Below are 51,631 nucleotides of genomic sequence, written 5' to 3'. Positions count from 1 at the left end.
GGCCCGGCGGCAGCTCGGGCAGCGCCTGCCCCCTGTGCGATGCCGACGGCGGCCAGCTCATCTGGCGCGGCGAGAAGCTGCGGGTGATCCGTGCCGACGAGGCGGGCTTTCCGGCGTTTTACCGCGTAGTCTGGAATGCCCATGTGGCCGAGTTTTCTGACCTCAGCCCCGCCGACCGCGCCCACTGCATGGACGTGGTGGTGCAGGTGGAGCAGGCCCTGCGCCAGCACCTGCAGCCCACCAAAATCAACCTGGCCACGCTGGGCAACATGGTGGCGCACCTGCACTGGCACGTGATTGCGCGCTTTGACTGGGACAGCCACTTTCCGGCGCCCGTCTGGGCCACCGCCCAGCGCCCGCGCGACGCTGCACCAGAAGACGCCCTGCGTGCGCGCCTGCCCGCGCTGGAGGCGCAGTTGCGGGCGTCTTTGGGTTGAGTGAGGGAGGCTGGGGCGCGTTCAGCGCCCTTTGCTCCCGAGCACCAGCAGCAGGCCCCCGGCCACGATGGCCGCAATGCCTGCCCAGACGGGAATATTGACCGTTTCGGTCTCTTTCACGGACAGCTCGATCGGCCCCAATTTCATGGCTGTGGTGTCTTTGGTGTAGCTGAAGCTGCCGTATGCCAGGCCCAGCACACCGCCAATGATGAGCGCGATGGCAGCGAGTTTGATGGCGTTCAAGGTGTGGCCTCCTGTGGGTGCGCCCGGCGGCCATTGCCAGCGGCGTTGAAGCGGCCAGACGCGGTGCATTGGAACACGAGAACTGCGCCACGGCGGGCGCGGGCGCGGGCGCCCAGGCCGGTTTCAGCCGCCACCGGGAGCGGTTGGCTGTGCAAAGTCAGTCCACCTGCGCATGGTGGGACTGCGCCAGTGCAATAGCGGACTGAATGGCCGCACGTGCTTGCGGGCTATTTTTCCAGCAGGTGGAGCCCACCATCGCAGAAGCCCTTGAAACAATATCCAGGGTATTGGCCTTGCTCAAATGTGCCAACGACTCATACCCCATCTGCTCCAGGCGGGCCACTACGGTAGGGCCAACGCCTTTGACGGCCAGAAGGGATTTTCTTTCAGAGGGTGGAAATGGCATGGGTTCTCTTCAACAGGAGGAAATTAAATCCAGACCCAAAAACTGGGTGCCGGGCACAGGGTTGAATGTGACGGGCGCTGTGGGCCGAAAACCCAGTGAGGCATACATGTGTTGCGCCCGCGTGAATTCGGGCAAGACATCCAGGCAAATGCGCGAATAGCCCGCCTCCCGTGCGGCGGCAATGGTGCTTTCAACCAGCCGACGGCCCAGGCCATCGCCCCGTGCTGCGGGCTGGACATAGACCCGCTTCATTTCGCAGACGCTGGCATCCACTTTGCGCAGTGCGGCGCACCCCACCACCGCCCCATTTTTCCACGCCAGCAGCAGGCGTCCTTCCGGTGCGGCGTATTTGCCCGGCAGGGCCGCGAATTCTGACTCGTAATCCTGAAAATCGAGATTCACACTGGGGCTGGCCACATATTCCCGAAAAATGGTGATGACGCGCTCCAAGTCTTCAGGGAATATGGCAGGTTTGATGGCGTTCATGGTGTCAGGGCACTGAATGAAGAAAGTGGGTGCCAATCGGGGGACACAAAAACGCCATGTTATGCCGGATGTGTGCTGCGCCCAATGCTGGCCAGAACTGCGGGGGCAATGAGCCGGTGCATGGGTTTGACAGGAAGCATATACAGGCTGCCCAGCCTGTTTTTTACGTGAACAACGGTTGTGATGGTGATGGCAACCAGTTTTTTTTCTGGCACTTCATGGCGATGGATGCTGAGAACCACGTCCAAATGCTTGTCTTTATCGCCGATGAGGGCTTCATCAAAGTGGTTTTCAAAAACCGTGAAAATACCTACGCGATCACCAGTCTTATAGGACGCTGCCATTTTGTCAGCAGCCAGTTCAGATAATGCGCCCAGGTTTTTGAGCCCTGCGAGCTGGACAATGCGGTTGCGTACTGCCATGCACATGCCAATCCAGCGGGGCGTTTGCTTGGCTGCAAGAAGAAAATGGTCGAGTGCAGACAGGCTGGTGTCGGTTGAATGGATACTCCAGGAGTCATGAAAGCTGGCATCTTTCAAAAATCCGGTAATGCGACTATGGGGTGGCGCAGTAGATTCAAAGGGAGTATTTTTTTGCGGCACGGAAGACGCTTTTTGCAAGCAGATTTTGGTTGGGTTGAAATGTCGGGTCAGGTGCTTGCGCCACGGAGGCGGCGCAGTGCTTCCAAAATGATAGCTGTTAGCGCTTATCGTACAAGCGCTACAGGCCAAAAAGGCTTGAAACTGACGCTGCACCCCAAGGTGAAGCCCAGCACACCGCCATGGGGCTGGTGGAGCGATTGTTTAGGCCGCGCTCAGCCTGCGGATCTGGTCGATGCTTGAACCCTGATAAGAGCCAGTATGTCAGGCATGGACGTCGAGGTTAGTGCCAAGAGGGCCCTCTTTGCGTGCGCTAAGAGAGGAGGATGGGGGCGAGTTTGATTCACGCGCCGCCTCCGTTCGGCGCTGGGCCTTGTCTTGGGCCTTTTGGGCGTCTGCCTGCTGAATCGCTGTGATCTGCTGTTGGATGAGTTGGATCTGCGCCTGCAGTTGCTCTGCCCGTTTCTGCTTCGCCTTGGCATCCATTGTGGTATCACCAGCAATGTTCTTTAGCTCGTTGGTCAAGTTCTTTATCTGCTTTTGGAGCTTGGCAATCTCTGCGGCTGAATTGGAACCACTGCCAGCGCCGACACTTGCGGACGCAATGGCTGATGAATTAGTTGAAGATAGTTGCATGGTGGACTACGGTTGAGGCTGAGGCATACAGCAATGTCGGACTCTTAGCGAGTTTCTTCAGCATATCGCCAAGCATATTAGCCTGCCAGACGCGTTCAATCTCTGGCATCAGCACTTCGTCACGCTTGGCTCGGTCGCAGCGCTGGTGTGGCTCGTGCAGCAGCGCTGCATGTCATCGATACGCCGACGGGGCTACCTACAGCACTTTGCAGACTGGCTCGTTCGACTTCTTCATTGCTCAATCCGTTCAGAGAAAAGAGCCTCCTCAAAAGCTGGGGCGATTCGCTTACCAACGCCAGATATAGAAGGCAGCGGCCAGGAAAATGAGCGCTGACAAAAAGGAGATGCTTGCCCAACCCGGACGCAAGAGAAGGCTCTTCTTTGGATGCTTGGGGTTGTAGTAAATAAGTACCTTCCCTGTTTCACTCGCTCTGACCTGACTAGGCAGGATTTTCGCTGTGTTCTTGAGCATGCCTGAGGCAGACATTTTCCATATCGATATTTCTCGGCCCGCATAGGACTGACCATTAACCTCATACCTATAAAGCGCCGAAGGTACATAGTCTTGGTCTCTGGTGCCAGGGTTGGGACTTCCCAGCGGGCGAATTCCAAGGCTGAGAAGTTGACCTTCCACCTGAGGCCACCTGCGAACTCGCAGCGCATGCCACAGCGAACCTACCAAAACGATGAGCACATACAGGGTGGCCCAGAAGTGGATGCCCTGCAACTCTTTGCGGAGTGCTAAATCAAGCATGCGTTGAAGATAATCGAGCATGGCTTGCGAAGCCTAACGAACAAGGTAAGCGGATGGCCGTAGGCCAGTCCGCTTGAGTGAAAGGTTAGAAAACTATTTTTTTGAGAAAATGTGTGCTAAATAAAGGCTTCGACTCTTTGCATTCATTGAGTGGCCAGCACTTTTGCACCAATTTAAATAGTCTTCCGGATTGGTTTCGACTTTTTGAAGAAGAACACCTTGAGTTGCAAGTTCGGCAATTTTTCGGTTAACCGCTGCAACCCATTCATTGTATGAGGGGCCAAAGTGGTTTTTGTCTTCGCAGATGTCTTTGTATTTTTTCCATGTGGCTTCATCTTTGAACCATGTCACTTGATTAGACATTTATTCTCCTCAAAAACTTCTAACGGACAAGATAAGCCGCCCGCAGTATGCGGGTCGGCTTGAGCGCCGGGTTAGGCCGCTACTCATACCGAATCTTTTTCGACTTAATCACTTCAACAGCATTGTCGTGTAGCGATCCGGGAATAACATCCTTTAAGTGCAAGACACCGTTACCTGAATACTGTACGTGAATTCTCCATCCGGAGATTTTGTCGACGTCAGCCCGATAAACAGCCTGCTTAATGCCCGTCACTTTATGCAGCCTGGTGACCGGGAACTGTCGGCTCTTATGGCATTCGTTGTTCTGAAGTTCAGCCAGGGCCTCCAAGAATTGAATTCGATGCCTGTCATCCGGGAGCGATTTCTGCGCATCATAGATGACCCCATATTCGTCTAATAGGGCTTTAATCTCAGCCATTACCCTGCCCCCCAGACCGCAATTGTTGGTAGAGGGACTCAACAATTGAATTGAACGCACGATCAAGCAGATCATGCTTCACGACGCGTATCAGAGTGACGAGCTTTCTATCAAACAGTGGATCGTTCTCGATCGTTAGGATGACTCTAATTTGTTGAGTTGCCCTAAGTACATACAGGCTCGAATCAAACCCTTCTGGCAATGGAGGCATATGCGGTTGATAAATGTGATGGGTTGAATCACCTCGATCCACATCAAATCCTGCTGCATATTTATCGATGCTAACTGCTATGCGACGCTGGTCGTCTTTTGATAGACGATCCATGTCTTTCTCAAAGCGGCGAGTAATGTCGAACTGAAGTTCCATGCGTGTGTATAAAGAGACCTAACGAATGAAAGTCAGCCGCCCGCCGAAGGCGGGTCGGCTTGACTGCACAGTTAGACCCAGACGCCAAAACGGGAAACCCCAACTTGACGACGGGCGCGAACCGCGAAAAAGCACTGCGCCACCGAAGCGGCGCAATGCTTGAAAAATGATAGCTGGTGGCGCTTGCTGTGCAATGGCTAGAGGCCAAAAATACTTGAAACTGACGCTGCGCCCAAAGGCGAAGTCCGGCACACGGCAAAAAACCCAGCGGATAAACGCTTGAGAAGGTAAATGCTGCTGGATATTGCATGGCCTAAATAATGCGGGTTTTGAGCGGACTAACGTAAAAGTGTGGGGCTGCGCGCTTTTGCGCAGTCACTCTCGACTGCCGAGTTAGGCCTTTGCTGTATCAATTATTTCTTTCACCGCACGGTCAGGACTTAAGAACAGAAGGCTCTTATCTTTTGGCTCAGGTGACCAAACTCCAGTTACCTTATTGCGAAAGCATTCTTCACTAACTTGCGAGCCAAAATAGCGCTGAATTTTTTGTAAATGCTTCATACTAGGTCGCACTCGGCGCCAATGATCAAAGAACGGATTATCTCCATCTTGGTCATATTTTTTGTCTTTGGTCTTGCAATTGCGGAGAAGAGCCGTAATTTCGTTATCAGTGGGAGATTTGATGATCGCTCCCGAGGCTACATCATGGAGAACGGACTTCAACGTCAAGAAAAATTGTTTGTTCTTGTAGATGCCATCTTCAGTTACTAATGCCTCCTTTATAACGGCATATGCCTCACCAGGGATTCGTTCAGAAAGAACTCCATTCGTCACATCGCATTGCCACGCTACGTTCTTATCGGATATTCCTATCGTCAACGTTTTGGAACGACCAAAAAATACCCCACGAACCTGCAGTATTTTGAACTGAAAAGCAAACAATATCGATTCGTTACGCTGGCCGTGTGCCACCGTCAACAGTCCCGGCAATATGTCAGATATATTTTCCACTGCGTATCCTATGGCCTAACGGAAAAGATAAGCTACCCGCTTTAGCGGGTCGGCTTGATCTGATGGTTAGAACCATCTTCTTTGTTTAGCTCTGAATTAACGCCGCGAAATTTATAAATTCTTTTTGATACCCTTCGACCGGAGGCGGAAGCTCCCAAGGAAATGGACTGTTCTTTTGCTTTGACTCCTAAGCTGCCATCTGCATTTAGGTCATAAAACTCTTCAATTTCGACTTCCTCTGCAATTTCAATTCGCTTGGCAATTGCAAGTTCTTGTGCAACTTTTGCTTGAGCTTCGGCCATCTGCATTTGTAGCTCTTGTTTTTTTGCGACTAACTCGAGTTCTTCGAGTGTTTTTTTGCTTGGATCATCTTTAATTGATTCAAGAGCATATTCTGCAATTTTGCTAACAAGAAATCCCGTAGGGTTTAGTGCAATAGATGCAACAGTAAGTATGGATGACATGTTATTTTCTCTAACGAAAAAGCTAAGCCGACCGCCGAAGGCGGGTCGGCTTGAGCGACAGGTTAGGATTTACTGATCTCGTAAAGCTCTTCAAATACATGATTTGGCATCCAAGTTTCGTATTGCTCTGGTGTTCCGCACTTGCGCACGACGAGATAGCCAAGACATATATGCCTGTGGCTGCTAGGTGGTGGCTGCATTTTTTGGCTTGAACTGAATTTTTGGTAACGATAACCATAGTCGCGATTTGAAATTTCAACTGCTTTTACAGTTAAGCCGTATTTTTTTGCCATTTCCTTGTTTAGTGCCGAATAGCTCACCATCTTCTCTAGCGAGACAAATGGCCGTTCTTTCCAGTCAAGTAAATTCATAAAAGTGATCCGTTTTACACCCTAACGTTCAAATTCAGCGGCGCCGTCAGGCGTCCGCTGGAATGCAGGGTTAGCCATTACTTCCATCCGAAAATACCGCCATCTTTGACAGGTGGCCCAATTCAAAGATTGCCCTTATTCGACCAGAGAGTTGCGCCACAAATACTCCTCGCGCGACGTCTGTTGTCAGCGAGGCCTCAAGTGCTGCGACAACCGCAGCCTTGTTCTTATCTTGATGGTACTCAGCACCATTGAGCCAAATCTTGCTTGTCGCATCGTTGAACAAGGGCGTTTTGTTAATGCTGATCTGAAAGTACGGCTGATAGTCTCCACGTTCGTACCAATCACGCAAGCAGTTCAGATGCTTGGCGAGCGCCGTGCCGTCCGATTTTCCAAAGAACACTGCGAGGATCTTTTCGAAAGAAGCGTCTTCCTTGGCCAGGAAGAATGGGCGTGCCAAGTGGAGCAACTCGCAGACGTGCCCGTAGTCGAACGGGGAAATGGTGAACTTAGAACCTTCAGCGGCCGTCCATGTGAAGTTTTTCAGGACAGGAAAGCCGACCGTAAAAATTGCAGCGCCTTTCAGCCGATCACAGTTGGCAACATATTTTCCGATCAAGCTAAGTTCCTGCGCATCAAACGAGAGCGGAACCGAGTGAACCTCATTTTCGTCCTCGGATGTGAGGTGAAGGGTGATCGTCTTCATGGTATGGCTAACGCCGAAAGTAAGCCGCCCGCCGAAGGCGGGTCGGCTTGACTGCACAGTTAGACCCAGGCGTCAAAACGGGAAACCCCAACTTGACGACGAGCGCGAACTGCGAAAAAGCATTGCGCCACGGAGGCGGCGCAATGCTTGCAAAATGATAGCTAGTGGCGCTTGCTGCGCGCGGGCTGGAAGCCAAAAAGGCTCGAACCCAGCGCAGCGCCTCCAGGCGAAGCCCGGCACACGGCAAAAAACCCAACGGATAACCGCTTGAGAAAATAAATTCCGGTGAATAAAGCATGGGCTAAATAATGCGGGTTTTGAAGCGACTAACGAACAAGCTAAGCCGACCGCCGAAGGCGGGTCGGCTTGAGCGCTGGGTTAGGAACTAATTTACTTTTCAATGATGAAGCCGATGCCGTTGGACAACTTCATGACCCATTCATGATCTGACTGAACTTGGTCATTTCCCATTACCGGATATCTGCTGCACCAAGGTTCAGGCTTAATATCCATGCCTTGGCACAACTCATGTGCTTTTGCTCGAAGCATGTCGGGATCATCAGAAATCATTACGACTTCATTGGTGTAGATTTTCTCGCCATCTTCACCTCGTGTTGGGGCTGATTTAATTAATTGCATCAGATTTTCTAACGAACAAGGTAAGCCGCCCGCAGTATGCGGGTCGGCTTGAGCGCTGGGTTAGACATCATCTTGGTAAGCAAACCTCTCCGCTCGCGAGAAGACGGACACCATGTTCTTGTGCCCCAACTCCAAACAGCTGACCAAGTGAAGTAAGCAAGGTTGCATGATCATCGCCTCGTAGGGCATTAAGAGCTGCCGCCGGCACGAGGGTTACTTCAGGTTCAGCTGCTGCCGCACGCACAAGAAAAGCGAGTTGCTCCCCTTGAAGCCAAGTGCTTACATAAGGAACAACTGAGTTAAAGCCAGCCGCATAGACTTTTTTTGCATATACCGACCTACCTAGACATGCAACTCTAGCTCCTTTGTCATGCGAGAAGAGCGCGTTACGAAGTGTCTTAAAGCGCGTTTGCGATCCACCTTTATGCCGACGCCACTTCGGAGTATTGGATTTCAGATCCATCTGATGCATTCCAAACTCGACGACTCCATCTGAATCAAGTGATGAAAGCATGTGCTGCCAATCCATTTTGTGCTCCCTCCGTACTAAAGAGTGGACAAGTCTTTAGGAAGTATTTCTAACGAACAAGGCAAGCCGACCGCCGTAGGCGGGTCGGCTTGACCGATGGGTTAGATATTTAGAACGGAATTGGCAAATGGAGTTTTTCTTTTATTAGCTGATAAACCTGTGCATGAGTGAATCGGAAAATATCTCCCTTTGCACAAGAGTCTTTTAGAAATCTCAAAACAGCCTCTTTATTTCCACCGTAATGACTTGCCACTTGTGCATGTTCATACTCTTGATTGCAGTTGAACATCAGGTCATCTTTTGCTTTGTCTCTTGCCATTCTTCTGCTCCTAATGAAATCTAACGTTTGAGTTCAGCGGCCGCCGAAAGCGGTCCGCTGGAATGATGGGTTAGGCGTGAATTTCGTCACGCACCTTCAACATCAGCGATATGTTGTGAAGCTGGCGGAAATGCGTTGGACGGTTTTGTGCTCAACTCAAAGAGCCGATTGAATATTTTTTCTTCTGCTTTCAACGGCGCTTGCATATCCTGCTGCCCAAAGAACGCCGCAAGATAACCGCAACCAGCGTGAAGCACACCGATTAATATTTCTTCAAGCTGACATACTGTCGCAGCCCTAAATCCGTCAGTATTTTTCTCGCCCGTCTGATGAGCTGAAAAAAAGTAACTTACTCCGAAGGGCGAGCCATGAATAATTTCTGACGAAAGACTGTAGATAAGAAAATCGGCCGTGAGCAGGCGTGATGCTGCGCGACGGCCTGCAAGCTCTCCCACCATTCTGATACGGCTTGGAACATCAAGATTCGTCCAACTGCCTTTGCCTTTTCCGTTGAACTCAGGAAACTTTTCCGTAAGAGTCGCCTGCGGATCGGCATCTGAGCGAATCTCCAGAGAAAACTCTCCGCTTCCTCTCTTCCTGTTGAAATGTTTCCAAGCGGCATAGTCGATGTATCGAATAGCCCGCGATGCGACTTCATCGGATTCAGCTAGAAGGTAGCTGGCGTTTAGAAATGACTCGAATGCTGAACGGGCAACTGGATACGCATCTCGAACGGGTATGCCACGAAGCTTCGCTATGCGAAGCAATGTTTCGAGCGATTGGCCCGCTCCCATCGCTAGATACGTACTAATACGCCTCTGGCTGTCGCCAAGTCTGCATTCCAGCCTTTCCCCTTCAAAAGTAGCAGGACCCTCAGATGCGACGTAGAGCGCAAGACGAAGGAACTCCTGCTGGAACATTGCCAATCCTCGGAGTGCGTCAATAAGCGGTAGTTTCTCGATATCCATGGACTGCCTGGTGATGCTGCCTAACGCCGAAAGTAAGCCGCCCGCCGAAGGCGGGTCGGCTTGACTGCACAGTTAGACCCAAACGCCAGAACGGGAAACCCCAAATTGACGACGGGCACGAACTGCGAAAAAGCACTGCGCCACCGAGGCGGCGTAACGCTTGCAAAATGATAGCTGCTAGCGCAAGCTGCGCAAAGGCTGAAGGCCAAAAAGGCTTGAAACTGGCGCAGCACCCAAAGGCGAAGCCCGGCACACGGCAAAACACCTAGCGAATAACCGCTTGAGAAGGTGAATACCGGTGAATAAAGCATGGGCTAAATAAAGCGGGGTCTCAGCGGGACTAACGGACAAGTTCAGTGGGCGGCGTAGCCGATCCACTGCAACGCCGGGTTAGTAATATCAATCCCACCAGCAGTAAAGCGGATTTCCGCAGACACCATACGCGCCCAAGTTGTTGCGATCATTTCCCCAAAAGCAGTAATACTCTCCTTCTTCTGGTTCAAGTACCAGCCAATAGCCTTCGCTTTTTGCCAGAAGATAACCTGAAACTTTTGAACCAAGTTCTCGATGGCGGAACCCCGGCTCAACTACGGTTGCCGAAACCCATTCAGGAGAAGTCGCGTGTTCACGAACACTGGAGCGAAGCCGTTCAAAGTATGCGGTTTCTTCCTCGCCCTTCGGCACGATGATTCCTGACTCATCGCACAAGTCAACTTCTAGTTGCTTCCAATAGGGATTCACATTGTTCATGGCTAACGAACGAAAGTAAGCCGCCCGCCGAAGGCGGGTCGGCTTGACTGCACAGTTAGACCCAGAAGCCAAAACGGGAAACCCTTAATTGACGACGAGCGCACACCGTGAAAAAGCCTTGCGCCACCAAGGCGACGCAATGCTTGAAAAATGATAGCTGGTGGCGCTTGCTGTGCAAGGGCTAGCGGCCAAAAAAGCTTGAAACCAACGCAGCGCCCAAAGGCGAAGCCCGGCACACGGCAAAACACCCAGCGGATAACGCTTGAGAAGGTAAATTCCGGTGAATAAAGCATGGGCTTCAATATTGCGGTTTCTAAGCGGCTAACTAGAATTAGACGACAGCCATCGTAAGCGGACTGGTCTACCAAAACAAGATGTATCTATCAGTACATAGGGATAGCGCCGAGATGATGCCGTTTAGGCAAACCTAAAATTTTGCGGATGACCTTGTTTTTCGATCATGCGGCCCCCGTCGCATCTGCCGTACCAGGGGCTGCCCCAGCGCCCAAGCTGTTGGATCGTATGCGCGACCATTTGCGTACACGCCATTACAGCATTCGCACCGAGACGGCTTATGTCGATTGGGCACGGCGTTTTATCTTGTTTCACGGCAAGCGCCACCCATTAGAAATGGGTGCAGCGGAGGTGGAGGCATTTCTGACACATTTGGCGGTTCAACGGCAAGTTTCTGCATCGACCCAGAATCAGGCCAAGGCGGCGATTTTGTATTGGTAAAAAAAGGTATTGGGCGTGGATTTGCCTTGGCTGGACGATGTGGTACAGGCCAAAATGCCTAAGCGTTTACCTGTAGTGCTGACTGCTACCGAGGTGCGCGCTTTACTGCTGCATATGCAAGGCACGTCCGGGCTGATTGCGCAATTACTGTATGGCACGGGTATGCGTTTGCTGGAGGCGCTGCGTTTGCGCGTCAAGGATGTGGAGTTTGCCCGGCGTGAAATTTTGACGGGCGCTTTGCTGGAGCGGCGCCACCATGTGTACCCCGAGTCTGTACAGCGCGCGGTGCGCGAGGCGGCCAAGCTGGCGCAGATAGCCAAGCCAGTGAGTCCGCATGTGTTGCGCCATTCATTCGCTACGCATTTGCTGCAAGCGGGCTACGACATTCGCACGGTGCAGGAGCTGCTGGGCCATGCCGATGTGGGCACCACCATGATTTACACGCATGTGCTCAACAAGGGTGGGCGTGGCGTGCTCAGCCCGCTCGATGCGCTGTAGCCCTTGGCCCGGCAAGGCCGCAGCACACTGGCTGCGCCCTCTGCCATGCGGTGGGTGGGACAATCACTCCCTGTTTTGACCCTCTTTTTTTCTCACAGGTACATCCCCATGGCAGGTCTGAAAGCGGGGGCGCCTGCGCCCCAGTCCATCACGGTGCATGAAAAGTCGCGCGTGCTGGAGGTTGTGTTTTCCGATGGTGCGGCGTTTCGCATTCCGTTCGAGCTGATGCGCGTGTATTCGCCGTCCGCCGAGGTGCAGGGCCATGGCCCGGGCCAGGAGGTGCTGCAAACCGGCAAGCGCGATGTCACGCTGGTGGACTTGGCCCCGGTGGGTAACTACGCCGTGCAGCCCACGTTTTCCGATGGGCACGACAGCGGCATTTTTTCGTGGGATTACCTCTACGAGCTGGGCCAGCGCGGCGATGCGCTGTGGCAAGACTATGTGCAGCGCCTGCAAGCGGCGGGCGTGGACCGCGATGCGCCCATGGCGCCCAAGGGCGCGGGCCACGGTGGCCACGGCTGTGCCAGCCACTGAGGCGGCAGCGTTGCCAATTGCTACAAAATGCGTAGCTGCTAGCGCACGTCCTGCTTGCCTTGCAGGCCGATTTGGCCTAAAAACAAAACCCCGGCGCCGATTCCCCGCACCCTGCGGGGTTGTCGCCACACCAGATAGCATCGTTTTTTATGAGCACCACCCATTTCGGATTCCAGTCGGTTGACGAGCAAGACAAGGCGCGGCGCGTGCGCGGCGTGTTCGATTCCGTCGCCACCAAGTACGACGTCATGAACGATCTGATGTCGGCGGGCCTGCACCGCGCCTGGAAGGCATACACCGTGATGGTGGCCAACCTGCGCGAGGGCCACCAGGTGCTGGACATTGCCGGTGGCACGGGCGATTTGTCGCTGGCGTTTGCCAAGAAAGTGGGCGCCACCGGGCGCGTGGTGCACACCGATATCAACGAAGCCATGCTGCGCGTGGGCCGCAACCGCCTGCTGGATGCGGGTGTGGCCCTGCCCACGCTGGTGTGCGATGCCGAGCACCTGCCTTTTCCGGATGCGCACTTCGATGTAGTCAGTGTGGCCTTTGGCCTGCGCAACATGACGCACAAGGACGACGCCCTGGCTGAGATGTGCCGCGTGCTCAAGCCCGGCGGCAAGCTGCTGGTGCTGGAGTTTTCTCGGGTGGCCAAGCCGCTGGCCAAGGCCTACGACTGGTATTCGTTCAATGTGCTGCCGCGCCTGGGCAGCCTCATTGCGGGCGATGCCGACAGCTACCGCTATCTGGCCGAATCGATCCGCATGCACCCGGGCCAGGAAGAGCTGAAGGCGCTGATGCGCCAGGCCGGTTTTGGCCATGTTGATTACCACAACATGACGGGCGGCGTGGTCGCCCTGCATGTGGGCATCAAGTGCTGAACTGCCGATGCATCCTGTTTGTTATTGCAATCTGAAGGAGATGAAAGACATGAAGAAACTCTGGCCCGCCTTGCTGGTGGCGATCCTGATGGTGGTTCACCCCGAGGCCGACGCGCGGCGCATGGGTGGCGGCAAGTCCGTGGGCCAGCAGTCCAGCAACGTCACACAGCGCAATGCTGCCCCGCCCGCCAATACGCCGGGTGCCCCGGCCCAAACTGCCAACAGCAGCACGGCGGCCAAGCCCGCTGCCGCGCCCGCAGCGGCGCCTGCTGCTGCGCCCAAGAAGCCGTGGGGCGCCATGCTGGGCGGTCTGGCGGCGGGCCTGGGGCTGGCGTGGCTGGCCCATTCGCTGGGCTTTGGTGAAGCCTTTGGCAATTTCCTGATGATGGCGCTGCTGGCGGTGGCCGTGTTTGCCGTGGTCATGCTGGTGCTGCGCATGCGCAAGGGCAGCAACACGGCTGCGGCCAGCGCCTCGCCGTTTGCCTTCCAGGGCGCAGGTGCGGGTGGCGGCTCGGCATCGCCAGAGACGGCCACGGTGCCGCGCGACTACAGCCCCGACAAGGTGGGCAACGATGCGTCGGCGCGCCCCTGGGAGCGCTCCAGCATGGCCTTTGACACGGCGCGTCCGGCGCAAGAGGGTTCGCGCATTGGTTCTGCGCTGGCGGGTTCGGGCGGGCAAAACTGGGGCATCCCCGACGGCTTTGACGTGGCCGCTTTTGTCCAGGCTGCCAAGCGCAACTTCACCACCTTGCAGGCCGCCTGGGACCGCTCGGACGTGGCCACGCTGCGTTCCATGATGACCGACAGCATGCTCGATGAAATCCGCGCCCAGCTGGCCGAGCGCGAAACCCACCGTGGCGACCATCCCAACCAGACCGATGTGGTCATGCTTGAAGCCCAGCTGCTGGGCATCGAAGACCTGGGCGAGGCCTATATGGCCAGCGTCGAGTTCTCCGGCATGATCCGTGAAGAGCCTTCGGCAGGCCCCAGCCCGTTCCGCGAGGTCTGGAACATGACCAAGCCCAAGCACGGCAGCAGCGGCTGGCTGGTGGCGGGTGTGCAAGCCTTGCAGTAATCCAGCCCTGTGCGCTGGGCGCACGGTTCAGTGAATAATCGGGGACTATGGCAACACAGTCCCCTTTTTCTTTTCTTGGCGGCGTGTTCGCGCGCATCGTCCCCGGGCTTGTCCCGCCACCGTGGCTGGTACAAGAGGTGCAGCACCGAACCGTGCTCTTGCTCAACCACGTGTTGCAGCAAGAGAGCGCGGCCACCGAGCGCCTGGCGCGCCAGCGTGGGCGCATGGTGCATGTGCAGTGGCGGCACTTTTATATGTCTTTGCAGGTAACGCCCGCCGGGCTGTTTGACATTGCCCCCTACGGCGCCACACCCGACCTGCGCCTGGAAATCACCCAGGAGTCCCCCCTCGATCTGGCCCAGGTGGTGCTGCGCGGCGACCGCCCCGCCGTGCGCATCGACGGCGATGTGCAGTTTGCGGGCGACATCCAGTGGCTGGCCGACAACATCCGCTGGGATCTGGAAGACGATCTGGCGCGGGTGCTGGGCGATGTGCCCGCCCGGGTGCTGGCCGAGGGCGCACGCTGGTCGGCGCAGGCGCTGCGCCAGTTTGTGGGCAGCCGTGCCAACGCTGCGGCAGCGGCGTCCGCTGCGGCACCGTCGTGGTCTGAAGACCGGACGATTCCGTGAGGGGCTTTTTCCGTGGCGCCACCATCGTCTGGGTGGCGTTGCGCTACGGCCTCGATGGCCTGGTGCTGAGCAGCTTTCAAAAGCCCTGGATTCACCTGCTGGCGCGCGTGGTGTCTGTGGGCCGCAATCTGGACGCGCCGCGCGGCCAGCGCCTGCGCGAGGCGCTGGAGCGGCTGGGGCCGATCTTTGTCAAGTTTGGCCAGGTGCTGTCCACCCGGCGCGACCTGATGCCGCCCGACATTGCCAACGAGCTGGCGCTGCTGCAAGACCGCGTGCCACCGTTTGATGTGGAGGTGGCCATTGCCACCATCGAGCGCGCCTTTGGCCGCCCGGTGGGTGAGGTGTTCGAGTCCTTCGAGCGCGTGCCGGTGGCCAGCGCCTCCATCGCGCAGGTGCACTTTGCCACCTTGCGCGATCGCCAGGGCGCGCTCCATGAAGTGGCGGTGAAAGTGCTGCGCCCGGGCATGCTGCCGGTGATCGACAAAGACTTGAGCCTCATGCGCATGATGGCGGGCTGGGTGGAAGGGCTGTCTGCCGATGGCAAGCGCCTCAAACCGCGCGAGGTGGTGGCCGAGTTTGACAACTACCTGCACGACGAACTGGATTTGGTGCGCGAAGCCTCCAACGCCGCCCAGCTGCGGCGCAACATGGAAGGGCTGGACCTGGTGGAAATCCCGGCCATCTTCTGGGACTTTTGCCACCCTGAAGTGATGGTGATGCAGCGCATGAACGGCGTGCCCATCAGCCAGGTCGAGCGCCTGCGCGATGCGGGGGTGGACATCCCCAAACTGGCGCGCGACGGGGTGACGATTTTCTTCACCCAGGTGTTTCGCGATGGTTTTTTTCATGCCGACATGCACCCCGGCAACATCCAGGTCAGCCTGGCGCCCGAGACGCTGGGGCGCTACATCCTGCTGGACTTCGGCATCGTCGGCACCCTGACCGAGTTCGATAAAGAGTACCTGGCGCAGAACTTCACGGCCTTCTTCCGGCGCGATTACAAGCGCGTGGCCGAGCTGCACATCGAAAGCGGCTGGGTGCCGCCCGAGACGCGGGTGAACGATTTGGAAGCGGCCATCCGCACGGTGTGCGAGCCTTACTTTGACCGCCCGCTGAAAGAGATTTCGCTGGGCATGGTGCTGATGCGGTTGTTCCAGACCTCGCGGCGCTTTCAGGTTGAAATCCAGCCGCAGCTGGTGCTGTTGCAAAAGACGTTGCTCAACATCGAGGGGCTGGGCCGCCAGCTCGATCCCGATCTGGACTTGTGGAGCACGGCCAAGCCGTTTCTGGAGAAGTGGATGCTCGACCAGATGGGGCCGCAGCGCCTGTGGCACGAGCTGCGCGCCCAGGCGCCGCACTACGCCAAGCTGCTGCCCGCCCTGCCGCGCCTGTTGCACAGCCAGTTGCACCAGCGCCCCGGCGGCAACACGCAACAGCGCGAGCTGCTGGAGCTGTTGAGGGAGCAAAAACGCACCAACCGCTTGTTGCAGGCGCTGGTCTATGGCGGGCTGGGCTTTGTCCTGGGCCTGCTGGCCATGCAGCTGATCGTGCGCGTCCACGTGCTGTAAGCCGCTGTGCCGACCGCGCAGGGCGGGCGCGGCCATCTTGCGCAGATAATGCGCGGCGATTTGACTTCAACCCCCCTGAATTGCGGAGCGGCACATGCTGGTGACCTTCATCGTTTTGTACCTGCTGGTGTCGATTGGCATCGGCCTGTTTGCGGCCACCCGTGTCCACAACACGGCCGATTACGCGGTGGCCGGGCGCAGCCTGCCGCTGGCCGTGGTGATTGCCACCACGTTTGCGACCTGGTTTGGCTCGGAGACGGTGCTGGGCGTGTCGGCGCGCTTTGTCGATGGCGGCCTGGGCGCGGTGGTGGAGGACCCGTTTGGCGCCTCCATGTGCCTGGTGCTGGTGGGCCTGTTTTTTGCCTACAAGCTGTACCAGAAAAACCTCATCACCCTGGGTGACTACTACCGCCAGCGCTATGGCCGCTCGGTGGAGGTGCTGTGCTCGCTCATCATCATCTTCAGCTACCTGGGCTGGGTGGCAGCGCAGATCACGGCGCTGGGCTTGGTGTTCAACCTGCTGACGCAGGGCGCGCTGTCCATCACGGCGGGCATGGTGCTGGGCACGGCGGTGGTGCTGATCTACACCTTGTACGGCGGCATGTGGTCGGTGGCACTGACCGATTTTGTGCAGATGATCGTGATTGCCGTGGGGCTGATCGCCATTGCCTGGTTTGCCGCTGACCTGGCCGGTGGCGCGGGCAAGGTGGTGGAGTTTGCCGCGCGCGAGGGCAAGTTCAACTTCTTTCCACAGCAGGCGGGTTTCAAGGAGTGGACGTTCTTTTTTGCCGCCGCCATCACCATGATGCTGGGCTCGATTCCGCAGCAGGACGTGTTCCAGCGCGTCATGTCGTCCAACAGTGCCGAGACGGCGCGCATCGGGCCGGTGATTGGCGGGGTGCTCTACCTGCTGTTTGCTTTCATTCCCATGTTTGTGGTCACTTCGGCGGTGCTGATCATGCCCGAGACGGCGCAGGCGCTGCTCAAGGACGACCCGCAGAAAGTGTTGCCCACGCTGGTCATGGAGCGCATGCCGCTGGCACTGCAAATCGCTTTCTTTGGCGCTTTGCTGTCGGCCATCATGTCCACGGCGTCGGCCACGCTGCTGGCGCCATCCACCACGTTTGTCGAGAACATCTTGCGCAACCTGCGCCCGGGCATGAGCGATGCGCTCACCCTCAAAGCCATGCGTGTGGCCGTGCTGGTGTTCACGGGCTGTGTGCTGACCTATGCCATCACCATGCAGGGCACGTCGATTTATGAAATGGTGTCGGGCGCCTACCAGGTGCCGCTGGTGGGGGCCTTTGTGCCGCTGGTGTTCGGTTTGTACTGGAGCCGCGCTACCACCCAGGGTGCCTTGCTGGCCGTGGCGTTGGGGCTGGGCACCTGGTTGTTGTTTTTGAGCAGCCCGGCGTTGTCCGGGGCGTTTCCGCAGCAACTGGCCGGGTTGCTGGCCGCCTTGGTGGGGATGCTGGCTGGCTCGCTGGTGCCGCAGTTTGTGCCCGACCACAAGGGCCATGTCCACCATTACGAGGGCAGCGTGGCGGCATAAGGGAAAACACTGGCACCTATAATCGAAAGCTTTGCACTTTCACTCCAGGCCCCAAAAATATGCCTATTTACGCCTACAAATGCGGCTCCTGCGGCCATGCCAAGGATGTGCTGCAAAAAATGTCCGATGCCCCCCTGACCCAATGCCCAGCCTGCGGCGCCGAAGCCTTTACCAAACAGGTCACGGCTGCGGGTTTTCAGCTCAAGGGATCGGGTTGGTATGTCACGGATTTTCGGGGTGGCAGCAGCACCAGCGCAGCCCCCGCTACCAGCGACAAAGCCAGCGCCCCCACCACCGAGGCGGCGCCTGCGGCGGCCAGTGCCAGCAGCCCCGCCACAGATGCTCCTAAAACAGTAGCTGCTAGCGCAGCGCCAGCAAGCGCTAGCGCCAGTTCTGCTGTTAACTCCTGAGTTGTTGATGTCTGCCTTGCGCAAATGGCTGTTCACCGGGCTGCTGGTGATCGTTCCCGGAGCGATTACGGTCTCGGTGTTGCACTGGATCGTGGGTTTGCTCGACCAGACCCTGCTCATCCTGCCCGCAGCCTGGCACCCCGACAAACTGCTGGGTTTTCACATTCCCGGCTTTGGTGTGGTGCTCACCCTGCTGATCCTGCTGGCGGTGGGGGCCACGGCCAGCAACTTTGCCGGTCGCAAGCTGGTGCAGTGGGGCGACGCGCTGGTCAGCCGCATCCCGGTGGTGCGCTCCATTTACTCCAGCGTCAAGCAAGTCTCTGACACCCTGTTTTCTGAAAGCGGCAACGCCTTTCGCACCGCGGTGCTGGTGCAGTGGCCGCGCGAAGGCGTCTGGACGGTGGCTTTCGTCACTGGCGCGCCCAGCGGCGAGGTGGCTGCCTACCTGCGCGACGAGTTCGTCAGCGTGTACGTGCCCACCACGCCCAACCCCACCGGGGGTTATTTCGTGATGGTGCGCAAAAGCGATTGCGTCGAGCTTGAAATGAGCGTTGATGCCGCCTTGCGCTACATCGTTTCCATGGGCGTTGTGGCGCCCGCCGACCCCCTTCTCTCGACCCCCAAGTCAACCCCTTAACGCGCCCCTGACGGCGCCGGAAGTTCTGCCATGGCCATGCGTTCCCACTATTGCGGTCTTGTGACCGAAGCCCTGTTGGGCCAAACCGTCACCCTGGCGGGTTGGGTCAACCGCCGCCGCGACCACGGCGGTGTCATCTTTATCGACCTGCGCGACCGCGAAGGCTACGTGCAGGTGGTCTGCGACCCCGACCGCGCCGACATGTTCAAGACCGCCGAAGGCGTGCGCAATGAGTTCTGCGTGCAGGTCAAGGGCCTGGTGCGCGCGCGCCCCGAGGGCACAGCCAACGACGGCCTCAAGAGCGGCAAGATCGAGGTGCTGTGCCATGAGTTGAACGTGCTTAACCCCTCGGTCACGCCCCCGTTCCAGATCGACGAAGAAAACCTCTCCGAGACGACGCGCCTCACCCACCGCGTGCTCGACCTGCGCCGTCCGTACATGCAGAACAACCTGATGCTGCGCTACAAGGTGTCGATGGAAGTGCGCAAGTTCCTCGATGCCAACGGCTTCATCGACATCGAAACGCCCATGCTCACCAAGAGCACGCCCGAAGGCGCGCGCGACTACCTGGTGCCCAGCCGTGTACACGATGGCCACTTTTTTGCACTGCCCCAGTCGCCCCAGCTGTTCAAGCAGCTGTTGATGGTGGCCGGTTTTGACCGCTACTACCAGATCACCAAGTGCTTCCGCGACGAAGACCTGCGCGCTGACCGCCAGCCCGAATTCACGCAGATCGATATCGAAACCTCGTTCATGGAAGAGCAGGACATCCGCGACATGTTCCAGGGCATGATCAAGACGGTGTTCCAGAACACGCTGGGCGTGGACTTGGGCGAGTTCCCGGTCATGACCTACCAGGATGCGGCCTACCGCTTTGGCTCTGACAAGCCCGATCTGCGCGTCAAGCTCGAATTCACCGAGCTGACCGATGTGATGAAGGACGTGGACTTCAAGGTGTTCTCGGGCGCCGCCAACATGAAGAATGGCCGTGTGGTGGCCCTGCGCGTGCCCGGCGGCGCGCGCGAAGCTGGCGGCCTGTCGCGCGGTGAAATCGACGGCTACACCGAATTCGTCAAGATTTACGGTGCCAAGGGATTGGCCTACATCAAGGTCAACGAGCTGGCCAAGGGCCGCGACGGTCTGCAATCGCCCATCGTCAAGAACATCCACGACGCAGCCATTGCTGAAATCCTCCAGCGCACTGGCGCGCAAGATGGCGACCTGTTGTTCTTCGGTGCGGACAAGGAAAAGGTGGTCAACGACGCTATCGGCGCGCTGCGCATCAAGATCGGTCACAGCGAGTTCGGCAAGAAAAACGGCCTGTTTGAAGACCGCTGGGCACCGCTGTGGGTGGTGGACTTCCCGATGTTCGAGCACGACGAAGAAAACGACCGTTGGGTGGCCGTGCACCACCCCTTCACCGCGCCCAAGGACGGCCACGAAGACTACATGGTCACGGCCCCCGAAAAGTGCATCTCCAAGGGCTATGACATGGTTCTGAACGGCTGGGAGATGGGTGGCGGCTCGGTGCGTATCCACCGCGCTGATGTGCAGCAAAAAGTGTTCGATGCCCTCAAGATCACGCCCGAAGAGGCACAGCAAAAGTTCGGCTTCTTGCTCGATGCGCTGCAATACGGCGCGCCCCCGCACGGCGGTCTGGCCTTTGGCCTGGACCGCATCGTCACGCTGATGACGGGCGCCGAGTCCATCCGCGACGTGATCGCCTTCCCCAAGACCCAGCGCGCCCAGTGCCTGCTGACGCAAGCGCCATCGCCTGTCGATGAGAAGCAACTGCGCGAGCTGCACATCCGCCTGCGCAATGTGGACGCCGTGAAGGCGGGCTGATTTGCCGCGCTGCGGTCACAATGAAAGGGCGCCTTGGGGGCGCCCTTTTTCTTGGGGGAACCAGATGGCCCATGCACACGCCAATGCCCGTGACCAGCACACCCTGAACTGCCATGGGGGCCAGGGTGGGAGATGAGCCGGTCTTGCCGGATGGGCCGTCGTACAAAATTCCCGAATCCGTGCTGGTGGTGATCCACACTGCTGCACTGGACGTGTTGCTGATTCGCCGCGCCATCGATGCGCCCGATGGCCAGCCCTTCTGGCAATCGGTCACGGGCAGCAAAGACAGCCCGCAAGAAGACTGGCGTGACACGGCGGTGCGTGAGGTATGGGAAGAAACCGGCATCTGCGCCCATGCCTCCGGCTGCACACTGCGCGACTGGGGCCTGGAGAACGTGTACGACATCTACCCGCAGTGGCTGCACCGCTATGCACCCGGCGTGCGGCGCAACACCGAGCATTTGTTCAGCCTGCAAGTGCCCGCAATTCAGCCCGTGGTGCTCAGCCCGTGTGAGCACACTGCATGGGCCTGGTGGCCTTGGTGCGAGGCGGCAGACCGCTGTTTCTCGCCCTCCAACGCCGAGGCCATTTTGTTGCTGCCACAATTTGCCTCGCCATGAGCCCATCCCCTACCGCCCCCGACATCCTGCGCATTGCCACCTACAACATTCACAAGGGCGTGCAGGGCATAGGCCCGGCCCGGCGCCTGGAGATCCACAACCTGGGTCATGCGGTCGAGCAGCTCGATGCCGACATCGTTTGCTTGCAGGAAGTGCGCAAGCTGCACCGGCGTGAGGCGCAGTATTTTGAGCGCTGGCCTGATGTGCCGCAGGCCGAGTTTCTGGCGCCCGAGGGCTACGAGGCGGTGTACCGCACCAACGCCTTCACGCGGCACGGCGAGCATGGCAATGCGCTGCTGTCGCGCTGGCCGGTGGTGGGGCACCAGCACGAAGATATTTCTGACCACCGCTTTGAGCAGCGCGGGCTGTTGCACGTCGAGGTGGACATTGCCGGGCGCTGTGTGCATGTGATCGTGGTGCATCTGGGGCTGATTCCGGGCAGCCGGGTGCGCCAGGTGGCGCGCTTGCAGCAGTTCATTGAGCGCGAGGTGCCCACAGGCGCGCCTGTGGTGGTGGCGGGTGATTTCAACGACTGGGGTGCGCAAATCACGCGCATGCTGTGGGGCTTTGGCCTGTACGAGTTTGATGCGCCACGGGCTTTTACCTTTCCCGCCCGGCTGCCGCTGGTGCAGCTTGACCATGTGTACGTGCGCGGGCTCGAACCCATCGGGCTGCAGGTGCCGCGCGGGCGCATCTGGTGGCGCATGTCGGACCACCTGCCGCTGATTGCCGAGTTTCGGGTCTAGTGCGCGCCATGAAGCGCCGCCTGGAGCTGGCCGATGGCCAGCATGTTCAACTGCTGCAAGGTGCGCTGGAACTGTTTCCGGCGCTGATCCAGGCCATGGATGCGGCGCGCGCCGACATCCAGCTGGAAACCTACATTTTTGACTTCACTGGTGCCGGTGCCAGCGTGGCCGAGGCGCTGGAGCGAGCGGCCCGGCGCGGTGTGCGTGCCCGTCTGGTGGTCGATGGCGTGGGCACCGGGCGGTTGCCGCCGGTGTGGCACCAGCGCTTTCAGGCCGCGGGTGTGCAGTGCCAGGTGTATTCGCCGCTGGGGCCGCTGGGGCTGCTGATGCCCGAGCGCTGGCGCCGGTTGCACCGCAAGCTGTGCGCGGTGGATGGGCGCGTGCTGTTTTGTGGCGGCATCAACGTGCTGGACGATTTTTACGACCCCAACTACGGCACCCTGGACGCGCCGCGCTTTGATTTTGCCGTGCAGGCCACCGGCGACCTGGCCGTGCAGGCCAGCGACACCATGGAGACTTTGTGGCAGCGCATGCAGGCGGTGCGTGATGTGCGCCACCACCACCTGCCCGACGCTGTGCGGGCCTTGCGCGCAGCGCGGGCTGCGCAGGCGGCCGGGCACGCTGCCCAGCCCTTGCCCGAACCCGGCCAGCGCCTGCGTGCTGCGCTCTTGCTGCGCGACAACGTGCGCAACCGGGCCCGCATCGAAAAAGCCTACCTGCGCGCCATTGGCTTTGCGCGCAAGGAAATCATCATCGCCAACGCCTACTTTCTGCCCGGGCGCAAGCTGCGCCGGGCGCTGGTTCATGCGGCCCGGCGCGGTGTGCGTGTGCAGTTGCTGCTGCAAGGGCGCTACGAGTATTTTTTGCAGTACCACGCCGCGCGGCCTGTGTATGGCACGCTGCTGGCCGCTGGCGTCGAAATCCACGAATACGCGCCCAGCTTTTTGCACGCCAAGGTGGCCGTGATTGACGCGCTGGACGCGCGCCCGTGGGCCACGGTGGGATCGTCCAACCTCGATCCTTTGAGCCTGCTGCTGGCGCGCGAGGCCAACGTGGTGATCGAAGACGCCGCCTTTGCCCGGCAACTGCGCCGGCGCCTGGTGCATGCCATGGAGCACGCGGGCCAGCGGCTGGACCCGCAGCGCTACGCCCAGCGCCCCTGGCGTGCCCGTGTGCTCGACCGCATTGCCTTCGGTATGGTGCGCGCAGCTTTGTGGCTGACAGGAAAAAACTACTGACGGCAGCCTGTTTGCTATTAAATATGTAGCGTATAGCGCACGCTGGATAAGGCTTGGAGGCCAAAAACCCTTGTAATCTGTAGTGGCACGTTCGCTGGTAGGATGGCAGCATGTTCAGACCACTTGCAGCCGACATGACACCAGCCAACCCGGATGAAGGAACGCCCGTTTCCATCAAGATACGTGAGCGGCTCGTCGCGGCGCGCAAGCGCTTCAATGCCAACGACAACATTGCCGACTTTATCGAGCCCGGCGAGCTGGAGTTGCTGCTCGATGAGGTCGAGTCCAAGATGCAGGGCGTGCTCGACAGCCTGGTCATCCATACCGATGGTGACCACAACACCAAAAACACCGCGCGCCGCGTGGCCAAGATGTACCTCAATGAGGTGTTCAAGGGCCGCTACGTCGAGGCGCCTGCCATCACCGAATTCCCCAACGCCGAGCACCTCAACGAGCTGATGATCGTCGGCCCGCTCACGGTGCGCAGCGCTTGCAGCCACCACTTTTGCCCGGTGATCGGCAAAATCTGGATCGGCATCATGCCCAACGAGCACACCAACGTCATCGGCCTGTCCAAGTACGCGCGCCTGGTGGACTGGATCATGGGTCGCCCGCAAATCCAGGAAGAAGCCGTGGTGCAGCTGGCCGACCTGATCATGGAAAAAACCCAGCCCGACGGCCTGGCCATCGTCATGGAGGCCAGCCACTTTTGCATGTCCTGGCGCGGCGTGCGCGAGATGGACAGCAAGATGATCAACTCCGTGATGCGCGGCGTTTTCCTCAAAGACAGCGCGCTGCGCCGCGAATTTTTGTCACTCATCCCCGGGAGAAACTGATCTATGTTGGTACGCCTGCTTTACGCCAGCCGCGTGGTCGATACCTCGCCCGAGGCCATTGAATCCATCCTGGCCCAGTCGCGCCAGCACAACCCGGGCAGCGGCATCACCGGGGTGCTTTGCTATGGCGGCGGGGTTTTTCTGCAAGCCATCGAAGGTGGCCGCTCGGCGGTGAACGCGCTGTACGGCCATATCCAGCGCGACCCACGCCACCAGCAGGTGGAGCTGTTGCACTACGAAGAGATTGACGAGCGCTGCTTTGGCGGCTGGACCATGGGCCAGGTCAACCTCAGCAAGGTCAACCATTCCATCTTGCTCAAATACTCGGAAAAGCCTGAACTCGACCCTTATGCGGTGTCGGGCAAGGTGTCGTTTGCGCTGCTGCAAGAGCTGATGGCCACCGCTGCCATCATGGGCCGCGCCTGACCACATCCCCCAGCCCCGCCTTGTTGGGCGTTGATTTTTCCAGCAGCCCCAGTGCGCGCAAACCCATCGTGCTGGCGCTGGGCCAGCGCACGGGCACGCAGGTGCAGCTGGCGCAGTTGCATCGCTTCCACACCTTGGCAGATTTCACGGCGTGGCTGGCCGAGCCGCGTTGCTGGGTGGGCGGTTTTGATTTTCCATTTGGGTTGCCGCGCGCGCTGGTGCAGCAGCTGGGCTGGCCGTTGCAGTGGTCGGCCTGCATGGCGCATTACCAGGGCCTGACGCGCGCACAAATCCGCGACACCTTTGCCGCCTTTTGCGCCGCCCGCCCTGTGGGGGCCAAGTTTGCCCACCGTGCCACCGATGGCCCGGCGGGCTCCAGCCCCAGCATGAAATGGGTCAATCCGCCGGTGGCGTACATGCTGCACGCGGGCGTTCCGTGCCTGTTGCAAGCGGGCGTGTGCCTGCCCGGCCTGCACCCCGGCGATAGCGCGCGCGTGGCCCTCGAAGCCTATCCCGGCCTGCTGGCGCGGCAGATTTTGGGTCGGCGCAGCTACAAAAGCGATGACCGCGCCCGGCAAACCCCCGAGCGCTTGGTGGCCCGCCAAGACCTGCTCCACGCGCTGGAGACCGGCCAGAACCGCCTGGGCCTGCAGCTGCAGTTGGGCCACGCCCAGCGCGATGCCGTGGTGAACGACCCCCGTGGCGATGTGCTGGACGCCGTGCTGTGCCTGTTGCAGGCCGCCTGGGGCGAATCGCGCCGCGCCCACGGGGATGCAGGGTACGGCCTGCCGCCCGGGTTCGATGCGCTGGAGGGTTGGATCGTCACGGCCCAGCCTGCCACCGCGTCCGCCACCACCACCGGGGATACGCCATGACCGCGCCCCTGCGCAGTGCCCGCGCTGCCCTGGCCGCTGCACTGCTGCTGTGCGGCGCCGCGCTGGCCGCACCGGCGCCCTGGTACTACTGGCGCAGCAAAATCGACGGCACCCGCATTTGTGCGCAAACCTCGCCCGGCCCGGGTTGGGAGCAAGACAGCGCCCCGTTTGAAGGCCCCGGCTGCCAGACGCGCCCGCGCCCGCCCACCCGGCGCTGATGGCCCGGCGTGCCCATGCTGGTTTCCCGGCACCAGGTGGGCGGGGCGGCACAATCGGCGTTTTTTGGGCGCTTCGCTGCCACCACCGATTGCCATGCCTTCTCTGGAAACCCTGATCACCTTTTTTGGCGTCTCGCTGCTGCTGGGGCTGACGCCCGGGCCGGACAACCTTTTTGTGCTGGTGCAGTCCGCCCAGCGTGGCTGGCGTGCGGGCATGGCGGTGGTGCTGGGCTTGTGCGTGGGGCTGGTGGTTCACACGGCGGCGGTGGCGCTGGGGCTGGCGGCGGTGTTTGCCGCCTCGGCCATGGCGTTCACGGCGCTGAAGTGGTGTGGCGCCGCCTATCTGGCTTATCTGGCCTGGCAGGCTTTGCGGGCGCCAGCGGCGCTGGCCTGCGAAGCGGGGCCCACCGCCGCTGTGGCCAGTGGGCCCAGCGGGCGGCGCATGGTGGCACGCGGTGCGGTGATGAGCCTGACCAACCCCAAGGTGCTGGTGTTCTTTCTGGCCTTTTTGCCGCAGTTTGCCGATCCCGCGCGCGGCCCGGTGGCGTTGCAGCTGATGGTGCTGGGCGCCGTGTTCATCCTGGCTACGCTGCTGGTGTTTGGCGCCATCGCCTGCTTTACCGGGGCGTTTGGCGCGCTGTTGCAGCGCTCGGCACGGGCGCAAACGGTGCTCAACCGGGTAGCGGGTCTGGTGTTTCTGGGATTGGCCGTGCGCCTGGCCACCGCAGAGCGGTAAATCCGGCTTGTTCGTGGCGCATGCCAACGCTATGGTGGGGGTGTTCGCAACGTATTTGTGGACGTTTTTTCCACCAAGAAAGGTGTTTCATGCAGAGCAAGAGTTCCCCATCCATCCCTGATTTCAGCATTCAGGGCAGCCTCGGTCGCCGGGGTTTTCTGCGCTACAGCCTGGGCTCTTTTGCCATGGTGTCCACAGGGTCGATATTGGGAGGGTGCGGTGGCAGTGACCCGCTTCAGTCCTATCGAATCGACACCACCGTGGTGCCCACCACCGAACGCATGGTCTCGTTTCCCTATGACCTGCACGGTCTGGCGGCCAACGAGATCGACAAAGTGGCCAAGTACGACGACTTCGGCTATGGCGCCTGGACTTTTGCGGCGGGCTTGCCCATCGTGCCCCGGTTGGACTTGATGCCGGGCGGCTACAGCAACCCCACGCCCACGCGGCGCCAGAAACTGGCCCGTTTCTTCACCTTCTCGGACATCCACATCACCGACAAGGAGGCGCCCAACCAGCTCCTGCTGCTGCAGGAGTTTGAGCGCTACGCCGTCAACAACACCTCGATTTACTCGCCGGTGATGATGTACACCACCCAGGTGCTGGATGCGGCCATGCAGACCATGAACGCACTGCACCGGAAAAACCCGTTTGATTTCGCCCTCTCGCTGGGCGATACCTGCAACAGCACGTCGTACAACGAACTGCGCTGGTACATCGACGTGATCGACGGCAAGGTCATCCGGCCCAGCTCGGGCGCGCACCTGGGCGCTGACAGCATCGATTACCAAAAGCCCTACCAGGCGGTGGGCCTGGACAAATCCATTCCCTGGTACCAGACCATGGGCAACCATGACCACTTCATGATCGGCTCGTTTCCGGTGGATGCCGATCCCAGCCTGGGGTTTCGGGAGTCCTATGTGGCCGACACCGTCTGGGCGGTGGCCGACATGCTCAAACCCAATGCGGGCACCTTTCCTGTGTTGTTCAATATGCAGGACTTCAAGGCCGTACCCCGCTACCACATGGGCGTGATGGATGGCAGCAGCCCGTGGGGCAGCGTCATCCACACCGGCCTGAGTACCAGCCCCAAGTTTGCCGGTGGTGCGCCCAAGGTGGCCGCAGACCCCGACCGGCGATCCCTGCTGCGCACCGAGTGGATACAGGAATTTTTCAAGACCAGCACCGGCCCGGTTGGGCACGGGTTTCATCTGGTGGACAAATCCGCCCCGACGGGCTTTGCCTGCTACAGCTTCATGCCCAAGGCCGATGTGCCACTCAAGGTCATCGTGCTGGACGATACGCAGAGTGAAAACGACGGCTCTAAGGACATCCACGGCCACGGCTACCTGGATGCGGTGCGCTGGGCCTGGCTGAAGGCCGAGCTGGCCGCCGGGCAGGCGGCCAACCAGCTCATGGTGATTGCCGCCCATATCCCGATTGGTGTGGCTGCCGTCGGCACCGAGATGGAGTGGTGGCTGAACGACGTGCACATGGCCTCGGCGACGGCGGCGCAACCGCAGTGGTGGCAAAGTGAGCCCCCCGTGGCCCCCGAGCACCGCAACGCAACCACCTTGACCGAGCTGGTCGAGACGCTGCAAAACACCCCCAACCTGATTGCGTGGCTGGCCGGACACCGCCACTTCAATACCGTTAAGGCCTTTCCATCGCCCGATGCGGCGCAGCCAGAGAAAGGGTTCTGGCAGGTCGAAACCTCGTCGCTGCGGGACTTTCCGCAGCAACTGCGCACGTTTGAGATCTACCTCAACAGCGACTATTCGATCTCGGTCGTTACCGTCAACGTCGATACCGCCGTGGCGCCCGGCACGCCAGCTGCCACCTCGCGCAAATACGCCGTGGCGGTGCAGCAGATCGTGCAAAACGACCTGCGGGTCAATGCGCCCAATGCGGCCACCATGACCAACAGCGGCGTCACGTTGCCGCTGCCCACCATCGATCCCACGCGGCCCCAGGCCGGCGATGCGGGCACCCAGGCTGGGCTGGTGCCCGACCCCAGCATCCAGTTCACCGACCTGAAAAACCAGGGTGTGCCCTACAACGCGTCGTACAACGCCGAGCTGTTCAAACCGCTGAGCCCGGCCATGGTGGCCGCCCTGAAGGCCCGCTTTCCTGCCTGAGGCGGGGTGCCTGTCCCCCACCCGGCCTGCCGATTGCGCAGGCCCGGGGGATGTCTGTAATTTGCTATTAAAAAAATAGCTGCTTGCGCTTACTGCGTAAGGGCTGAACGCCAATTTGCTTGTGAATTTGGTGTCTGCCGCCCGATAATCAGGCCATGACCGACATCATCCTCATCCGCCACGGCGAGACCGACTGGAACCGCGAGCTGCGCTTTCAGGGACAGGTCGATGTGCCACTCAACGCCACCGGCCATGAGCAGGCGCGCCGCCTGGCCCAGCGCCTGGCGCAGGAGGCGGTGGTGGCCCACCATTTGGTCAGCAGCGATCTGGTGCGCACCCGCCAGACGGCGCAGCCCGTGCTGGGCGCGCTGTTGCCGCAACTGCACATCGACAACCTGACCGACCCCGACCTGCGCGAGCAAAACTTTGGCCTGGTCGATGGCATGCGTGTGCAGGACATCCAACACCAGCACCCCGACGCCTGGGCGCGGTGGCTGTGCTTTGCGCCCGACAGCGGCATGCCCGGCGGTGAGACGACGCAACAGTTCCACGCCCGCGTTATTGGGGCCCTGCAACGCCTGGCGCAGCAGCACGCGGGCCAGACGTTGGTGGTGGTCACGCACGGCGGCGTGCTCGACATGGTCTGGCGCACCGCGCAGGGCCTGGGCTTGTCGGGGCCGCGCCAAAGCGATATTCCGAACGCTGCGCTGAACCGGGTGCGTCTGCGTCCCGGTGCCATCGATATCCTGCATTGGGCCGATACGCGCCATCTCCAGGGCCTGCCCGCGCAACCCGTGTACGACCAGACCCGGTTGCAAGGCGCGGGGGGCGCCCCGCCCGCTGACCGCTGACCGTGGTTGCCCCGTGCCATCGGGGCCGTGGCAGGGTGGCGTCCGGGCTGGGGCGATGTAGCCGGGCAACGGTGCGGCGGTGCTGCCAGGCGCCACCGCCACCGGATGCCGCTGGCTGCATGGGTGTGATCGTTCCGGCCAATCGGTTTGACCGCCTGTGCCATTGGCGGGCCCGGGGGTGGTGCCTAGACTGGCCCGTGCCATGTCCCAAAATCCTTCCTCCCTTTCTTCTTCTGCGCCTGCGGGCGCTCCGCTGCGCGGCGTGCGCGTGCTTGACCTGACACGGCTGCTGCCCGGCCCGGTGTGCGCGCTGCATTTGGCCGATCTGGGCGCTGAGGTCATCAAAATCGAAGACACCGGCGCGGGTGACTACGCCGCAGCGGCGCTGCGCACGCTGGTCAACCGCAACAAGCGCGGGCTGGCGCTGGACTTGAAGCAGCCCGGTGGCGTCGAGGCGCTGCTGCGCCTGTGCGAGAGCGCCGATGTGCTGGTGGAGGGCTTTCGCCCCGGCGTGATGGAGCGCCTGGGTGTGGGCTACGCCGCAGTGGCCGCGCGCAACCCGCGCATCGTTTATTGCAGCATCACCGGCTACGGCCAGACTGGCCCCTACCGCGATGCCCCTGGCCACGACATGAACTACAGCGGCTGGGCCGGTGTGGCCGACCAGATGGGCGTGCCCGGTCAGCCCCCGGCACTGTCGAATCTGCCGGTGGCCGACCTGCTCGGCGGCTCGATGACGGCAGCCATGGGCATTCTGGCGGCGCTGTTCGATGCCAGCCGCACCGGCACCGGACGCCATGTGGACATCGCCATTGCCGATGGCGTGCTGGCCCATGCCGTGCTGCCGCTGGCCGCCGTCAACACCCACGGCCAGGCCGATGCGGTAGGCCAGAGCAAGCTCACGGGCGCGCTGCCGTGCTACGCCATGTATGCCACCGCCGATGGCCGCTATCTGGCCGTGGCCGCGCTGGAGCGCAAGTTCTGGGATGCCTTTTGCGCGCGCATTGGCCGGGCGGATCTGCAGGCCTTGCACTACCCGCTGGCGCCCGCGCAGGCGCAGTGGGTGCGCGCCGAATTGCAGGCGCTGATCGGTGCGCACCCCCTGGCCTGGTGGACAGACAAACTGCGCGATGCCGACTGCTGCGTCACGCCCGTGCTGCGGCTGCAAGAAGCGTTGGACAACCCGCAGTTTGCTGCCCGCGCCATGGTGCTGCCACTGGATGCGGGTGCCAGTGCCACCGCCACCGCCAGCGCCGCCGCTACCAACCCCACCCCAGACCGGGCGCAGCGCCAGTTTGCCTGCCCCGTGAAGATGACCGGATTTGAGTTTTCCGTGCGCCAACCTGCGCCACGCCCCGGTGAACACACCGAGGACGTGCTGCGGGAGGCGGGTTACAGCGCAGCGGAGATACAGGCTTTGCGCAGCCGGGGTGCCGTGGGCTGAACCCCTTTTTCCGGGGGGGCAGGCCATGGCAACAAACCATCCAGAAAAACCAAGGAGACAAGCATGCCAAAACAACCAACCCAGGGCTGGACACGCCGACGGGCCACCGCATCGGCTTTGCTGGTGGCGGGCGCCGCGCTGCTGGGTACACCTGCTGCGTGGGCCGATAGCTACCCGTCCAAGCCCATCACGCTGATCTTGCCGTTTCCGGCCGGGGGCGCTACCGATGTGCAGATGCGTGTGCTGGCGCAGGCTGCGGCCAAAGAGCTGGGCCAGCCCATCATCGTCTCCAACCGCCCGGGCGTGGGCGGCACGCTGGGGCCAGCGGCCATGGCCCAGTCATCGCCCCCCGATGGCTACACCATTGCGTTGATTGCGGCCACACTGTTTCGCCTGCCGCACCTGATGAAGGTCAGCTACGACCCGGCCAAAGACTTCACCTACCTCATCAACCTGACGGGCTATACCAACGGTCTGGTGGTGCGCCAGGATGCGCCCTGGAAGAACGTGCAGGAACTGCTGGCCGACGCCAAGGCCCGTCCCGGCGCCATCAGCTACGGCGCTACCGGCAAGGGCAGCGGTGGCCACATTGCCATGGAGCGCCTGCTGCGCACGGCGGGCGTGCAGATGACCTTCATTCCCTACAAGGGCGGGGCCGAAACCACCACCGCGCTGCTGGGCGGCCACCTCAACGTGATCTCTGACCCGGGCTGGGGCCCCATCGTGGAGTCGGGCAAGGCCCGGGTGCTGGCCACGCTGGGCGAGGCGCGACTCAAGCGTTTTCCGCAGGTGCCCACGCTCAAGGAGCTGGGCTTTGACCTGGTGGTGAATTCGCCCATCGGCCTGGCAGGCCCCAAGGGCATGGAGCCTGCCGTGGTCAAGAAGCTGCACGATGCTTTCCGCAAGGCCATGAACGAGCCCGGCTACCAGCAGGCGCTGGAGCTGAACGACCAGGTGCCCCTCTACATGGGCGCGGAGGAGTACGGCCGCTACGCCACCGAGCAGACCGCACGCGAGAAGGTCTTTGTGCAGGAGCTGGGCATTAAACTGGACTGATGTCCCCCGCCGTGACCAGCCACACCATCGCCATTCCCCAGGTGATACAGATCATCCAGGGGGTGCGCCAGCGCGGCATGGACGTGGACGCCATCTTGCAGCGCGCGGGCATTGCCCCGGCCCTGCTCGACTCGCCGCTGTCGCGCGTCACGCAGGCGCAGTACGCCGCACTCATGAAGGTGCTGCGCCGCGTCTGCCGCGATGAGCTGTGGGGCCTGTGCAGCCGCCCGGTGAAGGTGGGCAGCTTTGCCCAGGTGTGCCAGGCGCTGGTGCATTGCCACACGCTGGGCGATGCGCTGCGCACCGCGTTCCGCTTCTACCACCTGATGCTGCAAGACTTTGTGCCGCGCCTGCAAGTGCGTGGCAACACAGCGCGGGTGGTCATGGTGACGCTGCGCGAGCGCGATCCGCTGCTGGCCTATGCCGAGCGCTCGTTCTGCTTTCTGGGCTACGGCGTGATGTCGTGGCTGGTGTCGCGCCGCATTCCGCTGTCGTGCGTGTTTTATCCCCCGGGGACGGACATGCCATACGGAACGGAGGCCGAACGCCTGTTCCAGGCCCCCGTCAGCCACGCGCAGCCGCGCATGGGGTTTGAGTTTGATGCCAGCTGGCTCAGCCTGCCCATCGTGCAAAACCCCCAGAGCCTGCAAGAGTTCATGGCGCAAGTGCCCAAGGTGCTGGTGGTGAAGTACCGCCACCAGGCCAGCCTGAGTGAGCGCATCCGGCGCATGCTGCGCCGCTACCTGGCCAGCGAGATGCCTTCGCTGGAGCAGGTCAGCGACACCCTTGCCATGACCCCGCAGACCCTGCGCCGGCGCCTGCGCGATGAGGGGCAGGGCTACCAGGCCATCAAGGACAACCTGCGCCGCGATGCGGCCATCGAGTACCTGAGCCAGCCCGAACTGACGCTGGCCGACATCGCCGGGCGACTCGGGTTTTCTGAAGCCAGCACCTTCCACCGTGCCTTCAAGGGCTGGACGGGGCTGTCACCCGGCGCCTACCGCCAGACCCAGCTTCACCCTTTGTGAGCGCTGCCCCCGCCCAGGTGCGGCGGGCGGGCGGTTGAGCGCGGGCATTCCCAGGCGCTGCGCACCCACTGTGCTGCGCCCACCCCAGCGGGCAACCCGTGCCCGAAAACCGTGGCCCTGGTGGCTGCCCTGCAACTGTCGGCGGCGGGCAAGGTGCTGAAGAGCCGTCTGCACACGCCAACAGCGGAGATGGCAGCAGCTGTGCCTGCGTGATCTTTTTTGCCAATCATTTTGTGCTAAACGGCGATTGGCGCACCCCCTGCCGACTGCCACACTGCACCCATGTTCAGCCCCAGTGGCCGCCAGAGCCACACCGCTGCGCATCCGCATCCAACCCTATGAACCGCCGGAGACAAACCATGAAATTTTCCCGACGCAGCCCCCTGCGCATGGCCTTGGGCAGCGCCTTGGCCGTCCTGCTGGGCACTGCCGCCTTGCCCATGGCCGCCCAGACCGCAGACACCAGCGCCTACCCCTCCAAGCCTCTGAGAATGATCGTTCCGTACCCGGCAGGCGGCGGGGCCGACATCATTGGCCGGGCCATTGCGCAGCAGCTGGGCCAGGCCTGGAATGTGCCCGTCATCGTCGAGAACAAGCCCGGTGCCAGCGGCATCACCGGCAACGATCTGGTGGCCAAATCGGCCCCCGATGGCTACACCATGCTGATCGGCATCACCGCCATGATCCAGACCCCCGCGCTGTACGCCAAGCTGCCCTACGACGTGCTGAAAGACTTTGCGCCGGTGTCACAAATTGCCATGTCCTCCGACCTGTTCGTGGTGCCGCGCGATGTGCCCGCCAAGACGCTGCCAGAGTTCATCGCCCTGGCCAAGGCCCACCCGGGCAAGTACAGCTACGGCAATTACGGCAACGGCACCTCGTCGCACATGCACGGCGAGCTGCTCAAAATGAAGGCAGGCGTTGACCTGACGGCCATCCCCTACAAGGGCGCGGCACCGCTGGTCAACGATGTGCTGGGGGGGGCAGTTGTCGTCGGCGTTTGTCGATGCGTCCTCGGCCAACGCGCACCTCAAGTCCGACAAGTTCCGCATCCTGGCCATCACGGGCATGCGCCGCCACCCGGCCTTGCCCGAAGTGCCCACTTTCACGGAGGCGGGCTACAGCGGCTTTGAAGCCAACGGCTGGTATGGCGCTTTTGTGGCCGCTGGCACGCCCAAGCCCATCGTGGACAAGCTCTCGGCCGAGGTGCGCAAGATCGTCGCCTCGCCCGAGCTCAGTGCCCGCCTGACTGCCATGGGCCTGCGCCCCGTGGGCAGCACGGCGCAAGAGCTGGCCGACGTCATGGCCCGCGACCTGCCCAAGTGGAGCCGCATCGTCAAGGACGCCAAGATCACGCTGGAGTAACGCGCCCCCTTGCCCCTGCACTGCGCCAGCCCCTTTTGCCCAACCCAAGGAAACCCCATGTCATCACACAAAAGAGCCGTACACGTCGTTGGCGTCGGCATGATCCCCTTCACCAAGCCCGGTGCCAGCGACCCGTACACGGTCATGGGCGCGCGCGCTGCCAAGCTGGCGCTGGAAGACGCTGGTGTCGATTACGCCCTGGTCGAGCAGGCCTACGTGGGCTATGTCTATGGCGACTCCACCGCGGGCCAGGCCGCCATTTACGGCGTGGGCCTGACGGGCATTCCAGTGTTCAACCTGAACAACAACTGCTCCACCGGCTCCAGCGCGCTGTTTCTGGCACGCCAGGCCGTCGAGAGCGGCCAGGTGGAATGCGCCATTGCCCTGGGGTTTGAGCAAATGCAGCCCGGCGCGCTCAAGGGCGCCTGGGACGACCGCCCCTCGCCCATGGCCCGCTTTGCCGAGGTAATGACCGCGCACCAGGGCTACGACCCTGCCACGCCGCGCGCGGCGCAGTTCTTTGGCGGCGCAGGCCGCGACTACATGGCGCAGTACGGCATCCGCGCTGATACCTTTGGCCGCATCTCGGTCAAGGCGCGCCAGCATGCCGCGCGCAACCCGCTGGCCGTGTTCCGCCAGACGCTCACGCTGGACGAAGTGATGGCCGCGCCCATGGTGTTCGATCCGCTCACACGCTACCAGTGCTGCCCGCCCACCTGCGGTGCGGCGGCGGCCATCGTCTGCTCGGCAGAATTTGCGCAAAAGCACAACCTCGACCGCCGCGTGGTGATTGCCGCCCAGGCCATGACCACCGACACGCCCAGCACCTTCGAGAGCGGCGACATGCGCAAAGTGGTGGGCTACGACATGAGCGTGGCCGCTGCGCGCCAGGTCTATGAGGCCGCTGGCATTGGCCCCGAAGACCTGGACGTGGTGGAGCTGCACGACTGCTTTACCGCCAACGAGCTCATCACCTACGAAGCCCTGGGCCTGACCCCCGAGGGCACGGCAGAAAAGTTCATCCTTGATGGCGACAACACCTACGGTGGCCGCGTGGTGACCAACCCCTCGGGCGGTCTGCTGTCCAAGGGCCACCCGCTGGGCGCTACGGGCCTGGCGCAGTGCTACGAACTCACCCACCAGCTGCGCGGCACCGCCGAACAGCGCCAGGTGGAGGGTGCGCGCAACGCGCTGCAACACAACCTGGGGCTGGGCGGCGCCTGTGTGGTCACGCTCTACCAACGGGCCTGAGGAGCGGCGCGCCATGATCGACAAGCGTTTCATCGGGCATGTGATGCCCACCTTCAGCGCCGTGGTGGAGGCAGGGCGGTTGCGCTTCTTCGCCAAGGCCACGGGCCAGACCGACCCCCTCTACAGCGATGAGGCCGCCGCCCGTGCCGCAGGCCACCCCGGCCTGCCAGTGCCGCCCACCTTTTTGTTCTGCCTGGAGATGGAAAGCCCTGACCCGGCGGCCATCCGCAACCTGCTGGGCATGGACTACCGCAGCCTGCTGCACGGTGAACAAGGCTTTACCTACCACGCCATGGCCTACGCGGGCGACACCCTGACCTTCGAGCAGCGCATCGAAGACATCTACGACAAAAAGGGCGGCGCGCTGGAGTTTGTGGTGCGCACAACGCGCGTGACCAACCAGCACCAGCAGCTGGTGGCCGAGCTGCGCTGCGTCACTGTGATCCGCAACGCCACCGGGAGCTGACATGACCGCCACTGCCTTGAACTACGACACCATCGCCGTCGGTGACGCGCTGCCCGGTTTGGAGACACCGCCGATTTCGCGCCTCACGCTGGCGCTGTACTGCGGCGCCTCGGGCGACCACAACCCCATCCACGTCGATACCGACTTTGCCCGCGCCGCCGGTATGCCCGATGTGTTTGCCCACGGCATGCTCTCCATGGCCTGGCTGGGCCGTGTGCTCACCAACTGGGTGCCGCAGCAAGACCTGCTCGAATACAGCGTGCGCTTTGCCGCTATCACCCATGTGGGCGAGCGCATCACCTGCGCGGGCAAGGTGGTTGAAAAACTGGAGCGCGCGGGCCGCCGCTGCGTGCGCGTGGAGCTGTCCACCACCAACCAGGATGGCCTGCTCAAGCTCGCGGGCGAGGCCGTGCTGGCCATCGCCTGATCTTCTTTGTTCCTTCCTTCTTCAAGATTGCTTCTCACATGACTCGCAAACTCGACAACAAAGTGGCCCTGGTATCGGGCTCTGGCCGCGGCATTGGCCGTGAAATCGCCCTCAAGCTGGCCGCCGAGGGTGCGCGCGTGGTCATCAACGACTTGGATGCCGCGCCCGCCCAGCAGACCGTGGCCGACATCATCGCTGCCGGTGGCCAGGCCGTGGCCTGCGTGGGCAGCGTGACCGAAGCGGGCTTTGCCGAGCGCTTTGTGGCCACCGCCATAGACACCTATGGCGGCCTGGACATCATCGTCAACAACGCCGGTTACACCTGGGACAACGTGGTGCAAAAGATGACCGACGAGCAGTGGGAAGCCATGCTGGCAGTCCACCTGACGGCACCGTTCCGCATCCTGCGCGCTGCGTCGGGCTTTATCCGCGACGCCGCCAAGCGCGAGGCCGAAGCAGGCAAGCCGGTACACCGCAAGGTGGTGAACATCTCGTCCACCTCGGGCGTGTATGGCAACGCGGGCCAGGCCAACTACGCGGCGGCCAAGGCCGGCATCAACGGCCTGACCAAAGCCATGGCCAAAGAATGGGGCCGCTACAAGGTCAACGTCAACAGCGTGGCTTTCGGTTTGATCATGACGCGCCTGACCGAGGTGGATGCCAGCGCCGATGCCAAGATCGACATCGCGGGCCAGCAGATCAAGGTGGGCGTGCGCCCCGACATCCTGAAAAACGCCGAGGCCACGATCCCGCTGGGCCGGGGCGGCACGCCCGAAGAAGCGGCGGGCGCCGTGTACCTGTTCTGCATCCCTGAATCCGACTACGTCAGCGGCCAGGTGCTGGTCTGCGGCGGCGGCAAACCCTGAGGAGCCACCATGGAAAGCGTTCTGACTTTTCCCCGCACGGTGTTCCGTGAAGACCATGAAATGCTGCGCCAGACGGTGCGCCGTTTTCTGGAACGCGAGTGCAAGCCGCGCCAGGCCCAATGGGACCAAGATGGCAAGGTAGATCGCGAAACCTGGCTCAAGGCCGGGCGCGAGGGTCTGCTGTGTACCGCCCTTGACCCCGAGTGGGGCGGCGCCGGTGGCGACTTTGGCCACTCTGCCGTCATCGTCGAAGAAATCGCCCGCGCTGGCATCAGCGGCCTGGGGTTCGGCCTGCACTCGGACATCGTGGCGCCCTACATCGAGCGCCTGGGCACCGAAGCGCAAAAGCGCCAGTGGCTGCCCAAAGCCGCCAGCGGCGAGGTGATTCTGGCGATTGCCATGAGCGAGCCCGGCGCGGGCAGCGACCTGAAAGCCATCCGCACCACGGCCCGCCGCGAGGGCGACGAGTACGTCATCAATGGCGCCAAAACCTTCATCTCCAATGGCCTGAACTGCGACCTCATCGTGGTCGTGGCCAAGACCCAGCCCGAGCTGGGCGCCAAGGGCGTGTCGCTGATCCTGGTCGAGACCGACCGGGCGGGCTTCAAAAAAGGCCGCAAGCTGGAAAAAATGGGCCAGGAAGCCGCCGACACCGCCGAGCTGTTCTTTGAGGACGTGCGCGTGCCTGCCAGCAACCTGCTGGGCGAAGAGAACAAGGGCTTTGCCTACCTGATGCAGGAGCTGGCGCAAGAGCGTTTCATCATCGCCGTGGGGGCTGCCACCAAGCTGGAGGTGATGCTGGACGAGACCATCCGCTACACCAAAGAGCGCAAGGTGTTCGGGCAAACCGTGTTCGACTTCCAGAACACCCGCTTCAAGCTGGCCGAGATCAAGGCCCGCACCACGGCCCTGCGCATGATGGTGGACCAGTACCTGGCCGAACACATGCGGCGCAAGCTGACGGTGGAAGAAGCCGCCATTGCCAAGCTCTACGCCACCGAAGAGCTGGGCCGCAGCCTGGATGAGCTGCTGCAACTCTACGGTGGCTACGGCTACATGATGGAGTACCCGATTGCGCGCGCCTTTGTCGATTCGCGCGTCAACCGCATCTACGGCGGCACCAGCGAGGTCATGAAAGAGCTGATCTCGCGCAAGCTCTAAGCCGCTTGGCCGCCCGCGCCTGCATTCCTTGCACCTCAAGAACAACTGGAGACATTCCATGGCGCCTTTGCACCACCGCTTCTGGCCCAAGGGCGTGCCGCACGATGTGCGCGTGCCGCGCGTGACCTTGGTGGATTACCTGGAAGTAGCGGCCCGCCGCTACCCCGACAAGCCCGCCATCGTCTATGGCGGCGCCACCACCGATTACCGCAGCCTGCGGGCGCGTGTAGATGCGCTGGCCGCCTACCTGCAACAGCGCCTGGGCGTGCGCCAGGGCGACCGCGTGCTGCTGATGGGCCAGAACTGCCCGCAGTTCATCACCGCCTTTTATGCCGCCTTGCGTGCGGGTGCGGCCATCGTGCCCGTCAGCCCCATGAGCACCGCCGAAGAGCTGCGCTACTACGCCGAAGACAGCGGCGCCCGCGTGGTGGTGGTGGCCCAGGAGCTGGCCGCGCCGGTACAAACCTGCATGGCCCAGGGCCTGCTGGACGCCGCCCTGGTGCTGGCCTACAGCGACGCCCTGAGCACCACGCGCGACAGCGCCGCCCTGCACGATGAACTGCCCGACGTGGTGCTGGCCCCGCGCCTGCCGCTGCCCGGCCCGGCCTGGCACGGTTTGGAAGACGCCATCGCCGCCGGGCTGCAGCCTGCACCCGCCACGGGCAGCGCCGACGACCTGGCCGTGATTCCCTACACCTCCGGCACCACCGGCCACCCCAAGGGCTGCATGCACACGCACGCCACGCTGCTGGCGTCGAACGTGGCCTCCCAGGTGTGGCGCCAGCTCAATGTGGATTCGGTCATTCTGTGCGTGGCGCCCATGTTCCACATGCTGGGCCTGCAAAACGGCATGAACGTGCCCATCACGCTGGGCGGCACCATCATCATGATGCCGCGCTGGAACCCGGTGCAGGCCGCGCAGCTGATAGAGCGCCACCGCGTCACCGTCTGGACGGCGCCGCCGTCGATGGTGATCGACCTGTTCGCCCAGCCGCAGGCCCAGCAATGCGACCTCTCCAGCCTGACGCTGCTGTCGGGCGGCGGCGCGGCCATGCCCGAGGCCGTGGCCACCATGCTGGCCGAGCGCTTTGGCCTGAGCTACAACGAGGGCTACGGCCTGACCGAAACCGCCTCCTTCCTGCACGGCAACCCCCTCTCGCGCGGCAAGCGCCAGTGCCTGGGCATGCCCACGCAGGGCGTCGAGTCGCGCATCGTGGACCCTGAGACGCTGGAAGACCTGCCGCTGGGCGAAGTCGGTGAACTCGTCACCCATGGCCCGCAGGTCATGCAGGGGTACTGGCGCAACGAAGAGGCCAACCGCGCCGCTTTTTTTGAGCGCGATGGCAAGCGGTTTTTCCGCACCGGCGATCTGGCCAGCATCGACGAAGACGGCTATTACTTCATGCGCGACCGCCTCAAACGCATGATCAACGCCTCGGGCTTCAAGGTCTGGCCCGCCGAGGTGGAAAGCACCATGTACGAGCACCCCGCTATCCACGAAGCCTGCGTGATTGCCGTGGACGACGCCAAGCGCGGCGAAACCGTCAAAGCACTGATCGTGCTCAAGCCCCCGCAGCGCGGCCAGGTGACAGAGCAGGAACTGATCGACTGGAGCCGCGAGCGCATGGCCGCCTACAAGGTGCCGCGCCTGATCGAGTTTGTGGAGCACCTGCCCAAGTCCGGCACCGGAAAAATTTTGTGGCGCGAGCTGCAAGCGCAGCACCGCACCCCCGGCGCACCCCAGTGCGCCTGAGCGCAGCACTCACCTTGCAACCACACCAGCACAACACAGGAGACACCCATGGCAGAGCGTGAAAACTACACCGGCAAAGCCGTATTTGTGGCGGGCGGCAGCAGCGGCATCAACCTGGCACTGGCCCAGGCCTTTGCCCGCCAGGGCGCGCGCGTGGCCATTGCCAGCCGCTCCCCCGAGCGCGTCGAGGCGGCTGTGGCCGGTCTGCGCGCCCAGGGGCTACCGGCCTGGGGCTACAGCGCCGATGTGCGCGACGCCGATGCCATCGGCGCCGCACTGGAGCAGGCCCACCACCAGATCGGCGACTTCGACGTGCTGGTCTCGGGCGCGGCGGGCAACTTTGTCGCCCCGGCGCTGGGCATGTCGGCCAAGGGCTTTCGCACCGTGGTCGATATCGATCTGGTGGGCACCTTCAACGTGCTGCGCCAAGGCCACGCCTTTTTGCGCAAGCCTGGCGCCTGTGCGCTCAACATCTCTGCGCCGCAGGCCTTCAACCCCACCATGTACCAGGCCCATGTGTGCGCTGCCAAGGCCGGGGTGGACATGCTGACGCGCGTGCTGGCCATGGAGTGGGGCGTGGATGGCGTGCGCGTCAACTCCATCGTGCCCGGCCCGATTGCCGACACCGAAGGCGTGCGCCGCCTGGCCCCCTCGCCCGAAGCGCTGGAGGCCATGGCCCGCACCGTGCCCCTGCGCCGCTTTGGCCAGGTGCAAGAGATCGCCGACATGGCCTTGTTCCTGGGCTCGGCGCGCGCGCAGTTTGTGACGGGCGCCGTCATTCCGGTCGATGGCGGCAGCTCGCTGCACGGCGGGCGCGACCTCAGCCACGCCCTGGCTGCCTGACGGAGACGCCCCCATGCCCCAGCCTTACGAACTGATCCGCTTTGCGGTGTGCGACCAGGTCGCCACGCTCACTTTTCACAACCCCGCCAAGCGCAACGCCTTCGAGCCGCGCATGCGCGAAGAAATTGCCGAGGTGGTGGCCACCGTGCGCCGCGACCGCAGCATCCGCGCCCTGGTGCTCACGGGTGAAGGCACGCATTTTTGCTCGGGCGGCGACCTGGGCAACATCGCCAGCGTGGGCCTGGACAACGCGGGCTGGCGCGAGCGCCTGACCAACCTGCACGACTGGCTGCAAGACCTGTTGACGCTCGACCGCCCCATCATTGCCGCCGTCGATGGCGCGGCCTACGGCGCCGGTTTCAGCCTGGCGCTGCTGGCCGATTTCATCATCGCCACGCCGCGTGCGCGTTTTTGCATGTCTTTCATCAAGGTGGGGCTGGTGCCCGACTGCGCGGCGTTTTACACCCTGCCGCGCATCGTGGGGCCGCAGCGCGCCCGTGAGCTGATGCTGTCGGCGCGCGAAGTGGGCGCGCAAGAGGCGCTGGCGCTGGGCATCGCCATGGAGCTGCACCCGCCCGAGCAATTGCAGGCGCGCGCGCAGGCCCTGGCGCGCAGCTTTGTGCAGGCCTCGCCGGTGGCGGTATCGCTCATCAAGCGTGCGCTGGCTGCGCCCGGCCACGACCTGGCCACGCTCTTGGAGCTGGAGGCCAACGCCCAGTCGCTGGCCATGGGCACCCCAGACCACCGTGACGCCGTGCAGCGTTTTCTGCGCAAAGAGCCTGCCAGCTTTGTCTGGCCCGCCCAGCCCTGAGCGCGCCTGGGCGCCGCCCCTGTGCGCACCCGGCCCCGCCATGGCGGGGCTTTTTTGTGGGCGCGACGGGGTGTGTTCGGTATGGGCGAAGGCTTGCTACTGAAATCAGTGATTGTGGGATGCCCGTCCGCACACGAACATAGAACCCGACAACACACCGGCCGCGCCACCCGCTGGCCACAGCGTGGGGCACCGGGCCAGCGCCCTGCCACACGGCCCGCGCCGGACGTTGAAACACCGACAGGCCCCAGGGCCACAGGGGCAGCACAGCCCGTACAACTTACAGGAGCACGCACAAATGAGCACACAAGGCATGGTTGAAGGCAAAGTGGTGGTGGTGACGGGCGCAGGCGGCGGCATTGGCCGCGACATCGCCCTGGCCATGGCCCGCGAAGGCGCCAAAGTGGTGGTCAACGACATCGGAGCCTCTGTCAGCGGTGAAGGCAACGACGCTGGCCCGGCACAAAAAGTGGTCGATGAAATCAAGGCCCTGGGCGGCGAGGCCGCTGCCAACACCGACAGCGTTTCGGATGTGGTGGCGGCAGGTCGCATCATCCAGACCGCCCTGGACACCTTTGGCCGCATCGATGTGGTGGTGAACAACGCAGGCATTCTGCGCGACCGCTTCTTCCACAAAATGAGCCTGGACGAGTGGGATGCCGTCATCAAGGTGCACCTGTACGGCGCCTACTACGTCAGCCGCGCTGCTGCCAACCACTTCAAAGAGCAGGGCAGTGGCAACTACATCCACATGACCTCCACCTCGGGCCTGATCGGCAACTTTGGCCAGGCCAACTACGCCGCCGCCAAGCTGGGCGTGGCCGCGCTGTCCAAGTCCATTGCGCTGGACATGCAGAAGTTCAACGTGCGCAGCAACTGCATTGCGCCGTTTGCCTGGAGCCGCATGATTGGCTCCATTCCCACCGAAACCGATGCCGAAAAAGCCCGCGTCGAGCGCATCAAGCAGATGACGCCCGCCAAGATTGCCCCGCTGGCCGTGTGCCTGGCCAGCGATGTGTCTGCCGACACCAACGGCCAGATTTTTGCCGTGCGCAACAACGAAATCTTCCTCATCAGCCAGCCGCGCCCCGTGCGCTCGGTACACCGCAGCGAGGGCTGGACGCCGCAAAGCGTGGCCGCGCACGCGCTGCCCGCCCTCAAGGCCAGCTACTTTGACCTCGACCGCTCGGGTGACGTGTTCACCTGGGACCCCATCTGAGCCCCGCAGCGCCACGAGAGCACGCACCATGAGCGATACCACCCCGGGCGTTCAGGCCCAGCACCAGGCCCAGCTGAACGCGGGCCAGTTCCTGATCCAGCGCTGCACCGGCTGCAGCCAGCATGTCTATTTCCCGCGCGAGAGCTGCCCGCACTGCGGCGCCCACGATCTGCAATGGGTAGCGCCCAGCGGCTACGGCACGGTGTATTCCACCACCACCATTGCGCGCAAGCCCGAGGCGGGCGGCAACTACAACGTCAGCCTGATCGACCTGGACGAAGGCGTGCGCCTGATGAGCCGCGTTGAAGTCCAGCCAGTCGATGCCGTGCAGATGGGCCAGCGCGTGCAGGCGCGCGTGGTGCAACAGGGCGGCCAGGGCGTGGTCGTGTTCGACCCCGTGGTCGGTGCGCCCGCCGCCACCGCCGCGCAGCCCGTGCCGCGCGGCCCGGCAGCGTCGGCGGCCATCCACACCTCGTCGGGTTTGCAGGCGCTGCGCGGCAGTGCCGCCATTGCCGGGGTGGCCACCTTTGGCTGCGGCGAGGCCACGGGCTTTACCGAGATGGAAGTGCTCGCCCACGCCGCCCGCGCCGCCGTGGCCGATGCGGGCCTGAAGATGAGCGACATCGACGGCCTGTGTACCGCCAGCGTGCTCTCCACCATGTGGCCCATGCCCGTGACCGAGTACCTGGGCATCAACCCGCGCTACATCAACAGCACCATGATTGGCGGCTCCAGCTTTGTCGCGCACATCCTGCCGACCATGATGGCGCTGCAAGCGGGCCAGTGCAACGCCGTGCTGGTGTGCTACGGCAGCACGCAGCGCAGCAGCACCTTTGGCCGCGCCGAAATCGCCAAGGCCCGCCGCGTGATGGACCCCCAGCCCTACGAGACGCCCTTCGAGCCCATGCAGCCGCTGTCGGCCTACGCGCTGGCCGCGCGCCGCCACATGCACCAGTACGGCACCACGCGGCGCCAGCTGGCCGAGGTGGCCGTGGCCGCGCGCCAGTGGGCGCAGCTCAACCCCGAAGCCTTCCTGCGCGACCCGCTGACCATCGACGATGTGCTCAAGGCGCGCATGGTGTCCGACCCACTGACGGTGCGCGACTCCTGCCTGGTCACTGACGGCGGCGGCGCCTTCGTGCTGGTGCGCGCCGACCGCGCCACCACCTTGCCGAAAAAGCCCGTCTATGTGCTGGGCAACGCCACCGCCAACTGGAACCGCCAAATCTCCTCCATGCACGACCTGACGGTGACGGCGGCCAGCCAGTCGGGCCGCGAAGCCTTTGCCATGGCCGGGCTGGCGCCCAAGGACATGGGCGTGGTCGAGCTGTACGACGCCTTCACCATCAACACGCTGCTGTTTCTGGAAGACCTGGGCTTTTGCGCCAAGGGCGAGGGCGGCGCGTTTGTCGAGAACGGCGCCATCGCCCCGGGCGGGCGGCTGGCGGTCAACACCAACGGCGGCGGCCTCTCGTGTACCCACCCGGGCATGTACGGCATCTTCACCGTGATCGAGGCGGTGCGCCAGCTGCGCGGCGAGGCCGGTGCGCGCCAGGTGGCCGGTGTGCAGACCGCGCTGGCGCACGGCAACGGCGGCACGCTGTCGAGCCAGTCCACCGCCATTCTGGGCACCGCCGAGGCGCTGTAATGCTATGGATTGGATAGCTGCTAGCGCCCACCACACGGGCCTTGCAGCACCAAAACACTTAAAACTTTTTGCGGCCTGCGCAAGCACTCTTTTTTTGATAGCTGCTCGCGCTTATCTGGCGGGCGCTGGAGGCCAAAAAGACCTGAAACCTTCTGGCCCCCGCACCGCCCCTGTGCATTGACCACCCCGCAGCCGCCCCGGCGGCCTGCGCACCCCAAGGAAACTAACATGATCCGCGACAACGAAACCCTTGAAGCCCTGCTCGACAGCGTGCGCCGCTTTGTCCGCGAGCGCCTGGTGCCCGCCGAAAACGAAGTCTCCGAGACCGACGAAATCCCCGAAGCCATCGTGCAAGAGATGCGCGATCTGGGCCTGTTCGGCATGACCATTCCAGAAAAGTTTGGCGGCCTGGAGCTGACCATGGAGGAGGAATGCCGCGTGCTGTTCGAGCTGTGCCAGACCGCACCGGCGTTTCGCTCCATCATCGGCACCACGGTGGGCATTGGATCGCAGGGCATTTTGATGGACGGCACGCCCGAGCAGCAGGCCCAGTGGCTGCCCAAGCTGGCCACGGGCGAGGTGATTGCCTCGTTTGCACTGACCGAGCCGGAGGCGGGCTCGGACGCCGCCTCGCTGCGTACCTCGGCCCGCCGCGAGGGCGACTTCTACATCGTCAACGGCACCAAGCGTTACATCACCAACGCGCCGCACGCGGGCATGTTCACGCTGATGGCGCGCACCAACCCCGAGGACAAAGGCGCCGGTGGTGTCTCGTCTTTCATCGTCGATGCGAAATCGCCCGGCATCAGCTTTGGCCGGTACGACAAAAAAATGGGCCAGCGCGGCGCCCACACCTGCGACGTGATTTTTGACAACGTGAAGGTGCCCGCCGCCAACCTGATCGGCCTGAAAGAAGGTCAGGGCTTCAAGACGGCGATGAAGGTGCTGGAAAAAGGCCGCATCCACATCGCCGCCGTGGCCGTGGGCGTGGCCCAGCGCGTGCTGCGCGACGCGCTGAACTACGCGCTGGAGCGCCAGCAGTTTGGCCAGCCCATTGCCGAATTCCAGCTGGTGCAGGCCATGCTGGCCGACAGCCAGGCCGAGCTGTATGCCGCCGAGTGCATGACCATTGACGCCGCCCGCCGCCGCGACGATGGCAAGAACGTGGCCACCGAGGCTTCGTGCAGCAAGATGTTTGCCACTGAAATGGTGGGCCGTGTGGCCGACCGCGCCGTGCAGATTCTGGGCGGCGCGGGCTACATGGCCGAGTACGGCATCGAGCGCTTTTACCGCGACGTGCGCCTGTTTCGCCTGTACGAAGGCACCACACAAATCCAGCAGCTCATCATCGCGCGCAACATGGTGCGCGCCGCCCGCGCATGAACGCCGCCCTGCCCAGCGGCGCCGTGGCCGATCTGCCCGGCGATGCGCCCGACCTGGCCTCGGACGGTGTGGACACCTCGCAGCTGTTTGCCCAGGTGCCCTTCAACCACCTGCTGGGTTTGCAGCGCGAGTACGCCCAGGACGGCGTGGCCCGCCTGGTGCTGCAGCCGCGCGCCGACCTGACCAACAACCACCAGGCAGTCCATGGCGGCGTGCTGATGTCGCTGATGGACAGCGCCATGTCCAGCGCGGCGCTGTCGGCCTCGGGCTTTACCAAGGCCGTGGTCACCATCGACATGACCAGCAGCTTTCTCAAACCCGCCCATGGCCGCCTGGTGGCCCACGCCAGCGTGCAGGGCGGTGGCAAATCGGTGTGTTTTTGCGAATGCCGCATTGAAGATGAGGCTGGCCACACCGTGGCCCGCGCCATGGGCACCTTCCGGTACGTGCGGCCCTGAGATTTTGGATTTCTACAACGACAACAGGAGACAAGCATGACCGTCAAGAACACTGCGGGCGCATCGCGCCGCCTCTGGATAGCCAGCGCCCTGGCCCTGGCCTGTGGCAGCGCCTGGCCACAGAATGCCCCGGCCCCGAACAGCGACCAGCCCATCCGCCTGGTGGTGGGCTACGCCGCCGGTGGCCCGGTGGATGCGGTGGCGCGCCAGTTTGCGCCGCTGTTTGCCAAAGCCCTGGGCCAGACGGTGATGGTAGAAAACCGCGCCGGTGCCGGGGGCACCATGGCCGGTGACGCCGTGGCCAAGTCCGCGCCCAACGGCCTGACGCTGTACTTTGCCGCCAGCCCCACCATCACCATCAGCCCCAACGTGCTCAAGGCCATGCCGTTCGATCCGGCCAAAGACCTGACGCCGCTGGCGCCCATCCTGAGCTATGCCAACGTGCTGGTCATCAACAAAGACCTGCCCTTCAAGAGCCTGCCCGAGCTGGTGGCCTACGCCAAGGCCCACCCCGGCAAGCTGGCCTATGGGTCGGCGGGCGTGGGCGCCTCCAACCACCTGAGCGGCGAGCTGTTTGCGCGCCGCGCGGGCATTGACCTCAACCACATCCCCTACAAAGGCAACGCCCCGGCCATGACCGATGTGATTGGCGGCCAGCTGGCCATGATGTTCGACATCATCGGCACCGGGCGCAACTACGTGAACACGGGCCGGGTGCGCGCGGTGGCCGTCACGTCCAAAGACCGCAACGCTGCCATGCCCGACGTGCCCTCCATGCGCGAACTGGGCATTGCCGACTACGACGTGGGCGGCTGGTACGGCCTGTATGGCCCGCCCAAAATGCCTGCCGACATGGTGCAGCGTTTTCACACGGCGGTGCAGCGCACGCTGGCCCTGGACGAATTCAAGGCCAAGCTGGCCGAGCAGGGCTATGACCAGTGGAACGGCAGCCCGCAGACGCTGAGCGAGCGCGCCGCCCGCGAACGCGCCTTGTGGGCCACGGTGGCCAAAGGCATCCAGGTGGAGTAAGGCATGACCAGTACGCACCCCAGCGCAGCCGCCAGCGCGCGCATCCACACCCTGTTTGACCAGCGCCTGGCCAGCGCGCCGCAAGAGGTTTTTTTGTACGCCCCCGAGCGGGAATGGACGTTTGCCGACCTGGGCACGCTGGTCGATGCGTTGGCCCGCGAGATGCAGGTGCACGGCGTGGTCGAGGGCGACCGCGTGCTCATCGTGGCCGAGAACTGCCCCGAGCATGTGGCGCTGATTTTGGCGTGCAGCCGCATCGGTGCGTGGTCGTGCGGCGTCAACGCCCGCATGTCGCGCGGCGAGATCCGCGCCTTCATCGCCAAGGCCGACCCGCGCCTGGTGTATTTCACGGCGGGCGTGTCGGACGTGGCCGCCGGGCACGCCCAGGATGCGGACGCTGTGCCTTCGGTGGTGGCGGGCCTGTCGCGCTCGCCCGTGCGCACCCAGGCCCTGGCCGAGCCCGCACCGCTGGCGCAGCAGGTGGCGGCGGTGATTTTTACCTCGGGCACCACGGGCACGCCCAAGGGGGTGCTGGTGTCGCACGCGGGGTTGCTGCAATTTGCCCGTGTGTCCAGCCAGTCGCGTGCGCTGGGGCCGCAAGACCGCTCGTATGCCTACCTGCCGATGACGCACATTTTTGGCCTGGGCACGGTGCTGATGGCCTCGTTGTACGCGGGCGCTGGCTTGCTGATGCGCAGCCGTTTTGATCCGGCCGATGTGTTCGAGGCCCTGGCGCACCACGGGCTGTCGAACCTGCAAGGGCCGCCCGCCATGTTCACGCGGCTGCTGGCCTGGCTGGACGCGCAAGGTATTGAGCAGCCCGCCGCACCGCAGCTGCGCTACGTGTACACGGGCGCCGCGCCGCTGGACATGGCGCTCAAGCACGCCGTGCAGCGCCGTTTTGGTCAGCCGCTGCACCACGGCTATGGCCTGTCGGAGTACGCGGGTGCGCTGTGCCTGGTGCCCCGGGGCAGCCAGCGCGAAGACACCTCGGCGGGCTACCTGGTCGAAGGCGCTGAACTGCGCATCGTCGATAGCGAAGGCCGCGATCTGCCCGCTGGTGAGCGCGGCGAAATCTGGATGCGCGGCGTGGGCTTGATGCCCGGCTACTTCCGCGACCCCGAGGCCACCGCCCAGGTCATGCAGCCCGGCGGCTGGTACGCCAGCGGCGACCTGGGTTACCAGGATGCCGATGGCGCGCTGTACGTGGTGGGGCGGCTCAAAGAGATGATCATCCGCTCGGGCTTCAACGTGTACCCCGGCGAGGTCGAGGCCGTGCTCAACAGCCACCCCGCCATCCAGCGCAGCGCCGTGGTGGGCCAGCGCGAATCGGACGGCAACGAAGCCATCTGGGCGTTTTATGAAGTGCGGCCCGGCACTGCCAGTACCCCCGACGGGCTGCGCGCTGCGCTACACGCCCATGTGGCCGAGCACCTGGCGCCCTACAAGCGCCCCAGCCACTTCATCGCCATGGACAGCCTGCCCATGACGCAAAGCGGCAAGGTGCTCAAACGCAGTTTGCTGGAGCAGGCTCCCCAGCCGTAGCCGGGGCAGCGCAGGGCGCGGGCGCCTTGCGCTGCTGGTGCCATCAGCCCTGCGCCATCTCCTGGGGCGGCGCCAGTTGCTTGAACTTGAACGATGCCATCGCCCGCGCCAGCACCTCCTGGTTTTCCCCGCGCACGGTGCCTTCGCAGTAGCAAATTGAACGCCCGCCGCCGGTGTGCCAGCCCTCAATCACCAGCCGCCCACGGCCCGAGGCCAGGAAGCTGGTGTTCAGGTTCAGCGTGACGACACCAGCCTCAAAGTTCACGCTGGACATGGCGGCACTGGCCATGGCGCTATCGAGCAAGGTGGCCAGCACGCCGCCGTGGGCCGCGTCGAACAGGTTGGTCAGCTCCGGGCGCACTGGCATGGACAGGCGCGCGTAGCCGTTGGCCGAAACTTCGCGCGTGACGCCGAGCAGCTGCATGAACGGCACCTGCTTGAACACGTCAGCGAAGCGCCCAGGCACGCTGGCGCAGGGGCTTGCCGGGGTGTTTGCCGGGCTCATGCGGCGCTCCCGCAGGACTTGCGCAGCTCGCTTTTGAGCACTTTGCCCGCAGCCGACAGGGGCAGGCTGTGGCGAAACTCGATGCTCTCAGGGCATTTGTAGCCGCCCAGCCGGGTGCGACAGTGGGCGCGCAGCTCCTCGGCGGTGGCCTCTGCGCCTTCGCGCAGCACCACCACCGCATGCACCGCTTCGCCCCATTTGGCACTCGGGACGCCGATGACCGCGCAGGTGGCAACGGCAGGGTGTCGGCCCAGGGCCTCCTCGACCTCGGCGGGGTACACGTTTTCGCCGCCCGAGATGATCATGTCTTTGAGCCTGTCGACCACGTAGAGGCGCCCTTGTGCGTCCATGTAGCCGCCATCGCCGGTGTGCAGCCAGCCGCCGTGCAGCGCCTGCGCCGTCTCTTCGGGGCGGCCCCAGTAGCCGACCATGACCACGGGGCCGCGCACCAGGATTTCGCCCGCGTCACCGGTGGGCACTTCGCGGCCTTCGGGGTCGGCCACGCGGATCTCGGTGGCGTAGCCAGCGCGGCCCGCCGAGCGGATGCACTCGCCGCGCCGCTCCTCTGGCGCCTGGCCAATGCGGTGTACCGAGACCGAGGCCGCCGTCTCGGTCATGCCGTAGGCGTGGATGAATTCGACGTGGGGCAAGGCGGCCAGCGCGCGCTCCAGCAGCGGCAGGGCCATGGGCGCTGCGCCCCAGAGGATGCGGCGCAGGCTGCTCAGGTCGTGCTGGCCAAAGGTGGGCGTGTCCAGCAGCATCTGAATCATGCTGGGCACCATCACCATGTCGGTGATGCCTTCTTTCTGGATGGTGTGCAGCACCGTGTCGGGCCGAAAAGCGGGCAGGGTGACGCAGGTGCCACCCACGATGAGCTGGCCAATCAGGCGGCCCAATCCGGCCACATGGAACAGCGGTGCAATCAGCAGCGTCACGAAGTCGCTGGGATTGGGCACCTCGGCGGTGCGCCCCACGCTGGAAGACCAGAAGTTGTGGTGCGACAGCATCACGCCCTTGGGAAAGCCCGTGGTGCCGCCGGTGTAGAGGATGGCGGCCAGGGCATCAGCGCTGGGGCGGGCGTCTTCCACCGGGGTGGCGGCATCGATCAGGGCTTCGTAGCTGTGCAGGCCCTCGGGTGTGGGTGCGTGGCCCAGGTGGACGGTGGCGCAGAGGCTGGCCACTGGTGGCACCACATCGTGCGCCAGGGCGGTGAAGGCATCGTCCACCAGCAGCACGCGCGCGGCGCAGTCGTTGAGTGCGTAGGTGATTTCGGCCAGGCTCCAGCGCGTGTTGACCGGGTTGAGCGTTGCGCCGCACCACCAGACGGCCAGGGTGGTCTCGACATAGCGGGCGCTGTTGTGGGCCAGCACGGCGATGCGGTCGCCGGGCTGCACGCCCAGTTGCTGCAAAGCGGCGGCCAAGCGCGCCACGCGCGCATGCAACTGGCCAAAAGACAGGCGGCAATGGCCGTCCACGAGGGCGATCTTGTCGGGGTGGCGTTGCAGCGAGCGGTGCAGTCCGGCAGTCAGGTACATCTTGTCTCCTTGGGTCGTTGTAGGTATGCGCCATCAGATTGGAGCGCATGCACCCTGCCCGGGCAATCACCGATCAGCTCAAAGCCATTGGCAGAAACGTCCATGCCTGGGGCGTTGCTGCGCCCGCACGGCGCAGGCGGTGTCGCTTCTTGCCAAACGAAATGAATCTTCCGGCCATCGCCGCCTGCGGTGCTGCTGCCTAGTACTACAGCCGTAGATTTTCTTCAGGAGGAATGCATCCCCGACGCCGGTAGTGGAACAGCTGCGCCCGTCGTTGATGTCGCCTGCGCCAGGCAGACCAGCGCAGGATATGGTCTGCGCCGT

62 protein-coding genes and 7 pseudogenes are annotated in these 51,631 nt (G+C 62.7%); 41 read left to right on the top strand and 28 right to left on the bottom strand.

The annotated features are described in order from the left end of the window. Positions 1-32: 32 nt before the first annotated feature. Positions 33-437, top strand: coding sequence for an HIT family protein (locus tag PHX69_RS00960; protein WP_288041912.1), 405 nt, complete (start codon positions 33-35; stop codon positions 435-437). A 21-nt stretch (positions 438-458) separates the two neighbouring features. On the opposite strand, the gene PHX69_RS00955 is transcribed toward PHX69_RS00960, so the two are convergent. The 26 genes and pseudogenes from PHX69_RS00955 to PHX69_RS00840 form a co-directional block, all read right to left on the bottom strand. Further along, positions 459-680: a hypothetical protein gene (locus PHX69_RS00955; RefSeq protein ID WP_119014654.1), complete on the bottom strand. Its 222-nt coding sequence runs from the start codon at positions 678-680 to the stop codon at positions 459-461. A 157-nt stretch (positions 681-837) separates the two neighbouring features. Next, entirely contained in the window at positions 838-1,086 is a 249-nt protein-coding gene (locus tag PHX69_RS00950) for a helix-hairpin-helix domain-containing protein (protein WP_288041907.1), read from the bottom strand. A 9-nt stretch (positions 1,087-1,095) separates the two neighbouring features. Further along, entirely contained in the window at positions 1,096-1,572 is a 477-nt protein-coding gene (locus tag PHX69_RS00945) for a GNAT family N-acetyltransferase (RefSeq protein WP_288041906.1), read from the bottom strand. Positions 1,573-1,631: 59 nt separating this feature from the next. Continuing rightward, the gene (locus tag PHX69_RS00940; protein WP_288041911.1) at positions 1,632-2,192 is read right to left on the bottom strand and encodes a DUF2867 domain-containing protein; all 561 of its coding nucleotides are present in this window, start codon (positions 2,190-2,192) and stop codon (positions 1,632-1,634) included. A gap of 45 nt (positions 2,193-2,237) precedes the next feature. Continuing rightward, positions 2,238-2,327, bottom strand: a pseudogene (locus PHX69_RS00935) (DUF1010 domain-containing protein); the annotation flags it as partial. A gap of 108 nt (positions 2,328-2,435) precedes the next feature. Then, a complete protein-coding gene (locus PHX69_RS00930) occupies positions 2,436-2,807 on the bottom strand; it encodes a FlxA-like family protein (RefSeq protein ID WP_288041905.1) in 372 nt (123 codons plus the stop codon). A gap of 73 nt (positions 2,808-2,880) precedes the next feature. Then, a pseudogene (locus PHX69_RS00925) lies at positions 2,881-3,027 on the bottom strand (IS3 family transposase); the annotation flags it as partial. Between the two features lie 66 nt (positions 3,028-3,093). Beyond that, complete coding sequence (locus PHX69_RS00920) at positions 3,094-3,582, bottom strand: DUF3592 domain-containing protein (protein ID WP_288041904.1); 489 nt, start codon at positions 3,580-3,582, stop codon at positions 3,094-3,096. Positions 3,583-3,654: 72 nt separating this feature from the next. After that, positions 3,655-3,924 (bottom strand): hypothetical protein, encoded by a 270-nt coding sequence (locus PHX69_RS00915; RefSeq protein ID WP_288041903.1) that lies wholly within the window; start codon positions 3,922-3,924, stop codon positions 3,655-3,657. Between the two features lie 19 nt (positions 3,925-3,943). Next, positions 3,944-4,000: pseudogene (locus tag PHX69_RS16135) on the bottom strand (DUF1010 domain-containing protein); the annotation flags it as partial. Between the two features lie 3 nt (positions 4,001-4,003). Next, a complete protein-coding gene (locus PHX69_RS00910; protein ID WP_288041902.1) occupies positions 4,004-4,342 on the bottom strand; it encodes a hypothetical protein in 339 nt (112 codons plus the stop codon). Further along, the gene (locus PHX69_RS00905; protein WP_288041900.1) at positions 4,335-4,709 is read right to left on the bottom strand and encodes a type II toxin-antitoxin system RelE family toxin; all 375 of its coding nucleotides are present in this window, start codon (positions 4,707-4,709) and stop codon (positions 4,335-4,337) included. The genes PHX69_RS00910 and PHX69_RS00905 overlap by 8 nt, the downstream gene beginning before the upstream one ends. Continuing rightward, positions 4,675-5,019, bottom strand: a complete 345-nt coding sequence (locus PHX69_RS00900) for a DUF1010 domain-containing protein (RefSeq protein WP_288041899.1) — start codon at positions 5,017-5,019, stop codon at positions 4,675-4,677. The genes PHX69_RS00905 and PHX69_RS00900 overlap by 35 nt, the downstream gene beginning before the upstream one ends. An 83-nt stretch (positions 5,020-5,102) precedes the next feature. Continuing rightward, the gene (locus PHX69_RS00895) at positions 5,103-5,720 is read right to left on the bottom strand and encodes a hypothetical protein (protein ID WP_288041898.1); all 618 of its coding nucleotides are present in this window, start codon (positions 5,718-5,720) and stop codon (positions 5,103-5,105) included. Positions 5,721-5,761: 41 nt separating this feature from the next. Next, positions 5,762-6,184 carry a hypothetical protein gene (locus tag PHX69_RS00890; RefSeq protein WP_288041896.1) on the bottom strand — a complete coding sequence of 141 codons (423 nt, stop codon included), beginning with the start codon at positions 6,182-6,184 and terminating at the stop codon, positions 5,762-5,764. A gap of 62 nt (positions 6,185-6,246) precedes the next feature. Beyond that, positions 6,247-6,555 (bottom strand): hypothetical protein, encoded by a 309-nt coding sequence (locus tag PHX69_RS00885; RefSeq protein WP_288041895.1) that lies wholly within the window; start codon positions 6,553-6,555, stop codon positions 6,247-6,249. Between the two features lie 70 nt (positions 6,556-6,625). After that, positions 6,626-7,261, bottom strand: a complete 636-nt coding sequence (locus PHX69_RS00880) for a hypothetical protein (RefSeq protein ID WP_288041893.1) — start codon at positions 7,259-7,261, stop codon at positions 6,626-6,628. A gap of 7 nt (positions 7,262-7,268) precedes the next feature. After that, positions 7,269-7,559: a DUF1010 domain-containing protein gene (locus PHX69_RS00875; protein WP_288041892.1), complete on the bottom strand. Its 291-nt coding sequence runs from the start codon at positions 7,557-7,559 to the stop codon at positions 7,269-7,271. Between the two features lie 92 nt (positions 7,560-7,651). Continuing rightward, positions 7,652-7,900 carry a hypothetical protein gene (locus PHX69_RS00870; RefSeq protein WP_288041890.1) on the bottom strand — a complete coding sequence of 83 codons (249 nt, stop codon included), beginning with the start codon at positions 7,898-7,900 and terminating at the stop codon, positions 7,652-7,654. Positions 7,901-7,908: 8 nt separating this feature from the next. Continuing rightward, a pseudogene (locus tag PHX69_RS16130) lies at positions 7,909-7,992 on the bottom strand (DUF1010 domain-containing protein); the annotation flags it as partial. Continuing rightward, positions 7,968-8,429, bottom strand: coding sequence for a hypothetical protein (locus PHX69_RS00865; RefSeq protein WP_288041889.1), 462 nt, complete (start codon positions 8,427-8,429; stop codon positions 7,968-7,970). The pseudogene PHX69_RS16130 and the gene PHX69_RS00865, both read right to left, overlap by 25 nt. 109 nt (positions 8,430-8,538) lie before the next feature. Then, positions 8,539-8,748 (bottom strand): hypothetical protein, encoded by a 210-nt coding sequence (locus PHX69_RS00860; RefSeq protein WP_288041888.1) that lies wholly within the window; start codon positions 8,746-8,748, stop codon positions 8,539-8,541. Between the two features lie 86 nt (positions 8,749-8,834). Next, positions 8,835-9,716: a DUF5677 domain-containing protein gene (locus PHX69_RS00855; RefSeq protein ID WP_288041887.1), complete on the bottom strand. Its 882-nt coding sequence runs from the start codon at positions 9,714-9,716 to the stop codon at positions 8,835-8,837. A 20-nt stretch (positions 9,717-9,736) separates the two neighbouring features. Beyond that, on the bottom strand, positions 9,737-10,027 hold the full coding sequence (locus PHX69_RS00850) for a DUF1010 domain-containing protein (protein WP_288041886.1): 291 nt from the start codon (positions 10,025-10,027) through the stop codon (positions 9,737-9,739). Between the two features lie 88 nt (positions 10,028-10,115). Next, a complete protein-coding gene (locus PHX69_RS00845; protein ID WP_288041885.1) occupies positions 10,116-10,466 on the bottom strand; it encodes a hypothetical protein in 351 nt (116 codons plus the stop codon). A gap of 21 nt (positions 10,467-10,487) precedes the next feature. Continuing rightward, positions 10,488-10,658, bottom strand: a pseudogene (locus PHX69_RS00840) (DUF1010 domain-containing protein); the annotation flags it as partial. 249 nt (positions 10,659-10,907) lie between these two features. Here PHX69_RS00840 and PHX69_RS16170 point away from each other — a divergent pair. The 40 genes and pseudogenes from PHX69_RS16170 to PHX69_RS00645 all read left to right on the top strand — a co-directional run bounded on the left by PHX69_RS16170 (position 10,908) and on the right by PHX69_RS00645 (position 49,267). Then, positions 10,908-11,201 carry a phage integrase N-terminal SAM-like domain-containing protein gene (locus PHX69_RS16170; protein ID WP_502958448.1) on the top strand — a complete coding sequence of 98 codons (294 nt, stop codon included), beginning with the start codon at positions 10,908-10,910 and terminating at the stop codon, positions 11,199-11,201. Between the two features lie 15 nt (positions 11,202-11,216). Beyond that, positions 11,217-11,699 (top strand): tyrosine-type recombinase/integrase, encoded by a 483-nt coding sequence (locus PHX69_RS00835; protein WP_502958447.1) that lies wholly within the window; start codon positions 11,217-11,219, stop codon positions 11,697-11,699. Positions 11,700-11,807: 108 nt separating this feature from the next. Further along, positions 11,808-12,233 carry a gamma-butyrobetaine hydroxylase family protein gene (locus tag PHX69_RS00830; RefSeq protein ID WP_288041883.1) on the top strand — a complete coding sequence of 142 codons (426 nt, stop codon included), beginning with the start codon at positions 11,808-11,810 and terminating at the stop codon, positions 12,231-12,233. A gap of 149 nt (positions 12,234-12,382) precedes the next feature. Continuing rightward, positions 12,383-13,114 carry a bifunctional demethylmenaquinone methyltransferase/2-methoxy-6-polyprenyl-1,4-benzoquinol methylase UbiE gene (gene ubiE, locus PHX69_RS00825; RefSeq protein WP_119014872.1) on the top strand — a complete coding sequence of 244 codons (732 nt, stop codon included), beginning with the start codon at positions 12,383-12,385 and terminating at the stop codon, positions 13,112-13,114. Positions 13,115-13,163: 49 nt separating this feature from the next. Next, on the top strand, positions 13,164-14,189 hold the full coding sequence (locus PHX69_RS00820) for a Tim44 domain-containing protein (protein ID WP_119014877.1): 1,026 nt from the start codon (positions 13,164-13,166) through the stop codon (positions 14,187-14,189). A gap of 47 nt (positions 14,190-14,236) precedes the next feature. Continuing rightward, positions 14,237-14,818, top strand: a complete 582-nt coding sequence (locus PHX69_RS00815; protein ID WP_119014871.1) for a hypothetical protein — start codon at positions 14,237-14,239, stop codon at positions 14,816-14,818. Continuing rightward, complete coding sequence (gene ubiB, locus PHX69_RS00810; RefSeq protein ID WP_119014870.1) at positions 14,815-16,386, top strand: ubiquinone biosynthesis regulatory protein kinase UbiB; 1,572 nt, start codon at positions 14,815-14,817, stop codon at positions 16,384-16,386. Before PHX69_RS00815 ends, ubiB begins: the two co-directional genes overlap by 4 nt. 94 nt (positions 16,387-16,480) lie before the next feature. Further along, positions 16,481-17,938 (top strand): high affinity choline transporter 1, encoded by a 1,458-nt coding sequence (locus PHX69_RS00805; RefSeq protein WP_288041882.1) that lies wholly within the window; start codon positions 16,481-16,483, stop codon positions 17,936-17,938. Between the two features lie 59 nt (positions 17,939-17,997). Next, positions 17,998-18,348, top strand: coding sequence for an FmdB family zinc ribbon protein (locus PHX69_RS00800; RefSeq protein WP_119014055.1), 351 nt, complete (start codon positions 17,998-18,000; stop codon positions 18,346-18,348). A 7-nt stretch (positions 18,349-18,355) separates the two neighbouring features. Beyond that, the gene (locus tag PHX69_RS00795) at positions 18,356-18,985 is read left to right on the top strand and encodes a DUF502 domain-containing protein (protein ID WP_119014112.1); all 630 of its coding nucleotides are present in this window, start codon (positions 18,356-18,358) and stop codon (positions 18,983-18,985) included. Positions 18,986-19,015: 30 nt separating this feature from the next. Further along, positions 19,016-20,830, top strand: coding sequence for an aspartate--tRNA ligase (gene aspS / locus PHX69_RS00790; protein WP_119014056.1), 1,815 nt, complete (start codon positions 19,016-19,018; stop codon positions 20,828-20,830). 113 nt (positions 20,831-20,943) lie between these two features. After that, positions 20,944-21,450: a dihydroneopterin triphosphate diphosphatase gene (nudB, locus tag PHX69_RS00785; protein WP_288041880.1), complete on the top strand. Its 507-nt coding sequence runs from the start codon at positions 20,944-20,946 to the stop codon at positions 21,448-21,450. Then, on the top strand, positions 21,447-22,196 hold the full coding sequence (locus PHX69_RS00780) for an endonuclease/exonuclease/phosphatase family protein (protein ID WP_119014059.1): 750 nt from the start codon (positions 21,447-21,449) through the stop codon (positions 22,194-22,196). The genes nudB and PHX69_RS00780 overlap by 4 nt, the downstream gene beginning before the upstream one ends. An 8-nt stretch (positions 22,197-22,204) precedes the next feature. Continuing rightward, positions 22,205-23,434 carry a cardiolipin synthase ClsB gene (gene clsB / locus PHX69_RS00775; RefSeq protein WP_288041879.1) on the top strand — a complete coding sequence of 410 codons (1,230 nt, stop codon included), beginning with the start codon at positions 22,205-22,207 and terminating at the stop codon, positions 23,432-23,434. A gap of 110 nt (positions 23,435-23,544) precedes the next feature. After that, positions 23,545-24,270 (top strand): GTP cyclohydrolase I, encoded by a 726-nt coding sequence (gene folE, locus PHX69_RS00770; RefSeq protein ID WP_119014060.1) that lies wholly within the window; start codon positions 23,545-23,547, stop codon positions 24,268-24,270. Between the two features lie 3 nt (positions 24,271-24,273). After that, complete coding sequence (locus PHX69_RS00765) at positions 24,274-24,696, top strand: BLUF domain-containing protein (protein ID WP_119014061.1); 423 nt, start codon at positions 24,274-24,276, stop codon at positions 24,694-24,696. A gap of 20 nt (positions 24,697-24,716) precedes the next feature. Beyond that, positions 24,717-25,571, top strand: a complete 855-nt coding sequence (locus PHX69_RS00760; RefSeq protein WP_288041878.1) for a DUF429 domain-containing protein — start codon at positions 24,717-24,719, stop codon at positions 25,569-25,571. Then, positions 25,568-25,789, top strand: a complete 222-nt coding sequence (locus tag PHX69_RS00755) for a hypothetical protein (protein WP_119014063.1) — start codon at positions 25,568-25,570, stop codon at positions 25,787-25,789. The genes PHX69_RS00760 and PHX69_RS00755 overlap by 4 nt, the downstream gene beginning before the upstream one ends. A 94-nt stretch (positions 25,790-25,883) precedes the next feature. Further along, on the top strand, positions 25,884-26,525 hold the full coding sequence (locus tag PHX69_RS00750) for a LysE family translocator (protein WP_288041877.1): 642 nt from the start codon (positions 25,884-25,886) through the stop codon (positions 26,523-26,525). A gap of 89 nt (positions 26,526-26,614) precedes the next feature. Next, on the top strand, positions 26,615-28,663 hold the full coding sequence (locus PHX69_RS00745) for a TIGR03768 family metallophosphoesterase (RefSeq protein ID WP_288041876.1): 2,049 nt from the start codon (positions 26,615-26,617) through the stop codon (positions 28,661-28,663). A gap of 155 nt (positions 28,664-28,818) precedes the next feature. Continuing rightward, positions 28,819-29,514 carry a histidine phosphatase family protein gene (locus PHX69_RS00740; protein ID WP_288041875.1) on the top strand — a complete coding sequence of 232 codons (696 nt, stop codon included), beginning with the start codon at positions 28,819-28,821 and terminating at the stop codon, positions 29,512-29,514. Positions 29,515-29,716: 202 nt separating this feature from the next. Next, on the top strand, positions 29,717-30,958 hold the full coding sequence (locus PHX69_RS00735; protein ID WP_288041874.1) for a CaiB/BaiF CoA transferase family protein: 1,242 nt from the start codon (positions 29,717-29,719) through the stop codon (positions 30,956-30,958). Between the two features lie 63 nt (positions 30,959-31,021). After that, on the top strand, positions 31,022-32,014 hold the full coding sequence (locus PHX69_RS00730; protein ID WP_288041873.1) for a tripartite tricarboxylate transporter substrate binding protein: 993 nt from the start codon (positions 31,022-31,024) through the stop codon (positions 32,012-32,014). Further along, on the top strand, positions 32,014-33,042 hold the full coding sequence (locus PHX69_RS00725; RefSeq protein ID WP_288041871.1) for an AraC family transcriptional regulator: 1,029 nt from the start codon (positions 32,014-32,016) through the stop codon (positions 33,040-33,042). The genes PHX69_RS00730 and PHX69_RS00725 overlap by 1 nt, the downstream gene beginning before the upstream one ends. 359 nt (positions 33,043-33,401) lie before the next feature. Next, positions 33,402-34,407, top strand: a pseudogene (locus tag PHX69_RS00720) (Bug family tripartite tricarboxylate transporter substrate binding protein). A gap of 57 nt (positions 34,408-34,464) precedes the next feature. Continuing rightward, positions 34,465-35,658 (top strand): lipid-transfer protein, encoded by a 1,194-nt coding sequence (locus PHX69_RS00715; protein ID WP_119014071.1) that lies wholly within the window; start codon positions 34,465-34,467, stop codon positions 35,656-35,658. A gap of 13 nt (positions 35,659-35,671) precedes the next feature. Then, positions 35,672-36,124 (top strand): MaoC family dehydratase N-terminal domain-containing protein, encoded by a 453-nt coding sequence (locus tag PHX69_RS00710; RefSeq protein ID WP_288041869.1) that lies wholly within the window; start codon positions 35,672-35,674, stop codon positions 36,122-36,124. A 1-nt stretch (position 36,125) separates the two neighbouring features. Next, the gene (locus PHX69_RS00705; RefSeq protein ID WP_119014073.1) at positions 36,126-36,551 is read left to right on the top strand and encodes a MaoC family dehydratase; all 426 of its coding nucleotides are present in this window, start codon (positions 36,126-36,128) and stop codon (positions 36,549-36,551) included. Between the two features lie 38 nt (positions 36,552-36,589). Next, positions 36,590-37,417, top strand: coding sequence for an SDR family NAD(P)-dependent oxidoreductase (locus tag PHX69_RS00700; protein ID WP_288041868.1), 828 nt, complete (start codon positions 36,590-36,592; stop codon positions 37,415-37,417). A 21-nt stretch (positions 37,418-37,438) separates the two neighbouring features. Next, positions 37,439-38,578: an acyl-CoA dehydrogenase family protein gene (locus PHX69_RS00695; protein WP_288041910.1), complete on the top strand. Its 1,140-nt coding sequence runs from the start codon at positions 37,439-37,441 to the stop codon at positions 38,576-38,578. Between the two features lie 58 nt (positions 38,579-38,636). Further along, positions 38,637-40,331, top strand: a complete 1,695-nt coding sequence (locus PHX69_RS00690) for a long-chain-fatty-acid--CoA ligase (RefSeq protein WP_288041866.1) — start codon at positions 38,637-38,639, stop codon at positions 40,329-40,331. A gap of 48 nt (positions 40,332-40,379) precedes the next feature. Continuing rightward, positions 40,380-41,174, top strand: a complete 795-nt coding sequence (locus PHX69_RS00685; protein WP_288041865.1) for an SDR family oxidoreductase — start codon at positions 40,380-40,382, stop codon at positions 41,172-41,174. Positions 41,175-41,187: 13 nt separating this feature from the next. Next, positions 41,188-41,985 carry an enoyl-CoA hydratase/isomerase family protein gene (locus PHX69_RS00680; protein ID WP_288041864.1) on the top strand — a complete coding sequence of 266 codons (798 nt, stop codon included), beginning with the start codon at positions 41,188-41,190 and terminating at the stop codon, positions 41,983-41,985. Positions 41,986-42,298: 313 nt separating this feature from the next. Further along, positions 42,299-43,204: an SDR family NAD(P)-dependent oxidoreductase gene (locus PHX69_RS00675; protein ID WP_119014115.1), complete on the top strand. Its 906-nt coding sequence runs from the start codon at positions 42,299-42,301 to the stop codon at positions 43,202-43,204. A 28-nt stretch (positions 43,205-43,232) separates the two neighbouring features. Next, positions 43,233-43,550 (top strand): annotated as a pseudogene (locus PHX69_RS00670) (Zn-ribbon domain-containing OB-fold protein); the annotation flags it as partial. Positions 43,551-43,667: 117 nt separating this feature from the next. Beyond that, complete coding sequence (locus PHX69_RS00665; RefSeq protein WP_502958449.1) at positions 43,668-44,852, top strand: thiolase family protein; 1,185 nt, start codon at positions 43,668-43,670, stop codon at positions 44,850-44,852. 228 nt (positions 44,853-45,080) lie between these two features. Continuing rightward, positions 45,081-46,235 (top strand): acyl-CoA dehydrogenase family protein, encoded by a 1,155-nt coding sequence (locus PHX69_RS00660; RefSeq protein WP_288041863.1) that lies wholly within the window; start codon positions 45,081-45,083, stop codon positions 46,233-46,235. After that, a complete protein-coding gene (locus PHX69_RS00655; RefSeq protein ID WP_288041862.1) occupies positions 46,232-46,693 on the top strand; it encodes a PaaI family thioesterase in 462 nt (153 codons plus the stop codon). The genes PHX69_RS00660 and PHX69_RS00655 overlap by 4 nt, the downstream gene beginning before the upstream one ends. 36 nt (positions 46,694-46,729) lie before the next feature. Continuing rightward, a complete protein-coding gene (locus tag PHX69_RS00650; RefSeq protein ID WP_288041861.1) occupies positions 46,730-47,722 on the top strand; it encodes a Bug family tripartite tricarboxylate transporter substrate binding protein in 993 nt (330 codons plus the stop codon). A gap of 3 nt (positions 47,723-47,725) precedes the next feature. Next, on the top strand, positions 47,726-49,267 hold the full coding sequence (locus tag PHX69_RS00645; protein WP_288041860.1) for a class I adenylate-forming enzyme family protein: 1,542 nt from the start codon (positions 47,726-47,728) through the stop codon (positions 49,265-49,267). 43 nt (positions 49,268-49,310) lie between these two features. Here the strand turns inward: PHX69_RS00645 and PHX69_RS00640 are convergent, their stop codons facing one another. Both PHX69_RS00640 and PHX69_RS00635 read right to left on the bottom strand, forming a co-directional pair. Continuing rightward, complete coding sequence (locus PHX69_RS00640) at positions 49,311-49,772, bottom strand: PaaI family thioesterase (protein ID WP_119014082.1); 462 nt, start codon at positions 49,770-49,772, stop codon at positions 49,311-49,313. After that, a complete protein-coding gene (locus PHX69_RS00635; RefSeq protein WP_288041859.1) occupies positions 49,769-51,307 on the bottom strand; it encodes an acyl-CoA synthetase in 1,539 nt (512 codons plus the stop codon). The genes PHX69_RS00640 and PHX69_RS00635 overlap by 4 nt, the downstream gene beginning before the upstream one ends. Positions 51,308-51,631: the final 324 nt, after the last annotated feature.

It is taken from the genome of Simplicispira sp. (genome assembly GCF_028687295.1).
In the GTDB taxonomy this organism is placed as follows: domain Bacteria; phylum Pseudomonadota; class Gammaproteobacteria; order Burkholderiales; family Burkholderiaceae_C; genus Simplicispira; species Simplicispira metamorpha.
Note: the sequence above shows the minus strand (reverse complement) of the source record. Positions and strands in the feature narration are given on the sequence as shown.

Bases quoted from the DNA above. Each gene is read 5' to 3' on its own strand.
- PHX69_RS00880 (WP_288041893.1), bottom strand. From the start codon at position 7,261: ATGAAGACGATCACCCTTCACCTCACATCCGAGGACGAAAATGAGGTT.
- PHX69_RS00765 (WP_119014061.1), top strand. From the start codon at position 24,274: ATGTTGGTACGCCTGCTTTACGCCAGCCGCGTGGTCGATACCTCGCCC.
- ubiE (WP_119014872.1), top strand. From the start codon at position 12,383: ATGAGCACCACCCATTTCGGATTCCAGTCGGTTGACGAGCAAGACAAG.
- PHX69_RS00780 (WP_119014059.1), top strand. From the start codon at position 21,447: ATGAGCCCATCCCCTACCGCCCCCGACATCCTGCGCATTGCCACCTAC.
- PHX69_RS00900 (WP_288041899.1), bottom strand. From the start codon at position 5,019: ATGCAATATCCAGCAGCATTTACCTTCTCAAGCGTTTATCCGCTGGGT.
- PHX69_RS00715 (WP_119014071.1), top strand. From the start codon at position 34,465: ATGTCATCACACAAAAGAGCCGTACACGTCGTTGGCGTCGGCATGATC.
- PHX69_RS00680 (WP_288041864.1), top strand. From the start codon at position 41,188: ATGCCCCAGCCTTACGAACTGATCCGCTTTGCGGTGTGCGACCAGGTC.
- PHX69_RS00660 (WP_288041863.1), top strand. From the start codon at position 45,081: ATGATCCGCGACAACGAAACCCTTGAAGCCCTGCTCGACAGCGTGCGC.
- PHX69_RS00905 (WP_288041900.1), bottom strand. From the start codon at position 4,709: ATGGAACTTCAGTTCGACATTACTCGCCGCTTTGAGAAAGACATGGAT.
- PHX69_RS00950 (WP_288041907.1), bottom strand. From the start codon at position 1,086: ATGCCATTTCCACCCTCTGAAAGAAAATCCCTTCTGGCCGTCAAAGGC.
- PHX69_RS00920 (WP_288041904.1), bottom strand. From the start codon at position 3,582: ATGCTCGATTATCTTCAACGCATGCTTGATTTAGCACTCCGCAAAGAG.
- PHX69_RS00850 (WP_288041886.1), bottom strand. From the start codon at position 10,027: ATGCTTTATTCACCGGTATTCACCTTCTCAAGCGGTTATTCGCTAGGT.
- PHX69_RS00885 (WP_288041895.1), bottom strand. From the start codon at position 6,555: ATGAATTTACTTGACTGGAAAGAACGGCCATTTGTCTCGCTAGAGAAG.
- PHX69_RS00830 (WP_288041883.1), top strand. From the start codon at position 11,808: ATGGCAGGTCTGAAAGCGGGGGCGCCTGCGCCCCAGTCCATCACGGTG.
- PHX69_RS00725 (WP_288041871.1), top strand. From the start codon at position 32,014: ATGTCCCCCGCCGTGACCAGCCACACCATCGCCATTCCCCAGGTGATA.
- PHX69_RS16170 (WP_502958448.1), top strand. From the start codon at position 10,908: ATGACCTTGTTTTTCGATCATGCGGCCCCCGTCGCATCTGCCGTACCA.
- clsB (WP_288041879.1), top strand. From the start codon at position 22,205: ATGAAGCGCCGCCTGGAGCTGGCCGATGGCCAGCATGTTCAACTGCTG.
- PHX69_RS00700 (WP_288041868.1), top strand. From the start codon at position 36,590: ATGACTCGCAAACTCGACAACAAAGTGGCCCTGGTATCGGGCTCTGGC.
- PHX69_RS00845 (WP_288041885.1), bottom strand. From the start codon at position 10,466: ATGAACAATGTGAATCCCTATTGGAAGCAACTAGAAGTTGACTTGTGC.
- aspS (WP_119014056.1), top strand. From the start codon at position 19,016: ATGGCCATGCGTTCCCACTATTGCGGTCTTGTGACCGAAGCCCTGTTG.
- PHX69_RS00800 (WP_119014055.1), top strand. From the start codon at position 17,998: ATGCCTATTTACGCCTACAAATGCGGCTCCTGCGGCCATGCCAAGGAT.
- PHX69_RS00655 (WP_288041862.1), top strand. From the start codon at position 46,232: ATGAACGCCGCCCTGCCCAGCGGCGCCGTGGCCGATCTGCCCGGCGAT.
- PHX69_RS00805 (WP_288041882.1), top strand. From the start codon at position 16,481: ATGCTGGTGACCTTCATCGTTTTGTACCTGCTGGTGTCGATTGGCATC.
- PHX69_RS00915 (WP_288041903.1), bottom strand. From the start codon at position 3,924: ATGTCTAATCAAGTGACATGGTTCAAAGATGAAGCCACATGGAAAAAA.
- PHX69_RS00685 (WP_288041865.1), top strand. From the start codon at position 40,380: ATGGCAGAGCGTGAAAACTACACCGGCAAAGCCGTATTTGTGGCGGGC.
- PHX69_RS00690 (WP_288041866.1), top strand. From the start codon at position 38,637: ATGGCGCCTTTGCACCACCGCTTCTGGCCCAAGGGCGTGCCGCACGAT.
- PHX69_RS00730 (WP_288041873.1), top strand. From the start codon at position 31,022: ATGCCAAAACAACCAACCCAGGGCTGGACACGCCGACGGGCCACCGCA.
- PHX69_RS00755 (WP_119014063.1), top strand. From the start codon at position 25,568: ATGACCGCGCCCCTGCGCAGTGCCCGCGCTGCCCTGGCCGCTGCACTG.
- PHX69_RS00710 (WP_288041869.1), top strand. From the start codon at position 35,672: ATGATCGACAAGCGTTTCATCGGGCATGTGATGCCCACCTTCAGCGCC.
- PHX69_RS00930 (WP_288041905.1), bottom strand. From the start codon at position 2,807: ATGCAACTATCTTCAACTAATTCATCAGCCATTGCGTCCGCAAGTGTC.
- PHX69_RS00860 (WP_288041888.1), bottom strand. From the start codon at position 8,748: ATGGCAAGAGACAAAGCAAAAGATGACCTGATGTTCAACTGCAATCAA.
- PHX69_RS00650 (WP_288041861.1), top strand. From the start codon at position 46,730: ATGACCGTCAAGAACACTGCGGGCGCATCGCGCCGCCTCTGGATAGCC.
- PHX69_RS00705 (WP_119014073.1), top strand. From the start codon at position 36,126: ATGACCGCCACTGCCTTGAACTACGACACCATCGCCGTCGGTGACGCG.
- PHX69_RS00645 (WP_288041860.1), top strand. From the start codon at position 47,726: ATGACCAGTACGCACCCCAGCGCAGCCGCCAGCGCGCGCATCCACACC.
- PHX69_RS00875 (WP_288041892.1), bottom strand. From the start codon at position 7,559: ATGCTTTATTCACCGGAATTTATTTTCTCAAGCGGTTATCCGTTGGGT.
- PHX69_RS00945 (WP_288041906.1), bottom strand. From the start codon at position 1,572: ATGAACGCCATCAAACCTGCCATATTCCCTGAAGACTTGGAGCGCGTC.
- PHX69_RS00735 (WP_288041874.1), top strand. From the start codon at position 29,717: ATGTCCCAAAATCCTTCCTCCCTTTCTTCTTCTGCGCCTGCGGGCGCT.
- PHX69_RS00870 (WP_288041890.1), bottom strand. From the start codon at position 7,900: ATGCAATTAATTAAATCAGCCCCAACACGAGGTGAAGATGGCGAGAAA.
- PHX69_RS00640 (WP_119014082.1), bottom strand. From the start codon at position 49,772: ATGAGCCCGGCAAACACCCCGGCAAGCCCCTGCGCCAGCGTGCCTGGG.
- folE (WP_119014060.1), top strand. From the start codon at position 23,545: ATGTTCAGACCACTTGCAGCCGACATGACACCAGCCAACCCGGATGAA.
- PHX69_RS00910 (WP_288041902.1), bottom strand. From the start codon at position 4,342: ATGGCTGAGATTAAAGCCCTATTAGACGAATATGGGGTCATCTATGAT.
- PHX69_RS00865 (WP_288041889.1), bottom strand. From the start codon at position 8,429: ATGGATTGGCAGCACATGCTTTCATCACTTGATTCAGATGGAGTCGTC.
- PHX69_RS00890 (WP_288041896.1), bottom strand. From the start codon at position 6,184: ATGTCATCCATACTTACTGTTGCATCTATTGCACTAAACCCTACGGGA.
- PHX69_RS00745 (WP_288041876.1), top strand. From the start codon at position 26,615: ATGCAGAGCAAGAGTTCCCCATCCATCCCTGATTTCAGCATTCAGGGC.
- nudB (WP_288041880.1), top strand. From the start codon at position 20,944: ATGGGGGCCAGGGTGGGAGATGAGCCGGTCTTGCCGGATGGGCCGTCG.
- PHX69_RS00855 (WP_288041887.1), bottom strand. From the start codon at position 9,716: ATGGATATCGAGAAACTACCGCTTATTGACGCACTCCGAGGATTGGCA.
- PHX69_RS00820 (WP_119014877.1), top strand. From the start codon at position 13,164: ATGAAGAAACTCTGGCCCGCCTTGCTGGTGGCGATCCTGATGGTGGTT.
- PHX69_RS00795 (WP_119014112.1), top strand. From the start codon at position 18,356: ATGTCTGCCTTGCGCAAATGGCTGTTCACCGGGCTGCTGGTGATCGTT.
- PHX69_RS00635 (WP_288041859.1), bottom strand. From the start codon at position 51,307: ATGTACCTGACTGCCGGACTGCACCGCTCGCTGCAACGCCACCCCGAC.
- PHX69_RS00740 (WP_288041875.1), top strand. From the start codon at position 28,819: ATGACCGACATCATCCTCATCCGCCACGGCGAGACCGACTGGAACCGC.
- PHX69_RS00750 (WP_288041877.1), top strand. From the start codon at position 25,884: ATGCCTTCTCTGGAAACCCTGATCACCTTTTTTGGCGTCTCGCTGCTG.
- PHX69_RS00815 (WP_119014871.1), top strand. From the start codon at position 14,237: ATGGCAACACAGTCCCCTTTTTCTTTTCTTGGCGGCGTGTTCGCGCGC.
- PHX69_RS00675 (WP_119014115.1), top strand. From the start codon at position 42,299: ATGGTTGAAGGCAAAGTGGTGGTGGTGACGGGCGCAGGCGGCGGCATT.